61 protein-coding genes (1 of these 61 running past the window's edge) are annotated in these 55,215 nt (G+C 71.9%); 48 read left to right on the plus strand and 13 right to left on the minus strand.

Features of this window, described 5'->3' with window-relative positions; all coding sequences use genetic code 11:
- The 4 genes from leuC to C2865_RS09560 form a co-directional block, all read left to right on the plus strand.
- Positions 1-91, plus strand: partial view of a 3-isopropylmalate dehydratase large subunit gene (gene leuC, locus C2865_RS09545; RefSeq protein ID WP_106397995.1) — the final stretch only. The gene continues 1,307 nt to the left of window position 1, outside the view; the window shows 91 of its 1,398 coding nt (coding positions 1,308-1,398); its start codon lies beyond the left edge, outside the window; its stop codon occupies positions 89-91.
- Between the two features lie 12 nt (positions 92-103).
- The gene (gene leuD / locus C2865_RS09550; protein WP_106397996.1) at positions 104-691 is read left to right on the plus strand and encodes a 3-isopropylmalate dehydratase small subunit; all 588 of its coding nucleotides are present in this window, start codon (positions 104-106) and stop codon (positions 689-691) included.
- 174 nt (positions 692-865) lie between these two features.
- On the plus strand, positions 866-1,105 hold the full coding sequence (locus C2865_RS09555; RefSeq protein WP_106397997.1) for an SCO5555 family protein: 240 nt from the start codon (positions 866-868) through the stop codon (positions 1,103-1,105).
- A gap of 159 nt (positions 1,106-1,264) precedes the next feature.
- A complete protein-coding gene (locus C2865_RS09560; protein WP_106397998.1) occupies positions 1,265-1,543 on the plus strand; it encodes an HU family DNA-binding protein in 279 nt (92 codons plus the stop codon).
- A 404-nt stretch (positions 1,544-1,947) separates the two neighbouring features.
- Here C2865_RS09560 and C2865_RS09565 read toward each other — a convergent pair whose 3' ends face one another.
- Both C2865_RS09565 and cofC read right to left on the minus strand, forming a co-directional pair.
- The gene (locus C2865_RS09565; RefSeq protein WP_106397999.1) at positions 1,948-2,148 is read right to left on the minus strand and encodes a hypothetical protein; all 201 of its coding nucleotides are present in this window, start codon (positions 2,146-2,148) and stop codon (positions 1,948-1,950) included.
- A 23-nt stretch (positions 2,149-2,171) separates the two neighbouring features.
- On the minus strand, positions 2,172-2,792 hold the full coding sequence (gene cofC, locus C2865_RS09570; RefSeq protein WP_232835478.1) for a 2-phospho-L-lactate guanylyltransferase: 621 nt from the start codon (positions 2,790-2,792) through the stop codon (positions 2,172-2,174).
- Positions 2,793-2,882: 90 nt separating this feature from the next.
- Here cofC and C2865_RS09575 point away from each other — a divergent pair, with 90 nt between their 5' ends.
- From C2865_RS09575 to C2865_RS09585, 3 genes are read left to right on the plus strand one after another with little or no spacing between them, the layout of a single operon-like run.
- Positions 2,883-3,602 carry a lysophospholipid acyltransferase family protein gene (locus tag C2865_RS09575; RefSeq protein WP_106398001.1) on the plus strand — a complete coding sequence of 240 codons (720 nt, stop codon included), beginning with the start codon at positions 2,883-2,885 and terminating at the stop codon, positions 3,600-3,602.
- Positions 3,603-3,624: 22 nt separating this feature from the next.
- Positions 3,625-4,632 (plus strand): NAD(P)H-dependent glycerol-3-phosphate dehydrogenase, encoded by a 1,008-nt coding sequence (locus C2865_RS09580; RefSeq protein ID WP_106398002.1) that lies wholly within the window; start codon positions 3,625-3,627, stop codon positions 4,630-4,632.
- 50 nt (positions 4,633-4,682) lie between these two features.
- Positions 4,683-5,735 carry a D-alanine--D-alanine ligase family protein gene (locus tag C2865_RS09585; RefSeq protein WP_106398003.1) on the plus strand — a complete coding sequence of 351 codons (1,053 nt, stop codon included), beginning with the start codon at positions 4,683-4,685 and terminating at the stop codon, positions 5,733-5,735.
- 60 nt (positions 5,736-5,795) lie between these two features.
- Here the strand turns inward: C2865_RS09585 and C2865_RS09590 are convergent, their stop codons facing one another.
- A complete protein-coding gene (locus tag C2865_RS09590; protein ID WP_232835479.1) occupies positions 5,796-7,601 on the minus strand; it encodes a beta-propeller domain-containing protein in 1,806 nt (601 codons plus the stop codon).
- A gap of 176 nt (positions 7,602-7,777) precedes the next feature.
- Between C2865_RS09590 and C2865_RS09595 the strand changes: the two genes are divergently transcribed.
- Entirely contained in the window at positions 7,778-8,269 is a 492-nt protein-coding gene (locus C2865_RS09595) for an acetamidase/formamidase family protein (RefSeq protein ID WP_106398004.1), read from the plus strand.
- Here C2865_RS09595 and C2865_RS09600 read toward each other — a convergent pair.
- Together C2865_RS09600 and C2865_RS09605 are read right to left on the minus strand one after the other, a co-directional pair.
- A complete protein-coding gene (locus tag C2865_RS09600; RefSeq protein ID WP_232835480.1) occupies positions 8,266-8,751 on the minus strand; it encodes a DUF3515 domain-containing protein in 486 nt (161 codons plus the stop codon). The genes C2865_RS09595 and C2865_RS09600 overlap by 4 nt on opposite strands.
- Positions 8,748-8,981, minus strand: a complete 234-nt coding sequence (locus C2865_RS09605) for an Lrp/AsnC ligand binding domain-containing protein (protein ID WP_106398005.1) — start codon at positions 8,979-8,981, stop codon at positions 8,748-8,750. The genes C2865_RS09600 and C2865_RS09605 overlap by 4 nt, the downstream gene beginning before the upstream one ends.
- 86 nt (positions 8,982-9,067) lie before the next feature.
- On the opposite strand from C2865_RS09605, the gene C2865_RS09610 reads away from it, so the two are divergent.
- From C2865_RS09610 to C2865_RS09625, 4 genes are all read left to right on the plus strand, one after another.
- A complete protein-coding gene (locus C2865_RS09610; protein WP_198653263.1) occupies positions 9,068-9,982 on the plus strand; it encodes a thiamine-phosphate kinase in 915 nt (304 codons plus the stop codon).
- Between the two features lie 103 nt (positions 9,983-10,085).
- Complete coding sequence (locus tag C2865_RS09615) at positions 10,086-10,748, plus strand: cellulose binding domain-containing protein (protein WP_157963643.1); 663 nt, start codon at positions 10,086-10,088, stop codon at positions 10,746-10,748.
- Between the two features lie 31 nt (positions 10,749-10,779).
- Entirely contained in the window at positions 10,780-11,577 is a 798-nt protein-coding gene (thiD, locus tag C2865_RS09620) for a bifunctional hydroxymethylpyrimidine kinase/phosphomethylpyrimidine kinase (protein ID WP_106398008.1), read from the plus strand.
- A gap of 162 nt (positions 11,578-11,739) precedes the next feature.
- Positions 11,740-12,120, plus strand: a complete 381-nt coding sequence (locus C2865_RS09625) for a hypothetical protein (protein WP_106398009.1) — start codon at positions 11,740-11,742, stop codon at positions 12,118-12,120.
- A gap of 69 nt (positions 12,121-12,189) precedes the next feature.
- Here C2865_RS09625 and rpmB read toward each other — a convergent pair whose 3' ends face one another.
- On the minus strand, positions 12,190-12,387 hold the full coding sequence (rpmB, locus tag C2865_RS09630) for a 50S ribosomal protein L28 (RefSeq protein ID WP_106398010.1): 198 nt from the start codon (positions 12,385-12,387) through the stop codon (positions 12,190-12,192).
- A gap of 227 nt (positions 12,388-12,614) precedes the next feature.
- Between rpmB and C2865_RS09635 the strand changes: the two genes are divergently transcribed.
- Complete coding sequence (locus C2865_RS09635; RefSeq protein ID WP_106398653.1) at positions 12,615-14,189, plus strand: DAK2 domain-containing protein; 1,575 nt, start codon at positions 12,615-12,617, stop codon at positions 14,187-14,189.
- Positions 14,190-14,293: 104 nt separating this feature from the next.
- Here C2865_RS09635 and C2865_RS09640 read toward each other — a convergent pair whose 3' ends face one another.
- Entirely contained in the window at positions 14,294-14,566 is a 273-nt protein-coding gene (locus C2865_RS09640; protein WP_106398011.1) for a hypothetical protein, read from the minus strand.
- Between the two features lie 229 nt (positions 14,567-14,795).
- Here C2865_RS09640 and recG point away from each other — a divergent pair, with 229 nt between their 5' ends.
- The 26 genes from recG to C2865_RS09770 all read left to right on the plus strand — a co-directional run bounded on the left by recG (position 14,796) and on the right by C2865_RS09770 (position 41,310).
- Positions 14,796-16,988 (plus strand): ATP-dependent DNA helicase RecG, encoded by a 2,193-nt coding sequence (gene recG / locus C2865_RS09645; protein ID WP_106398012.1) that lies wholly within the window; start codon positions 14,796-14,798, stop codon positions 16,986-16,988.
- A gap of 10 nt (positions 16,989-16,998) precedes the next feature.
- Positions 16,999-17,559, plus strand: a complete 561-nt coding sequence (gene rsmD / locus C2865_RS09650; protein ID WP_106398013.1) for a 16S rRNA (guanine(966)-N(2))-methyltransferase RsmD — start codon at positions 16,999-17,001, stop codon at positions 17,557-17,559.
- A gap of 75 nt (positions 17,560-17,634) precedes the next feature.
- A complete protein-coding gene (gene coaD, locus C2865_RS09655; RefSeq protein ID WP_198653124.1) occupies positions 17,635-18,114 on the plus strand; it encodes a pantetheine-phosphate adenylyltransferase in 480 nt (159 codons plus the stop codon).
- 90 nt (positions 18,115-18,204) lie between these two features.
- A complete protein-coding gene (locus C2865_RS09660) occupies positions 18,205-18,783 on the plus strand; it encodes a YceD family protein (protein WP_408608301.1) in 579 nt (192 codons plus the stop codon).
- A gap of 3 nt (positions 18,784-18,786) precedes the next feature.
- The gene (gene rpmF, locus C2865_RS09665) at positions 18,787-18,966 is read left to right on the plus strand and encodes a 50S ribosomal protein L32 (RefSeq protein ID WP_106398016.1); all 180 of its coding nucleotides are present in this window, start codon (positions 18,787-18,789) and stop codon (positions 18,964-18,966) included.
- A gap of 205 nt (positions 18,967-19,171) precedes the next feature.
- Positions 19,172-19,900, plus strand: a complete 729-nt coding sequence (gene rnc, locus C2865_RS09670; protein WP_106398017.1) for a ribonuclease III — start codon at positions 19,172-19,174, stop codon at positions 19,898-19,900.
- Positions 19,893-20,762, plus strand: coding sequence for a bifunctional DNA-formamidopyrimidine glycosylase/DNA-(apurinic or apyrimidinic site) lyase (gene mutM / locus C2865_RS09675; protein WP_106398654.1), 870 nt, complete (start codon positions 19,893-19,895; stop codon positions 20,760-20,762). Before rnc ends, mutM begins: the two co-directional genes overlap by 8 nt.
- Positions 20,752-21,084, plus strand: a complete 333-nt coding sequence (locus tag C2865_RS09680; protein WP_106398018.1) for an acylphosphatase — start codon at positions 20,752-20,754, stop codon at positions 21,082-21,084. The genes mutM and C2865_RS09680 overlap by 11 nt, the downstream gene beginning before the upstream one ends.
- Before the next feature lie 184 nt (positions 21,085-21,268).
- The gene (locus C2865_RS09685) at positions 21,269-21,454 is read left to right on the plus strand and encodes a hypothetical protein (protein WP_106398019.1); all 186 of its coding nucleotides are present in this window, start codon (positions 21,269-21,271) and stop codon (positions 21,452-21,454) included.
- Positions 21,455-21,653: 199 nt separating this feature from the next.
- Positions 21,654-25,301 carry a chromosome segregation protein SMC gene (smc, locus tag C2865_RS09690; RefSeq protein ID WP_106398020.1) on the plus strand — a complete coding sequence of 1,216 codons (3,648 nt, stop codon included), beginning with the start codon at positions 21,654-21,656 and terminating at the stop codon, positions 25,299-25,301.
- Between the two features lie 91 nt (positions 25,302-25,392).
- Positions 25,393-26,538 (plus strand): signal recognition particle-docking protein FtsY, encoded by a 1,146-nt coding sequence (gene ftsY, locus C2865_RS09695; RefSeq protein WP_106398021.1) that lies wholly within the window; start codon positions 25,393-25,395, stop codon positions 26,536-26,538.
- 120 nt (positions 26,539-26,658) lie between these two features.
- Positions 26,659-27,339, plus strand: a complete 681-nt coding sequence (locus tag C2865_RS09700) for a hypothetical protein (RefSeq protein WP_157963644.1) — start codon at positions 26,659-26,661, stop codon at positions 27,337-27,339.
- Positions 27,340-27,579: 240 nt separating this feature from the next.
- Positions 27,580-28,875, plus strand: a complete 1,296-nt coding sequence (locus tag C2865_RS09705) for an ammonium transporter (protein WP_106398023.1) — start codon at positions 27,580-27,582, stop codon at positions 28,873-28,875.
- Complete coding sequence (locus C2865_RS09710) at positions 28,872-29,210, plus strand: P-II family nitrogen regulator (RefSeq protein WP_106398024.1); 339 nt, start codon at positions 28,872-28,874, stop codon at positions 29,208-29,210. The genes C2865_RS09705 and C2865_RS09710 overlap by 4 nt, the downstream gene beginning before the upstream one ends.
- An 84-nt stretch (positions 29,211-29,294) precedes the next feature.
- A complete protein-coding gene (locus C2865_RS09715) occupies positions 29,295-31,547 on the plus strand; it encodes a [protein-PII] uridylyltransferase (RefSeq protein ID WP_106398025.1) in 2,253 nt (750 codons plus the stop codon).
- A 402-nt stretch (positions 31,548-31,949) separates the two neighbouring features.
- The gene (gene ffh, locus C2865_RS09720) at positions 31,950-33,494 is read left to right on the plus strand and encodes a signal recognition particle protein (RefSeq protein ID WP_106398026.1); all 1,545 of its coding nucleotides are present in this window, start codon (positions 31,950-31,952) and stop codon (positions 33,492-33,494) included.
- A 193-nt stretch (positions 33,495-33,687) separates the two neighbouring features.
- Positions 33,688-34,119, plus strand: coding sequence for a 30S ribosomal protein S16 (gene rpsP / locus C2865_RS09725; protein WP_106398027.1), 432 nt, complete (start codon positions 33,688-33,690; stop codon positions 34,117-34,119).
- Positions 34,120-34,362 (plus strand): RNA-binding protein, encoded by a 243-nt coding sequence (locus C2865_RS09730; RefSeq protein ID WP_106398028.1) that lies wholly within the window; start codon positions 34,120-34,122, stop codon positions 34,360-34,362.
- A gap of 3 nt (positions 34,363-34,365) precedes the next feature.
- On the plus strand, positions 34,366-34,866 hold the full coding sequence (rimM, locus tag C2865_RS09735) for a ribosome maturation factor RimM (RefSeq protein WP_106398029.1): 501 nt from the start codon (positions 34,366-34,368) through the stop codon (positions 34,864-34,866).
- 8 nt (positions 34,867-34,874) lie between these two features.
- Positions 34,875-35,651 carry a tRNA (guanosine(37)-N1)-methyltransferase TrmD gene (gene trmD / locus C2865_RS09740; protein WP_106398030.1) on the plus strand — a complete coding sequence of 259 codons (777 nt, stop codon included), beginning with the start codon at positions 34,875-34,877 and terminating at the stop codon, positions 35,649-35,651.
- Positions 35,652-35,755: 104 nt separating this feature from the next.
- Complete coding sequence (gene rplS / locus C2865_RS09745) at positions 35,756-36,109, plus strand: 50S ribosomal protein L19 (protein ID WP_106398031.1); 354 nt, start codon at positions 35,756-35,758, stop codon at positions 36,107-36,109.
- Between the two features lie 134 nt (positions 36,110-36,243).
- The gene (gene lepB / locus C2865_RS09750) at positions 36,244-37,188 is read left to right on the plus strand and encodes a signal peptidase I (RefSeq protein WP_106398032.1); all 945 of its coding nucleotides are present in this window, start codon (positions 36,244-36,246) and stop codon (positions 37,186-37,188) included.
- 133 nt (positions 37,189-37,321) lie between these two features.
- Positions 37,322-38,038: a ribonuclease HII gene (locus C2865_RS09755; protein WP_332873345.1), complete on the plus strand. Its 717-nt coding sequence runs from the start codon at positions 37,322-37,324 to the stop codon at positions 38,036-38,038.
- Positions 38,028-38,336 carry a DUF2469 domain-containing protein gene (locus C2865_RS09760; protein WP_106398033.1) on the plus strand — a complete coding sequence of 103 codons (309 nt, stop codon included), beginning with the start codon at positions 38,028-38,030 and terminating at the stop codon, positions 38,334-38,336. The genes C2865_RS09755 and C2865_RS09760 overlap by 11 nt, the downstream gene beginning before the upstream one ends.
- Before the next feature lie 1,233 nt (positions 38,337-39,569).
- Entirely contained in the window at positions 39,570-39,938 is a 369-nt protein-coding gene (locus tag C2865_RS09765) for a hypothetical protein (protein ID WP_106398034.1), read from the plus strand.
- Positions 39,939-39,978: 40 nt separating this feature from the next.
- Positions 39,979-41,310: a UDP-glucose dehydrogenase family protein gene (locus C2865_RS09770; RefSeq protein ID WP_106398035.1), complete on the plus strand. Its 1,332-nt coding sequence runs from the start codon at positions 39,979-39,981 to the stop codon at positions 41,308-41,310.
- Positions 41,311-42,017: 707 nt separating this feature from the next.
- Here the strand turns inward: C2865_RS09770 and dprA are convergent.
- From dprA to C2865_RS09785, 3 genes are all read right to left on the minus strand, one after another.
- On the minus strand, positions 42,018-43,271 hold the full coding sequence (gene dprA / locus C2865_RS09775) for a DNA-processing protein DprA (RefSeq protein WP_232835481.1): 1,254 nt from the start codon (positions 43,269-43,271) through the stop codon (positions 42,018-42,020).
- Positions 43,272-43,784: 513 nt separating this feature from the next.
- Positions 43,785-45,332: a YifB family Mg chelatase-like AAA ATPase gene (locus tag C2865_RS09780; protein WP_106398037.1), complete on the minus strand. Its 1,548-nt coding sequence runs from the start codon at positions 45,330-45,332 to the stop codon at positions 43,785-43,787.
- Positions 45,332-45,688: a YraN family protein gene (locus C2865_RS09785; RefSeq protein ID WP_106398656.1), complete on the minus strand. Its 357-nt coding sequence runs from the start codon at positions 45,686-45,688 to the stop codon at positions 45,332-45,334. The genes C2865_RS09780 and C2865_RS09785 overlap by 1 nt, the downstream gene beginning before the upstream one ends.
- A gap of 298 nt (positions 45,689-45,986) precedes the next feature.
- Between C2865_RS09785 and C2865_RS09790 the strand changes: the two genes are divergently transcribed.
- On the plus strand, positions 45,987-46,448 hold the full coding sequence (locus tag C2865_RS09790; protein ID WP_106398038.1) for a hypothetical protein: 462 nt from the start codon (positions 45,987-45,989) through the stop codon (positions 46,446-46,448).
- Positions 46,449-46,457: 9 nt separating this feature from the next.
- On the opposite strand, the gene C2865_RS09795 is transcribed toward C2865_RS09790, so the two are convergent.
- Positions 46,458-47,342: a tyrosine recombinase XerC gene (locus C2865_RS09795; protein ID WP_232835482.1), complete on the minus strand. Its 885-nt coding sequence runs from the start codon at positions 47,340-47,342 to the stop codon at positions 46,458-46,460.
- A 240-nt stretch (positions 47,343-47,582) separates the two neighbouring features.
- Entirely contained in the window at positions 47,583-48,098 is a 516-nt protein-coding gene (locus C2865_RS09800) for a murein hydrolase activator EnvC family protein (protein ID WP_106398040.1), read from the minus strand.
- Between the two features lie 269 nt (positions 48,099-48,367).
- Between C2865_RS09800 and rpsB the strand changes: the two genes are divergently transcribed.
- The 8 genes from rpsB to C2865_RS09840 all read left to right on the plus strand — a co-directional run bounded on the left by rpsB (position 48,368) and on the right by C2865_RS09840 (position 54,586).
- Positions 48,368-49,282, plus strand: coding sequence for a 30S ribosomal protein S2 (gene rpsB, locus C2865_RS09805; protein WP_106398041.1), 915 nt, complete (start codon positions 48,368-48,370; stop codon positions 49,280-49,282).
- A 79-nt stretch (positions 49,283-49,361) separates the two neighbouring features.
- Positions 49,362-50,198 (plus strand): translation elongation factor Ts, encoded by an 837-nt coding sequence (gene tsf, locus C2865_RS09810; protein WP_106398042.1) that lies wholly within the window; start codon positions 49,362-49,364, stop codon positions 50,196-50,198.
- 91 nt (positions 50,199-50,289) lie between these two features.
- On the plus strand, positions 50,290-51,048 hold the full coding sequence (pyrH, locus tag C2865_RS09815) for a UMP kinase (RefSeq protein ID WP_106398043.1): 759 nt from the start codon (positions 50,290-50,292) through the stop codon (positions 51,046-51,048).
- Positions 51,049-51,063: 15 nt separating this feature from the next.
- Positions 51,064-51,621 (plus strand): ribosome recycling factor, encoded by a 558-nt coding sequence (gene frr, locus C2865_RS09820; protein ID WP_106398044.1) that lies wholly within the window; start codon positions 51,064-51,066, stop codon positions 51,619-51,621.
- A 59-nt stretch (positions 51,622-51,680) separates the two neighbouring features.
- Positions 51,681-52,460, plus strand: a complete 780-nt coding sequence (locus C2865_RS09825) for a phosphatidate cytidylyltransferase (protein WP_232835483.1) — start codon at positions 51,681-51,683, stop codon at positions 52,458-52,460.
- Positions 52,461-52,474: 14 nt separating this feature from the next.
- Positions 52,475-53,608 carry a dual-specificity RNA methyltransferase RlmN gene (rlmN, locus tag C2865_RS09830; RefSeq protein ID WP_106398046.1) on the plus strand — a complete coding sequence of 378 codons (1,134 nt, stop codon included), beginning with the start codon at positions 52,475-52,477 and terminating at the stop codon, positions 53,606-53,608.
- Between the two features lie 17 nt (positions 53,609-53,625).
- Positions 53,626-54,165, plus strand: a complete 540-nt coding sequence (locus C2865_RS09835) for a DivIVA domain-containing protein (protein ID WP_198653125.1) — start codon at positions 53,626-53,628, stop codon at positions 54,163-54,165.
- Between the two features lie 10 nt (positions 54,166-54,175).
- Positions 54,176-54,586, plus strand: coding sequence for an HIT family protein (locus tag C2865_RS09840; RefSeq protein WP_106398048.1), 411 nt, complete (start codon positions 54,176-54,178; stop codon positions 54,584-54,586).
- Between the two features lie 5 nt (positions 54,587-54,591).
- Here the strand turns inward: C2865_RS09840 and C2865_RS09845 are convergent, their stop codons facing one another.
- A complete protein-coding gene (locus C2865_RS09845) occupies positions 54,592-55,056 on the minus strand; it encodes an Lrp/AsnC family transcriptional regulator (RefSeq protein WP_198653126.1) in 465 nt (154 codons plus the stop codon).
- Positions 55,057-55,215: the final 159 nt, after the last annotated feature.

The raw sequence follows: 55,215 nt of genomic DNA on the forward strand, positions 1-55,215 counted from the left end.
GGGCCCCGGCGGCCGCACCCACCTGGTGTCGCCCGCCGTCGCCGCGGCCACCGCCGTCAAGGGCCGCCTGGCCGCTCCCGCCGACCTGTAAGGAGGACTTCTGATGGAAAAGTTCACGGTTCACACGGGTCGTGCGGTGCCGCTGCGGCGCAGCAACGTCGACACCGACCAGATCATCCCGGCGGTGTGGCTGAAGCAGGTCTCCCGTACCGGCTTCGAGAAGGGCCTGTTCTCCGCCTGGCGCGAGGACCCGGAGTTCGTGCTGAACAACCCGGCCTACGAGGGCGCCACCGTCCTGGTCTCGGGCCCGGACTTCGGCACCGGCTCCTCCCGCGAGCACGCCGTCTGGGCGCTGCAGCAGTACGGCTTCCGGGTGGTCATCGCCTCCCGGTTCGGCGACATCTTCCGCAACAACTCCACCAAGATGGGCCTGCTGCCCGTCATCCTGGACGAGAAGACCGTCGGTGAGCTGCAGGACGCGGTGGAGAAGGACCCGGCCACCGAGATCACCGTCGACCTGGAGAGGCGCGAGGTGCGCTCCGGCGGCCTCACCGCCTCCTTCGACCTGGACGACTACACCCGCTGGCGGCTGATGGAGGGTCTGGACGACATCGGCCTGACCCTGCGGCACGCCGAGGACATCGAGGCCTTCGAGGCCACCCGGGCGTCCTGGCTGCCGGTCACCCAGTAGACCCGGCCCGCACCAGGGCCGAGAACGGTCCCCCGGGCCACGAGCCGGGCCGGGCCTGCATCACGGGCGCGCACCCCGCGGAAGCACCTTTCCGCGGGGTGCGCGTCGCGTTCCGCGGCCGTTGCGCAGGGGGCGGCGCGGGGCCGATGATCGCCGCACTGCGACAATGACGGCATGGGCGTGAGTGAGATCTGGCCGTCGGGCCCGGCCTGGGAGGACCCGGAGCTGACGCTGCTGGCCGCCCGGCTGCGGGCGGCCCACGAGCGGATCTCGGTGCTGCCGCGCCAGGCGCGGATGCGGCTGCACCGCCACCTGCTGGCGATCACCGACCTGGCCAAGCGGGACCAGGAACTGGCCGCGCGGCGGCTGGCGGTCTTCCTCGACGAGCTGGACCGGGGCGTCGAACCGGAGTGAGCACGCCCCGGGCAATTCCCAACGAATCCCAATAGAACCGGTGATTTCTCTCGATGGTTTCGGCCATGACATGGGAAAACTCGCCACGGGGTGATTGTGCGCCTGCCTGGATGCCCTTAGTTTCGGGGGCGCAACGGGGTAACCGGAGGAGCAAACCCTATGAACAAGCGTGAGCTGGTCGACGCGATCGCCGAACGGCTGAGCGGCAGCAAGAAGGAGGCCGCCGAAGCCGTGGACGCGGTCCTCGACACGATCCAGGCGACGGTGGCCAAGGGCGAGAAGGTGGCCATCACGGGATTCGGTTCGTTCGAGAAGGCGGACCGCCCCGCCCGTACCGCGCGGAATCCCGCGACCGGCAAGACGATCGAGGTCCCCGCGACCTCGGTGCCCAAGTTCAAGGCCGGGGCCGACTTCAAGAACCTGGTCGCGGGCAAGTAACACCCGCCCGCCGGAAGAGCGCCCGCACGTTCCGCGTGCGGGCGTTCCCTTTCCCGGGCGTCCGCCGGAGCGCCCTCGCGGACGCTGCCACGAGGCGGCGCGGTCCTCGGGCCTGTTTCAAAGTTCTCTGCGGAAGAACTTTGGCGACTCCTTGCGCTTAAATGAACACCCTGTGTAAGGTTTGTGGTGGGGCTGCAAGGAGCCCCGGCCGGGTCAACCTTCATCGACCCCATCCCGCACTGACGGGGGAAGGGCAGGAAGGCGGCCGCTCTCACCTGCGAGCGGCCTCTGCCCGGCCGATTCCGGAACGCCAGTGGCGCCGACCCCGGACAGGGGCCCGCAAGGGACCCCGCCGGACAGACGCCATCGGGCACCGGACTGTTTCAGCGACTTTGAAACAGACCTTAGGGCAGGGGGAGCGTCGAGAGGGTGAGCGCGGTGACGCGCTCGCCGTCCCAGGCGAGGTTGACCCGCTGGCCGAACCGCAACAACCGCAGCCCGCCCGCGTCGAAGGCCGCGGCGTCGAACGGCAGCTCGCTCCCGTCGTCGAGCAGCACGCTGCCCGAGCGTCCGGCGGGGTCGAAGTCCTTCACGGTGGCCTGCATGCCCGGCAGCCTACCCGGCCGCCTCAACGGGGAAGCGCCGCCAGGATCCGCTCGGCGACCGCCGCGGTGTGCGGCCCGACGCCCAGCTCCAGAGCGGCCCGCAGGTCGGCCAGGGTGTCGACGTCCGTCCGCACGCTGGGGACCGGCCCGGGAGCGAGCTCCGGCACGCCCAGGGCCAGGTGGCGGGCGCGGGAGGCCCCGCCGAAGGCCGGGGCGAACACCTCGCCGGGGCGGGCGCTGTAGAGCACCGTGCCGATCCCGGCGCGGTCGGGGAGGAAGGCGCGGGGGAGGAGCTCGGCCTCGGCCAGCACGGCGTGCAGCTCCGCGGGCCGCAGCGCCGGGAGGTCCGCCTGCAGCGCGGCGACGCCCAGGCCCAGCGGCCCGGCGTGCTCCGCGCCCCGCCGCAGCGCCTCGTTCAGACCCGGCGCGGGGCCCTCCGGGACGACCAGCGCGCCCAGCCCGCCGAGCCTGCCGGCGGCCAGCGGATCTGCGGTCACGACCACCACGGCGCCCACCGCCGGGCAGCGCAGCGCCGCGTCCACGGTGTCCGTCGCGACGGCCAGGGCGAGCTCGCTCCGGTACGCCCCGGCGGCGGCCGCCAGCCGGGACTTGCCCAGCTCCAGCCGCTTCACCGGAACGATCATTGACCAGAGGTTCTTTGACATCAAGGGCGAGATTATTGTGTTGCGGTCCCCGTCCGTCCGCCAGACCGCCGTAAGGGGGTGTCCTCCCTCATGAGCTACCGGTATTCCCGAGGGTGGCGCCTGTTCACGCTCGTTCTCCTGAGGCCCCTGCTGTTCCTCCTGCTGCGCCGCGACTGGCACGGCCGGCACCGGATACCCGCCTCCGGCGGGGTGATCCTGGTGGCCAACCACCTGTCGGAGGCCGACCCGCTGGCCCTGGGCCACTACGTCTACGAGGCGGGGCGGTTCCCCGTCTTCCTCGCCAAGGACGTGCTGTTCCGGGTGCCGCTCCTCGGGCGGCTGCTGGAGCTGATCGGGCAGATCCCCGTCGCCCGCGCCACCGGCGAGGCCGCGGCCGCCTACGACGGCGCGCGCGAGGCGCTGGCCGCGGGGGAGTGCCTGGTCTTCTACCCCGAGGGGACCTGCACCCGCGACCCGGACCTGTGGCCGATGACCGCCAGGACCGGAGCCGCCCGGCTGGCCCTGGAGACGGGGGCGCCGGTCGTCCCGATCGCCCACTGGGGGGCGCAGGACCTGCTGCGATACCGCAGCTCGCGGCTGCGCCCGCTGCCGCGCAAGACGATGAGCGTGCTCGCCGGCGAGCCTTTGGACCTGACCGTCCATACGGGGCGCCCCCCGGACGCCGATACGCTCAGAGCGGCGTCGGACGACATCATGCGGGCGATCGCGGAGCTGCTGGGCGAGTTGCGCGGGCAGAAGCCGCCCCCGGAGCTGCATGTCCATCACAGGGAAGTCCGTCCGGAACCGTAGGTGCGAGGGAGCGTAGACAGACGTGACACGGGTTGCGGTGATGGGCGCGGGGTCCTGGGGGACGGTCTTCGCGAAGGTCCTGGTGGACGCCGGCTGCGAGGTCGTGCTGTGGGGCCGCAGGGCCGAGGTGGTGCAGGACGTCAACGAGCGGCACGCCAACAGCGAGTACCTGCCGGAGGTGCGGCTGCCCGAGGGGCTGCGGGCGACCACCGACCTGGCCGAGGCGCTGGCGGGCGCCGAGTTCGTCTGCCTGGCGGTGCCCGCCCAGACCCTGCGGGAGAACCTGGCGACCTGGGCGCCGCACATCCCGTCCGACGCGGTGCTGGTCAGCCTGATGAAGGGCATCGAGTCCGGCACCACCCTGCGCATGTCCGAGGTGATCGCCGAGGTGCTGGGCGCCGGGCCCGAGCGCATCGGCGTGGTCTGCGGGCCCAACCTCGCGATGGAGATCGCCCGCGGCGAGCCGGGCGCGGCGGTGGCGGCCTGCGCCGACGAGGAGACCGCGCAGCGGCTCCAGGCCACCTGCATGACGCCCTACTTCCGGGTCTACACCAGCACCGACGTGGTCGGCTGCGAGCTGGCCGGCGCGGTCAAGAACGTCATCGCCCTGTGCGTCGGCATCGCCACGGGCCTGGGCTTCGGCGACAGCACCAAGGCGCTGCTGATGACCCGCGGCCTGGCCGAGATCACCCGGCTGGGCGTGGCGCTGGGCGCGCAGGAGCCGACCTTCGCCGGGCTCGCCGGGCTCGGCGACCTGGTCGCGACCTGCAGTTCGCCCTACTCGCGCAACCGCACGTTCGGCGAGAACCTCGGCCGGGGCATGACCCTGGAGGAGGTCATCGCGGTGACCAAGCAGACCGCCGAGGGCGTCAAGTCCTCCCGGCCGGTGCTGATCCTGGCCCGGAAGCACTTCGTGGAGATGCCGATCACCGAGGTGGTGGCGGCGGTCATGCACGACGGGGTGCCCATCGAGGAGGCCTACCTCAAACTCATGACGCGCTCGCCCAAACCCGAGCGGTACGGGGTATAGCTCGGGCGAGAGGGAGGGACCCGGGCCGACCGCCGGTAGGGTCAGGCATCATGCCCGAGAAGATCAGAGTGGCCGTGGTGTTCGGCGGCCGTAGTTCAGAACACGCGATCTCCTGCGTCACCGCGGGCGGCGTGCTGGCCGCGATCGACCGCGACCGCTACGAGGTCCTGCCGGTCGGCATCACCCGCGACGGGCGCTGGGTGCGCGTCCCCGGCGAGCGGAGCCTGGCCATCGCCGACGGCACGCTCCCCGAGGTGCCCGGCGACGCCGAGGAGCTGGACCTGCAGCGCACCCTCGACGGGGTCGACGTGGTGCTGCCGCTGCTGCACGGCCCGTACGGCGAGGACGGCACCATCCAGGGGCTGCTGGAGCTGGCCGGGGTGCGGTACGTCGGCGCGGGCGTCCTGGCCAGCGCCGCCGGCATGGACAAGGCGTTCATGAAGCTGATCTGGCAGGCCCAGGGGCTGCCGGTGGGCCCGTACGTGATCGTCACCGACCGCGAGTGGCGGCTGGAGCGCGAGCGCAAGCTCGACGAGATCAAGCAGCTCGGCTGGCCGGTGTTCGTCAAGCCCGCCCGCGCCGGGTCCAGCATGGGCATCTCCCGGGTCACCCGCGAGCAGGACCTCGTCCCGGCGATCGAGGCGGCCCGCGAGCACGACCCCAAGCTGATCGTCGAGGCCGGGATCGAGGGCCTCGAGGTGGAGTGCGGGGTGCTGGAGGGCGTGGCGGACGGCCCGAACGAGGCGAGCCTGCCCGCCGAGATCGTCATGCTCGGGCGGCACGACTTCTACGACTTCGAGACCAAGTACCTGGACGGGACCTCCCGGCTGGAGATCCCGGCCGGCCTGCCGCCCGAGGTCGTCGAGCGCCTGCGCGAGACCGCCGTCCGGGCGTTCGACGCCCTGGGCTGCGAGGGCCTGGCCCGCGTCGACTTCTTCGTCACCCCCGGGCACGAACTGGTGCTCAACGAGATCAACACCATGCCCGGCTTCACCCCGACCTCGGCGTTCCCCCAGATGTGGGCGGCCACCGGCGTCGACTACCCGTCCCTGGTGGACCGCCTGATCCAGACGGCCCTGCGCCGCCCCGTCGGCCTGCGCTGAGCCCTACCGCCTTCGGGCGGCGGCGCCGGGTGGGGGTCCACGTCCCGGCGCCGCGCGGGGTCAGCGCCTCCAGGGGGTCCATGAGCGCTGGGTGAGCGTGGCGGCGTCGTTGACCTTCACGCCGGCGTGGGAGATCGTCCACAGGGCGTCGCCGATGACGAGGGAGCGCTGGATGTGGCCGTCGCCGGGGTGGCCCACCGAGCCTCTGCGGGTGATGGAGTCGTCCTTGACGGTCAGGACGAGGGCCTTGCCGTTGGTGTCGGGCAGGACGGTCAGGCCGGTCCGCGGCCAGTGGAGGAAGGCGTGCTGGTCGTAGGCGACCTGCGTGTCGTAGATCTTCGGCAGGTGGAGGCGGGAGAGGCGCCGGGGCGCGCCCGTCACGTCGAAGAGCGAGATCTGGGCGCCCAGGGCCTGTCCCTTGGCGTTCGCCTCGCGGCCCACGCCCAGCAGCCGCCCCGCGGCGGTGGGGTGCAGGTAGGCGGAGTAACCGGTGATCTTCAGCTCCCCCAGGGACCTCGGCCGCCTCGGGTGGGAGAGGTCGAGGACGTACAGGGGGTCCACCTGGCGGAAGGTCACCACGTAGCCGCGGGTCCCCGCGAACCGCACCGCGTAGATCTGCTCGCCCCGGCCCAGCCCCGTCAGGGAGCCGACCTCCCGCAGCAGTGGGCCGCCGTCGGCGTCGAGCACGTGGACGGTGCTCACCTTCTCGTCATCGTCGGTGACGGCGACGCGCAGATGCCCCTCGTGCTCCGACATCGAGTACTGGTTGAGCAGCCTCCCGCGCACCTGGCCCGAGGCGGCGTAGCGCGGGGGCCCGTCGCCGACCTCGAACCGGTGGATCCGGGTGACGGGCCTCTGCCAGGCCGAGCCCGTCACGTACAGGCTCCGCCCGGTGCCGTAGACGGTGTCGCCGTCGGCCACCACCGAGACGGGAGTGCCGTCGCCGAACCCCCTGGTGAGGTCCACGGTGAGGACGGTGAGCATGTTGATCTCTTTGGAGTCCGCGCCGTCCTGCGGGTGGCTGATGCGCTCGCAGGGCACGCGGTGGGTGGTCCGCCTCCCGTCGACCGTGATGTCGTAGCGCGGCTGGAAGGCCTCCAGTGGCGCCTTCCGCACCAGCGCCCGGTTGCGCTTCTCTGCCTGCTTCTCCTTGCGCTCCGGCTTGCCGGGAAGGCCCCAGTCCAGGTCCGGGAAGTCGATGTCGGGGGAGGTACGCATGACGAGCCGCGCCACCGAGCCGACCTGCCTCGCGTCCACCAGCGTGCCTTCCGCCTTCAGGCGGCCGAGGATCTTCGGTTCGGCCAGATCCACGTACAGGACGTTCAGTGCACCGGATCCCGCCGGCATGATGCCCGCGGCGGGACGCGCGAGGTAGGGGAAGCCGGTCTGCATCACCAGCGCGCGGTCGCCGCTGATGAGGAGGTCGGCCGAGCCCTGGAACTCCTCGGGAAGCTTCAGCCGGTGCACGACCTTGCGGGTCGCCGCGTCGACGATCTGGAGGCGGCCTTCGGCGACGGTGTAGACGCGCGAGCCGTCCGTCTTCACCAGGTCGGGCTCGTCCACGCCGGCCTCGTGCACGTTCGTGCCCGAGTGCGGTGCGGCGTTCGCGGTGGCGAGGCTCTTCTGCGCCGGACCGGCGGCCTCCGCCATGTCGCGGCTGAAGAGCCCGTACCCCGGGTCGAAACCGAACGGGCCGACCCGGGCGGCGGCGGAGGCGCGCAGCGACTCCAGCAGCTCGTCGCAGCCGGAGTAGGAGACCAGCCGCATCGGAGGGGCCTCTCCGGACTGGGAGGAGCGATCCGGAGCGCTCTGGCAGCCGGCCAGGAGCACCGAGGCACCGAGCAGAGCGGTGAAAGCACGTCGCATGGGTCGCATGCTTCCAGGACGGGACCGGCGGCACCCGGCGTTGCACCGAAAAGGTGATCTCGGATGGTGAGACGACGATTACTTGTGGGAAAAGGTCGGGAAACAGGGTGGAAAAGCGTCCGGTGCACCATCTCTCAGGACGGCTGTTCCCCCGCACGAGAACGAGAGGACCCTTCGTGCCCCTGTCGTACGGCTCCCGGACAGTGCTGGGACACACCCGCTGGCATCCGGAGATCCCGGCCGTCGCCGAGGTCATCTCGGGCGGCTCGGTGCGGTTGGAGTGCCAGGGGCAGCAGGGCGCCCGGGAGGCGCTGCTGTGCGGCCCGGTCGCGGTGGTCGGGGCCGAACCGGGCGACGTGGTCGTGGTGGACGTCCTGGGCGTCGGCCGCCTGGACGGCGTCACCGTCCCGGAGGCCCATCCGGGGGTCATCGGGTGCGCGCCGGGGAGCGCGGACCCGCCGGTCGGCTCCTGCGCCGAGGCGCGGCTGGGCGCGGGGTCGCGGATCGTGCTGCCCGTCCGGGTGCGCGGAGCCAAGCTCTCCGCCGGAGACCTGCACTTCGGCCGCGGCTGCACCGCCCTGGACGGCTGGATCGACCTGCGCGTCAACCTCACCAAACGCGGCGTCGAGCGCTTCCACGTCACCGGCCCGCTGCTGATGCCGGTCTAGTACTGGCCTTCGGGCTTCTTCGGGAGCTTGTCGAGGGCGGGGGTGAACTCGGTGAGGAGCTCGCCGGGGGGAGAGCCCGCGGGGGCGTACTTGGGCGGGATCGTGACCTCGACGTAGGCGGCGCGGCCCACCAGCGTCCACACGCGCGGCTGGTCGGACTCCTCGGGGAGCCACTCGAGGCCGTCGATGGCCACGACGCGCTCGATGAGGCCGGAGTCCGGGTCGGACGGGCGCGGCACCCCGCAGCGCAGCGCGAGCGGGGGGCTGCCCCAGACCGCGACGTAGGGCGTCTCGGGGTCGGTCTCGCGGCGCTGCAGCCCGTCGACCTCGGCGGGGAGCCGCAGCTCCCGGCAGGCCTGCGCGGCCGCGGGGTCGGGGGTGGGCTCCGCGACCCGGACGGGCCCGCCGGAGCAGGCGGTGGCCGCCAGGATCGCGGCGGTAGCGGAGCCGAGAAGGGCGCCTCGTTTCAGCGGTCGTCTCACAGGTGCACGATAGGACAGGTCAGGGTACGGGTGATTCCGGGCACCGTCTGGATCTCGGCGGCGACGAGCCTGCCCAGATCGTCCATGTTGGGCGCCGCCGCCTTGACGATCACGTCGTAGGGGCCGGTGACGTCGTCCGCCTGGACGACACCGGGGAGCGCGCCGACCGCCCCGGCCACCTCGGCGGCCCTGCCGACCTCGGTCTGGATCAAGATATACGCCTGCACCATCGCGGTCTTCCCGGTAGGGGTGGGAGCAAAGACGACTGATCGTCACCGTACCCTGACCCGGCGGAGAAGTTCAGGGGAGGGACGTCATCGAGATCTCGGAGGCCGGCGAGTTCGGTCTGATCGCCAGGCTCACCGGGCGTTTCCCGCAGGGGCCGCTGGTGGAGCTGGGGCCGGGGGACGACGCCGCGGTGGTGCGGGCCCCGGACGGGCGCTACGCGGCGACCATGGACCTGCTGGTGGAGGGCCGCCACTTTCGCACCGACTGGTCGAGCGCCTACGACGTGGGCCGCAAGGCCGCGGCGCAGAACCTCGCCGACGTCGTGGCGATGGGCGCGCGGCCGACGGCGCTGCTGGTGGGCTTCGGCGCCCCGCCGACCCTGGACGTGGCCTGGGCCGAGGAGTTCGGCGACGGGCTGCGGGACGAGTGCGCTCTGGTGGGCGCCTCGATCGTCGGCGGGGACACGGTGCGCGCGGAGGCCGTCACGGTGGCCGTCACCGCGCTCGGCGACCTGGGCGGGCGGCCGCCGCTGACCCGGACGGGCGCGCGGCCCGGCGACGTGGTGGCGGTGCGCGGCAGGCTCGGATGGGCCGCCACGGGCCTGGCGGGACTGAGCGGGGCGGCGGGGGTGCCCGAGCGGTTCACCGCCGCGCACCGGCGTCCTGAGCCGCCCTACACCGCGGGGGAGGAGGCCCGTTCGCTCGGCGCCACGGCGCTGCTGGACGTCTCGGACGGGCTCGTGCAGGACCTGGGGCACCTGGCGCGGGGAAGCGGGGTGGGGCTCGTCCTGGCCTCGGCCCTGGTGCCGTTGGACGAGGGGGTGGCGCTGCGGGACGCGCTGACCGGGGGGGACGACCACGCGTTCGCCGGGACGTTTCCCCCGGACCGCGTGCTGCCGCCGTCCTGGCGGGTGGTCGGCGAGGTGGTCGGGGGCGCGGGCGTGACGGTGGACGGCCGTCCGGTGGAGCGCGGCGGGTGGGATCACTTTGGCGTTCCCGATTGATCGCATCTCTGTTAATAAGAGTCTTTTAAGGGGCTTGACTTACTCATCCGGTAGGCGGACTTGGGCGGGCTTTGGTATACATCCCAAGAACGAAGAGGATGGGATGGGACGACACACCAAGTTCTGGGACAGGGCGAGTGGACAAGAGGCCCCTTCGGACGGAGCGCCCCCGGTCGCCGCACCCCAACGCCTGGCCTGGTTGGGCCGCACTCCGCTGATGCCCCTCCTGGCGGGGGTCGTCGCGGTCGGCGTCATCGCGGCGGCCTTCAGCACCCGGCAGATCTCGCTGAACTTCGCGGGAGGCGCGCCCTCGGGGCAGGACTCCGCGGCGTGCGCGGGCTGCGACGGCCTCGCCGACCTCCGGGAGGAGGGGAGCGGGCAGCCGGAGACCGCCGGGCCGCAGGTCGTGGCCGGGCCGTCGGAGGCGTCGCTGCCCCGGCAGTCCACCCGGACGGTGTCGCAGCGGCCGCTGCGGGTGGAGATCCGGCTGGGCGAGATGATCTCCGGCGGCTTCACCGCCGTGGCCGTCGTGCGCAACACCTCCCGGACGGCCAAGGACTGGAAGCTGTCCTTCCGCATCCCCAACGCCGTCATCGTCGCGGCCGAGGGCGCCGGCCTCCGGACGACCAGCAAGAACGGCGGCACCACCTGGCTCGACGGCCTCGGCGCGCTCGAAGGCCGCCAGAGCGTCAAGGTGACCTTCACCGCCGAGGGCGCCTGGTCCAAGCCGTCGGTCTGCAAGGTCAACGGTTACGACTGCTCCTGAGGCTTCTCTCCCGGTTCGATATGGTCTGTCCATGGCCATCGCCCCTCCCCGCGTGCTGACCGTCGCCGGCTCCGACTCCGGCGGCGGCGCCGGCATCCAGGCGGACCTCAAGACCATGCTCGCCCTGGGCGTGCACGGCATGAGCGTCGTCTGCGCGGTGACCGCGCAGAACTCGCTGGGCGTGCAGGGCTACTGGGAGCTGCCGCCCGAGGCGGTCGAGGCGCAGCTGGACTCGGTGCTGTCCGACATCGGGACGCAGGCCGTCAAGACGGGCATGCTCGCCTCCGGCGCGCTGGTGGAGGTCGTCGCGGCACGGCTCGCGCGGTACCCGGCGCCGCTGGTCGTCGACCCGGTGGGCGTCAGCAAGCACGGCGACCGCCTGCTGGCCGAGGAGGCCGTCGACGCGGTGCGGCACGCCCTGCTGCCCGTCGCGACGGTCGTCACGCCGAACCTGTGGGAGGTCGAGCTCCTCACCGGGGTGAAGGTGGAGTCCGAGCGGGACCAGCGGCGCGCCGCCGAGGCGGTCAAGGAGTTCGGGCCCGAGTGGGTGCTGGTCAAGGGCGGGCACCTGTCCGGCAGCCCGGTGGACCTGCTCTACGACGGTGACGAGGTCCACACCTACACGGCGCCGCGCCACGACAACCGGCACACCCACGGCACGGGCTGCACGCTGGCCTCGGCGATCGCCTCGCGGCTGGCGCTGGGCGACACCGTCCCCGAGGCGGTGGCCGCGGCCAAGGACTACGTCACCGGGGCGCTGGCCGCCGGTTTCCCGCTGGGCTCGGGGATCGGCCCGGTCGACCACGGCTGGCGGACGCGGGGCCGTTGACCGTTCCGCTCTTTTTCGGGTTTCCTCGGTTGTGTTGAAATTCCTGGCGAAAAATCCGCTGAATTTTTCAAACTGAGATCTCAGGACCGCACCCATTCCCCCGATTCTCGGCGTCCTTCTCATTGACATGCAGTAAGAAGGCGTGTGGGAGGGGGGTGGGCGATGGCGCAGGTGGCCCTGATCGAGGTGTCCGAGCCGGACGCCGATCCGTTCCGCAGGGACGAGCTGGCCCGGAGGCTGCGCCGGGAGCTGTGGGAGCGGGGCGTCGCGGCGGACTTCGTGTCCCTGCTGCCCCCGCCGGGCGGTCCGGGAGAGGCCATGGCCAGCGGCGCGCTGGCCGTCCCGCTGTGCTCCGGCTCCGCCGCCGCGGCCCTGGCCGAGGGGGTGTGCCGCTGGCTGGCGGCCGGCGAGGGGCGGGCGGTGCGGGTGCGGGCGGGCACCGGGAGCGTCGAACTCACCCGGGGCGCGGGCGAGTGCCGGCGGAGCCTCCTGGAGTGGCTGCTGCGGCACGGTTGCGGCGCGGAGCCGGAGGGCGCCGGCTGAGGGACGACGAAGACCCGGCACGCCATGACGGCGACCGGGTCTTGCGAAGCACCTCGGAGGGTGGGGGTCCTAGCGGGCCAGGGGGCGCTGGATCTTGCCGGCCTTCAGGCAGGACGTGCAGACGTTCACGCGCTTGGTCGTGCCGCTGATGACCGCGCGGACGCGCTGGATGTTGGGGTTCCAGCGGCGCGGGGTGCGACGGTGCGAGTGGGACACGCTCATACCGAAGCCGGGGCCCTTGCCGCACACTTCGCAGTTGGCAGCCACGGTAACTCCAAACAGTCGAGAACTCGGACGGCCCGGAGCACACGGCGGTGCTGGGGCGGTCACACGGAAAGACATGAAAAGGTCCCCACGCAGGGGACGCCCCCCAAGGTTAGCCGACCCGCGCCCGGGAGGCGAATCGGCGCCAGAGCAGATCCGGAGAAGACGTGCGGGTGGTGACGAACAAGTCGCCGACGGGCGGAATACGCTCTGAAGCCTAGGAGGTGCTGGTGCTCGACATTCTGGACGCGTCGGCGGTCCGGCGCTGGGTGGAGCTGTCCGCCGAGGCGCTGGGGCGGACCAGGCGGGAGATCGACGCGCTGAACGTCTTCCCCGTGCCCGACGCGGACACCGGCACCAACCTGCACCTGACCGTCCTGGCGGCGGCCGAGGGCGTGGCCGGGCTGCCGCCGGACGCCCCGCTGCCGCAGGTGTGGCGGGCGCTGAGCCGGGGCGCGCTGATGGGCGCGCGGGGCAACTCCGGAGTGATCGTCAGCCAGATCCTGCGCAGCCTCGCGGAGATCCTGGGCGCCGGGAGCAGGAGCGACGGGCTCCTGCTGGAGGAGGCGCTGGCGTACGCGACGGAACTGGCCAGGGCCGCGGTGGCCCATCCGGTGGAGGGCACCATGCTCACCGTCCTGCGGGCGGCCTCGGAGGCGGCGGGCGGTGCGACGGTGGCGGAGGTGGCGCGGTCGGCGGCGCGCGGGGCGCGCAGGGCGCTGCGCGAGACCACGGGCCAGCTGGACGTGCTGGCCGAGCGGGGCGTGGTGGACGCGGGCGGGGCGGGCCTGTGCGTGCTGCTGGACGCGCTCGCCGCGGTGGTGACCGAGGAGTTCCCCGAGCGCTACGAGATCCCCGCCCGCGACGAGAGCAAGAACGCCGTCATCGTGCGCCCGCAGGAGAAGGACTACGGGTACGAGGTCATCTACCTGCTGGAGACCGAGGACGAGCGGATCCCCGAGCTGCGCGCCGCCCTCGACGGGCTCGGCGACTCGCTGGTGGTGGTCGGCGGCGACGGGTTGTGGAACGTGCACGTCCACGTGGACGACGCGGGCGCGGCGATCGAGGCGGGCCTGGCGGCGGGCCGCGCCTACCGCATCAGGGTGACCCACCTGGGCACGGCCCCGGCGCCGCGGCCCCCGCACACCGGCCGCGGCGTGGTGGCCGTGACCGCGGCGGACGGGCTGGCCGCCCTGTTCGAGGAGGCGGGCGCGTCGGTGGTGCGGCGCCCGCCGGGCGGCCTGCCGCAGCTGGCGGTCCTGGTGGAGGCGATCCTGCTGGCCGGCGACGAGGTGGCGGTGCTGCCCAACGAGCCGGAGGTGCTGGGCCTGGCCGAGGCCGCGGCGACGCGGGCCCGCGACAGCGGCGTCAAGATCGCGGTGATCCCGACGCGGGCCTCGGTGCAGGGGCTGGCCGCGCTGGCCGTGCACGATCCGCTGCGCCACTTCGACGAGGACGTCATCGCGATGGCGGGCACCGCCCGCGCCACCCGGTTCGGCGCGCTCCAGATCGCCGCGGAGGAGGCGATGACCAGCGTGGGCATCTGCCAGCCCGGCGACGTGCTGGGCCTGCTGGAGGGCGACGTGGTGATGATCGGCTCGGAGCCCGGCGGGGTCGCCAGGGAGCTGCTGGGCCGCATGCTGTCGGGCGGCGGGGAGCTGGTGACGGTGGTCACCGGGGCGGGGGAGCCGCCGGGGCTCGTGGCCGAGGTGGCCGAGGAGCTGCGGGTCCGGCGGCCCGACGTGGAGCTGACCGTCTACGACGGGGGCCAGGTGCTCTACCCGGTGCTGTTCGGCGTGGAGTAGGCGGGAAAGGGGAGACCCCGCCCGCGGTGAGCCTCAGGGGGAGGAGGAAGGCTCATCGCGGGCGGGGTCCCGGGACGGCCGGGCGGGGACCCGGCCGGGAGGGTTCAGTTCAGGGAGGGCGCGTGCACGCCCAGGACCCGGCAGATGCCCGCGACGGCGGTGTCGAGGTTGCTGGCGGCGGCGAGCAGGTCGCCCCAGGACCACCAGAGGGCCTGGTCCTTCAGGAAGACGCTCTCGGTGGATCCGGGGACACCGGGGTTGCTGACGTAGAGCGCCCGCGGACGGCCGATGGGCTGGTCGATCCGGACGCGCAGACCGCGGTCGGTCAGCCGGTCGGCGAGCTCGCGCAGGCAGTCGGTAGAGGTCAGAGTGACCATGGAAGATCTCCACTTCATTGTGGGGGGTTTCCGGGCACTTACTTAAGGATTGCCCGGTTTTACCGAAATAAGCAAGTGCCCCGAGTGATCTTTACCATTGTGCCGGGGCACATGGTGTTGCGATGGGCGTATCGCACCACCGGTTCGCCCCGCCGGACGTGGGCTGCCTCACCGCCGCGCCGCCCGCTCCCGCCCGGCCGCGGACCGGATGTCGGCGGGATCGGCTGTAATGGGGCGCGTGGTGAATCTCAGCGGCGCACTGGCCGGGGTGATCGGAGACAAGACCGCCAAGATCCTGGCGGCCAAGTGGGAGATGCGCACCGTGGGCGACCTCCTGCGCCACTATCCCCGCCGGTACATCCGGCACGGCGAGCTGACCGACCTCGCCTCGCTCGCCGACGGCGAGGACGTGACGATCGTGGGCCGGGTGGTGCGGCGCGAGCTGCGCAGGCTCCAGCGCAAGCCCTACCAGGTGTTCGAGGTCACGGTGCAGGACGCCACCGGCAACACGCTCCAGCTGAGCTTCTTCGGCACCGGCGTCCACCGTGCCGACAAGGAGCTCCAGCAGGGCACCCTGGCGATGATCGCGGGCCGGGTCGGCAGCTACCGGGGCAGGGTCCAGCTCAACCACCCCGACTTCGAGGTCCTGCCGGGACAGGCCTCCACCGAGACGGTCGAGGAGTACGCCAGCCGGCCGATCCCGCTCTACCCGGCGACCAAGGAGCTCGCCTCCTGGAAGATCAAGAGGGCGGTCGACCAGGCGCTGGGCCCCGGCGGCCTGGAGGTGCCCGACCCGATGCCGCCCGAGCTGCTGGCCCGCCACCGCCTGATCTCGCTGACCGACGCGCTGGAGCGGATCCACCGCCCCCGCGACGACGAGGAGCTGGCCGCCGCCCGGCGCCGGCTGAAGTGGGACGAGGCCTTCTACGTCCAGCTCGCCCTGGCGCGGCGGCGGCACGCGGCGTCCGCGCTGCCCGCCGCGCCGCGGCCCGTGCGGCCCGGGGGGCTGCTGGCGGCGTTCGACGCGGCGCTGCCCTTCACCCTCACCGACGGCCAGCTCGCCGTGGGCGAGGAGATCTCCGCCGACCTCGCCCTCGCCCACCCGATGCACCGGCTGCTCCAGGGCGACGTGGGCGCGGGCAAGACGATCGTGGCGCTGCGGGCGATGCTGCAGGTCGTCGACGGCGGCGGGCAGGCCGCGCTGCTCGCCCCCACCGAGGTGCTGGCCCAGCAGCACTACCGCTCGATCACCGCGATGCTGGGGCCGCTGGCCGAGGCGGGCCGGCTCGGGGGGGCAGAGCACGCCACCCGGGTGGCGCTGCTCACCGGCTCCCAGGGCGCCAAGGTCAAGCGGGCCGCGCTGCTGGAGGCCGCCTCCGGCGAGGCCGGGATCATCGTGGGCACGCACGCGCTGATCCAGGAGCACGTGCAGTTCGCCGACCTCGGCCTGGTCGTGGTCGACGAGCAGCACCGCTTCGGCGTCGAGCAGCGCGACGCGCTGCGCGAGAAGGTCGCGGGGGGCCGCCCGCACGTGCTCGTCATGACCGCCACGCCCATCCCGCGCACGGTCGCCATGACGGTCTTCGGCGACCTGGAGACCTCGGTGCTGCGCCAGCTGCCCGCCGGACGGGCCCCGATCGCCACCCACGTCGTGCCGCCGGAGAAGCCGGCCTTCCTGAAGCGGGCCTGGGAGAAGATCCGGGAGGAGGCCGATCAGGGGCGGCAGGCCTACATCGTGTGCTCCCGCATCGGCGAGGGCGACTCCGCGGCGGGGGAGGAGGGCTCCCCGCAGCCGCAGGAGGGCGCCCGCCCGCCGCTGGCCGTCCTGGACCTCCTGCCGATGCTGGAGGGGGAGCTGCTGGCGGGCCTGCGCGTCGGCGTCCTGCACGGGCGGCTGCACCCCGACGACAAGGACGCGGTGATGCGCCGGTTCGCCGCGGGGGAGCTGGACGTCCTGCTGGCCACCACGGTGATCGAGGTGGGCGTGGACGTGCCCAACGCCACCGTGATGATGATCATGGACGCGGACAGGTTCGGCGTCTCCCAGCTGCACCAGCTGCGCGGCCGGGTCGGCCGGGGGAGCCTGCCGGGCCTGTGCCTGCTGGTCACCGACGCCCCGCCGGAGAGCGCCTCGCGCGTCCGGCTGGAGGCGGTGGCCGCCACCACGGACGGCTTCGAGCTCTCCCGCCTCGACCTGGAGCAGCGCCGCGAGGGCGACGTGCTGGGCGCCGCGCAGTCCGGCCGCGGCTCCAGCCTCCGCCTGCTCACCCTGCTGTACGACGAGAAGCTCATCGCCCGCGCCCGCGAGGAGGCCGCCGCGCTGACCGCCGCCGACCCGGACCTGTCGGCCCACCCCGCGCTCGCCGAGGGCCTGGCCGAGCTCCTGGACGAGGACCGCGCCGAGTACCTGGAGAAGGCGTGAGAATGGAGGCATGACACGGGTGATCGCCGGGGTGGCGAAGGGCAGGAGGCTGGCGACGCCGGAGGGGCGCGACACCAGGCCGACCGCCGACCGGGCCCGCGAGGGCCTGTTCTCCAGCGTGGGCTCGCTGCTGGGCTCCCTGGAGGGCGCGCGGGTCGCCGACTTCTACGCCGGCTCCGGCGCGGTGGGCCTGGAGGCGCTGTCGCGCGGCGCGGAGCACGCCCTGCTGGTGGAGTCGGCACCCAAGGCCGCCCGGGCGATCAGGGAGAACATCGCGGCGCTGGGGCTGCCGGGCGCCGAACTGGTCGTCGACCGGGCCGAGCGGGTGACGGCGGAGCGCCCCGCGGAGCCCTACGACCTCGTCTTCGCCGACCCGCCCTACACGGTGCCGGACGAGACGGTCACCGCGCTGCTGGAGGCGCTGCGGGACAACGGGTGGCTGGCGGGGGACGCGCTGGTCGCGGTGGAACGGGCGAGCCGGGGAAGGACCCTGGTGTGGCCCGAGGGGTACACCGCCGAGCGGGACCGCAGGTACGGCGACGCGGTCTTCTACTACGGGTCATACCTGTGACGGCGAGGGCGCCGTCCGGCGGATGAACCCGATTTGGTACGGTCTCGCCGTTCAAGCCGGAAGGGAATGATCGTCGTGCGCCGTGTCGTCTGTCCGGGCTCCTTCGACCCGGTGACCAATGGCCATCTGGACATCATCAGCAGGGCCTCGCGTCTCTACGACGAGGTGGTGGTGATGGTGTCCATCAACCTGGCCAAGAAGAGCCTGTTCACGGTGGAGGAGCGGCTCGACCTGATCCGCGAGGTCACCAGGGACTACGGCAACGTGAAGGTGGACGCCTTCCGCGGCCTCACCGTCGACTACTGCAGGCAGCACGACATCCCCGCGATCGTGCGGGGGCTGCGGGCGGTCACCGACTACGACTACGAGCTGCAGATCGCCCAGATGAACCACCGCATGTCGGAGGTGGAGACCCTCTTCATGGCGACCAACCCGCTGTACGCCTTCCTCTCCTCGAGCCTGATCAAGGAGGTCGTGCAGTGGGGCGGCGACGTGACCGGCCTGGTGCCCCAGCTGGTGCACGACCGGCTGATCGAACGGCTCAAGGACGCCTGATCGTCTCGGCCGCGACGGCGGGCGAGTTGGGATAGCACCCGGGCTTCGGTATCCTTGGTGGTCGGCCATGCCTGACGTGGCGATCCAACCGTGCACGAAGGGGGAACCCTGTCCAGTCTTGATCCCAAGGCCCCGCTCGTCGTCGATGTCAGAGCGCTGGGCCGCCGTCCGGGATCGATGAAGGAGCAGCGGATCACCGCCCCGGCACCGGAGGGTCTCGGCGTCGAGATGGTCGGCGTTCCCAAGGACGCCGAACTCGAGCTGGATCTGCGGCTCGAATCGGTGATGGAGGGCGTGCTCGTCTCGGGCACGGCGCTCTTGCCCATCACGGGTGAGTGCGCGCGCTGCCTGGACGAGATCTCCTTCACGATGGAGATCGAGTTCCAGGAACTGTTCGTCTACGACGACACCCGCTCAGCGGCGGAGGCCGACGAAGACGAACGCCGTCTGGAAGGGGATCTCTTCGATCTCGAGCCGGTGCTCAGGGACGCGGTGGTGCTCGCACTGCCTCTGTCCCCCCTGTGCCAGGACGATTGTCCCGGCCTCTGCGCGGAGTGCGGTGAACGGCTGGCCGATGTCGGTCCCGATCACTCACACGACGTCGCCGACCCCCGGTGGGCGGCATTGCAGGGCCTTGTCGAACCACGAGAAGAAAGCCAGGAGGGCTGACAAGTGGCCGTCCCGAAGCGGAAGAAGTCCCGCAGCAACACCCGGCACCGCCGGTCCCAGTGGAAGGCGCCGCGCATCGCGCTGGTCGAGTGCCCGCAGTGCCGCGACCAGAAGCTGCCGCACGTGGCGTGCGGCACCTGCGGCACCTACAACAAGCGCCAGGTCGTCGAGACGACGGCCTGACAGCCTGAAATGTGAGTCCGGGGGTCGGTTCCGTGCATGACACGGGGCCGTCCCCCGGTCTCATCGAGGGCGGGAGCACCCGAGGCCGTGGTGCACGCCGGAACCACGTGGCGAGCAGGCCCCGCGCGAGCGGGCCGCCGCCCCCGGCGCGCACCTCGTCTTCCGGTACCGGCGCCCTCCTCCGCCATCACCCGAGGAGCGAGGCATGACCGTCCCCACTTCCGAACTCGAGGCCCGCATCGGGCTGACGCTCGACCCGCAGCTGCTGGAGCGGGCGCTGACCCACCGCTCGTTCGCCTACGAGAACGGCGGGCTGCCCACCAACGAGCGCCTGGAGTTCCTCGGCGACTCGGTGCTCGGCCTGGTCGTCACCGACACCCTGTACCGCAACCACCCAGACCTGCCCGAGGGCCAGCTGGCCAAGCTGCGCGCGGCGGTCGTCAACATGAAGGCGCTGGCCGGCGTCGCCCGCTCGCTGCTGGACCTGGGCGCCCACATCCGCCTCGGCCGGGGCGAGGAGGGCACCGGGGGCCGGGAGAAGGCCTCCATCCTGGCCGACACGCTGGAGGCGGTGATCGGCGCGGTCTACCTGGACAAGGGCCTCGAGGAGGCCTCGGCGCTGGTGCACCGGCTCTTCGACGACCTGATCGAGCACTCCTCCAGCCTCGGCGCGGGACTGGACTGGAAGACCTCCCTGCAGGAGCTCACCGCCGACGAGGGCCTGGGCGTGCCGGAGTACCTGGTGACCGAGAGCGGCCCCGACCACCAGAAGAACTTCCGCGCCTGCGTGCGGGTCGGCGGCCGCACCTACGGCGAGGGCAGGGGCCGCAGCAAGAAGGAGGCCGAGCAGAAGGCGGCCGAGGCGGCCTGGACGGAGATCCGCGCGGGCCTCGGTGACCGTGCCGGAGGGCGCGGCGAGACCGCGGATGCCTGAGCTTCCCGAGGTCGAGGTCGTCCGGGCCGGGGTGGCCCGCTGGGTCGCGGGCCGGACGGTCGCCTCCGTGGAGGTGCTGCACCCGCGCGCGGTGCGCCGCCACCTGCCCGGCGCGGCCGACTTCGCGGCACGGATCGCCGGACGCACCCTGGGCGAGCCCCGGCGGCGCGGCAAGTACCTGTGGCTGCCCTTCGGGGAGGCCGCGGTCCTGACCCATCTGGGCATGAGCGGCCAGCTGCTGGTGGGGGAGGCCTCCGCCGCGCCGCAGCGGCACCTGCGGGCGCGCCTGGCGTTCGCCGACGGCGGCACCGACCTGCGGTTCGTCGACCAGCGCACGTTCGGCCACCTGATGGTCTGCCCCCTGGTGCCCGACCCGCGCGGCGGCGAGGCGGGCGTGCCCGACGTGATCGGCCATATCGCGGCCGACCCGTTCGAGCCGGTGTTCGACGACGAGGCCTTCGTCACGGCGCTCCGGCGCAGGCGGACGGGCGTCAAGCGCGCCCTGCTCGACCAGTCGCTGATCAGCGGGGTCGGCAACATCTACGCCGACGAGGCGCTGTGGCGGGCGGGGCTGCACGGGGAGCGGCCCACCGAGCGGCTGACCGCGGCGCAGGCGCGCCTGCTCCTGCGGTCGGCGCGGGAGGTCATGGGCGAGGCGCTGCAGGCCGGCGGCACCTCCTTCGACAGCCTGTACGTGAATGTGAACGGTGAAAGCGGATATTTCGCACGTTCCCTGAACGCCTACGGCCGGCGCGACGAACCGTGCGGCCGTTGCGGAACGGCGATCCTGCGGGAGGTTTTCATGAATCGTTCTTCGTTCAGTTGCCCGCGCTGCCAGCCGAGGCCAAGAAATGCCCACTGAGCCGATTTCCCCGGGCGGCGGCCTCGGGGCCCTCGATCCGGCCTCCGAGCCGCAGGTGCGGCTCACCGCCTGGGTGCGGGGCCGGGTCCAGGACGTGGGCTTCCGGTGGTGGACACGGGCGCGCGCGCTGGAACTGGGCCTGGTCGGGTCGGCCTCGAATCTGCGGGACGGCAGGGTGGAGGTCGTCGCCGAGGGAGGGCGTCCGGCCTGCGAGAACCTGCTCGAACTGCTGCGCTCTGCGGGGACTCCGGGACATGTGACGGGTGTGACGGAGTTGTGGAGTGGGGCTCGTGGGGGCAAAGTCGGCTTCGTTGAGAGATGACCGGGTGGGTATTCCGTCCGCGACCTGCTAAACTCTGTAGGACAAGGTTGTTACTGGTCTGTGATGTCCAGCTTGACCGGCGCACCGGCCGGAACACCTGAGATGAATGGATAGACACGGCCCTCGCATTCCCGAGGGTACAGTGTGATCTCTGCTGGTTACTCAGCGTGGAGGACCCTCAATCATGGCGAAGGCTCTACTCGGCCACGTCGGCGGTCCCGACCCCCGGATGGTCGCGGAGATGCGACGTCTCCAGCGGCGCGTACGGGATCTGGAAGCCGAGCTTGTCAGGCTCCAGGAAGAGAACGAAGCACTCTCCTCGTCCGAGGTGGTGCACTCCGTGAAGGACCGCGAACCCGCGCTCACCTGAGACGCCGGTTCGCACCCGCGAAGTCGGGTGCTGACAGAACAGGGACGTCGACCGCGGCGTCCCTTTTGTCATTTCACCGCGCCGCCCTCCCCCCGCGGCCGCCGTCCCCGGGTGCGCCGACCCCGCACACGGGGCCGACCAGCGGCGCTAAGCTGCTGTGTCACTTCGCCACCGGCACCGTGAGGGGGACCCGCCGCGCGTGTACCTGAAGAACCTCACCCTGCGCGGGTTCAAGTCCTTCGCCTCCTCCACGACGCTGCGCTTCGAGCCGGGCATCACCTGCGTGGTCGGCCCCAACGGCTCGGGCAAGTCCAACGTCGTGGACGCCCTCGCCTGGGTCATGGGCGAGCAGGGCGCCAAGTCGCTGCGCGGCGGCAAGATGGAGGACGTCATCTTCGCCGGCACCGCCAACCGGGCCCCGCTCGGCCGGGCCGAGGTGCTGCTGACGATCGACAACTCCGACGGCGCCCTGCCGATCGACTACTCCGAGGTGACGATCAGTCGGCTGATGTTCCGCTCCGGCTCCAGCGAGTACGCCATCAACGGCGACCCGTGCCGCCTGCTGGACGTGCAGGAGCTGTTGTCGGACTCGGGCATCGGCCGCGAGATGCACGTGATCATCGGTCAGGGCCAGCTCGACCAGGTGCTCAACGCCGGCCCCGAGGGCCGCCGCGCCATCGTCGAGGAGGCCGCGGGCGTCCTGAAGCACCGCAAGCGCAAGGAGAAGGCGCTGCGCAAGCTCAGCGCCATGGAGGCCAACCTCACCCGGGTGCAGGACCTCACCGCCGAGCTGCGCCGCCAGCTCAAGCCGCTGGGCCGCCAGGCCGAGATCGCCCGCAAGGCCGCGGTGATCCAGGCCGAGCTGCGCGACGCCAGGCTGCGGCTGCTCGCCGACGACCTGGTGACGCTGCGCGAGAAGCTGGAGCGCGAGGCCGCCGACGAGGAGTCCGTCCGGCGCCGCCGGGCCGAGGTGGAGCAGGCGCTGGCCGCCGCCCAGGCCCGCGAGGAGGAGCTGGACGCCGAGTCCGCCGCCGCGGCCCCGGTCCTGGCCGCCGCCCAGGAGACCTGGTTCAGGCTGTCGTCGTTGAAGGAGCGGCTGCGCGGCGTGGCGGACCTGGCGGCCGAGCGGCACCGCAACGCCGCCGACTCCGGCCAGGACGAACGTTTCGGGCGCGACCCGGAGGAGCTGGAGCGCGAGGCCGAGGAGGTCCGCGCCCAGGAGGAGGTGCTGGAGGAGCGCCTGGAGGACGCCCGCGAACGCCTGGAGAAGGCGGTCGCCGAACGCGCGGGAGCCGAGTCGGCGCTGGCCGGGGAGGACCGCAGGCTCCAGCAGCTGGCCAAGGCCGCCGCCGAGCGCAGGGACGCGCTGGCCGCCCGGCGCGGGCGGCTGGAGTCGCTGCGCAGCCGCCTGCAGGCCGCCGAGGCCGAGATCGGCAGGCTCGCCGAGGCGCGGTCGGCCGCCGAGGACCGGGCGGAGGCGGCGCAGGCCGAGGCCGAGGCGTTCCAGGCGCAGGCCGCCGTCGATCCCCGGCTGGCCGAGGAACTGGAACTGGCCGAGGAGGCGCTGGACACCGCCAAGGAGCGGGTGGGCCAGGCCCGTGCCGCGGTCGAGGAGCCGCAGCGGGCGTTGAAGTCGGCCCGCGAGCAGGTGACGGCCGCCCGCGCCGCCGACCAGCGCGCGCAGAAGGAGCTCACCGCGCTGCAGGCGCGCATCGAGGCGCTGGAGCTCAGCCTCGGCTCGGCCGCCGACGGCGGCGAGGCGCTGCTGGGCTCGGGGATGAAGGGGGTCCTCGGCACCCTGGCCGCCGAACTCGCGGTCAGGCCCGGCGCCGAGACGGCGATCGCCGCCGCGCTCGGCGCGCTCACCGAGGCCGTCTCGGTCGCCTCGCTCGACACCGCGGCCGAGGCGCTGGCCTTCCTCGCCGAGCACAAGGCCGCCGCCGGGCTCGTCATCGGCGCGGCGCCCGGCCAGGCCGACCCGCCGGCGCGGCCCGCCCGCACGGACGGCAGCGTCTGGGCGGCGGAGCTGGTGACGGTCCCCGACCGCCTCCGCCCGGCGATCACCGCCCTGCTCGACGGCGTCGTCGTGGTGGACGGGCTGGAGCGGGCGCACGAGATCGTCCGCGCCGAGCCGCGCCTGCGCGCGGTGACCGCGGACGGCCAGGTCCTGGGGGCGTACTGGGCGCGCGGCGGCGGCACGGGAGGCCAGGGGCTGCTGCAGATGCGCGCCACGCTGGAGGAGGCGCGCGAGGCGCTGGTGCGGGCAGGGGAGGAGGCCGAGCTGACGGCCGCCGCCCTGGAGGAGGCCGGCGAGGCCGAGAACGACGCGCAGGGCCTGCTGGAGGCAGCGCAGTCCGGGGTCAACCAGGCCCAGTCGGGAGTGGGCCGGGCCCAGTCCGAGCTGGACCGCCTCAGGGCGCGGTTGCGCGAGGCCGACGCCGCGGCGGCCCAGGAGGCCAAGCAGGAGGCGCGGCTGCAGGCGGCCGCCCAGGCCGCCCGCCAGGAGGCCGAACGGCTCGCCCGCAGCGTCGCCGACGCCGGAGAGCACCGCGACCGGGACGCCGAGGCGCTGGCCGCGCTCCAGGAGCGGTACGAGGCCGAGTCCGCGGCCGAACCCGAGGACGAGCCCGACACCGAGATCCGCGACGAGCTCGCCGAACGGGTGGAGGAGCTGCGCGGCCTGGAGATGGACGCGCGGCTGGCGGTGCGCACCGCGGAGGAACGGGTCAACGCGATCTCGGGCCGGGCCGCCGCGCTGGAGAAGCAGGCGGACGCCGAGCGCCGCGAGCGCGCCCAGGCCGTGGAGCGGCGGCGCAGGCGGGAGCGGCAGGCCCGCGTGGCGCAGGCGGTGCGGCAGGGCGCGGCGGCCGCGCTGGAGCGGATCGAGCACTCCCTGGCCGTCGCGGTGGCCGAGCGCGAGGAGGCCGAACGGCGGCGCGCCGAGCGCGAGGAGGAGCTCAAGGTCGTCCGCGGCCGGGTCCGCGAGTACGGCACGCAGCTGGAGCGGCTGGTCAACGTCGTGCACGGCAGCGAGGTGGCCCGCGCCGAGCAGCGCCTGCGGCTGGAGCAGCTGGAGACTAGGGCGCTGGAGGAGTACGGCATGGAGGTGGCGGGGCTGGTCGTCGAGTACGGCCCCGACCAGCCGGTGCCCCCGCAGGACCCGGAGGACTCGCCCGAGCCCTTCGACCGCGCCGTCCAGGAGAAGCGGGCCAGGGCAGCCGAACGCCAGATGACGCAGCTGGGCAAGGTCAACCCGCTGGCCCTGGAGGAGTTCGCGGCGCTGGAGGAGCGCCACGCCTTCCTCACCGCGCAGCTGGAGGACCTCAGAAAGACCCGCAAGGACCTCTTCGACATCGTCAAGGACGTCGACCGGCGGGTGCAGGAGGTCTTCGCCGCCGCGTACGCCGACACCGCCGAGCACTTCTCGGGGATCTTCGGCCGGCTCTTCCCCGGCGGGGAGGGCTCCTTGTCGCTCACCGACCCCGAGGACCTCCTGGCCACCGGCATCGAGGTCGCCGCCCGCCCGCCGGGCAAGAAGGTCAAGCGCCTGTCGCTGCTGTCCGGAGGCGAGCGCTCCCTGGTGGCCGTGGCGTTCCTGGTGGCGGTGTTCAAGGCGCGGCCCAGCCCGTTCTACGTGCTGGACGAGGTCGAGGCGGCGCTGGACGACACCAACACCCAGCGGCTGATCAAGGTGTTCGAGGAGCTCAGGGAGTCCTCGCAGCTGATCATCATCACCCACCAGAAGCGCACCATGGAGGGCGCCGACGCGCTGTACGGGGTGAGCATGCGCGGCGACGGGGTGAGCCAGGTGATCAGCCAGCGGCTGCGCGAGCCCGAACCGGCCTGAGTTTCCGCGGTTCTGGCCTCCGGGGCGGTGGAACGGCTCGGGGACGGGGATCAATCAGCCGTCGGGTGGAGTCTGCGAGACTGGACGGGCTATGGAATATCTGATTCTCGGTATCGCGCTTTTCGTCGTCTTGGCCGTGGGCGGAATGGTCGCCCTGCTGAGATCCCGGTCGGGGTCCGGCACGGTGGAGGCGCCGCCGGAAACCCCGACGATCACCAGACCGGCGCCGCCGGCCGAAGAAGAGGCGGTGGTCGCCCCGCCGGCCGAACGGGCGCCGGTGGCCGAGGCCCCGGCGGCGCCGGAGATCGAGCTGCCGCCCCCGTCCGCCGGCCGGCTGCAGCGGCTGCGCGCCCGGCTCGCCCGCTCGCAGAGCACCCTCGGCCAGGGCCTGCTGAACCTGCTGGCCCGCGACTCGCTCACCGACGAGGACTGGGACGAGATCGAGGACCTGCTGATCAGCGCCGACGTCGGCGTCGCCCCGTCCCGGATGATCGTGGACGAGCTGCGCACCAGGGTGAAGGTCACCGGCCAGCTCTCCTCCGACCAGGTGCGCTCGCTGCTGCGCGAGCAGCTCGTCGCCCAGATCGGCCCCGACATGCAGCGGGCCCTGCACGTGGACGCGCACGGCGGCCACCCGGCCGTGGTGATGGTCGTCGGCGTCAACGGCACCGGCAAGACCACCACCACCGGCAAGTTGTCGCGGGTGCTGGTCGGTGACGGCAAGCAGGTGCTGCTGGGCGCCGCCGACACCTTCCGCGCGGCGGCGGCCGAGCAGCTGACCACCTGGGGCGAGCGGGTCGGCGCGCGGGTCGTGCGGGGCCCGGAGGGCTCGGACCCGGCCAGCGTCGCCTTCGAGGCGGTCAAGCAGGGCATCCAGGACGGCGTGGACACCGTGATCATCGACACCGCGGGCCGCCTGCACACCAAGACCGGCCTGATGGACGAGCTGGGCAAGGTCAAGCGGGTGATCGAGAAGCAGGCGTCGGTGGACGAGGTGCTGCTGGTGCTGGACGCGACCACCGGCCAGAACGGGCTCACCCAGGCGCGGGTGTTCGCCGAGGTGGTGAACGTCACCGGCATTGCGCTGACCAAGCTCGACGGCACGGCCAAGGGCGGCATCGTCATCTCCGTGCAGCGCGAGCTGGGGGTGCCGGTCAAGCTGGTGGGGCTGGGCGAGGGCCCGGACGACCTCGCGCCGTTCGACCCCGAGGCCTTTGTGGACGCCATTTTGGGATAAACCAGACTTCGTCCTGACCTTGGGGCGGGCGTTCTGTGGTTCCGTGAGAAGAAGGCGGCCGTCCGCGGTGCCGGCGACCGCCCAGGGCTGTCCGCAGGTGCCACGGATCGGGGGTTGACCATGGCCACACGCACCAGGAGAGCGCACGGGGCGACGGCCGAGGGGACATCGGCCGAGATCGGCGAACTGCCGCCGCTGAGTACCGAGGAACGCTCCTCCGAACTGGCGTCCCGGGGGGCCGCGGCGGCGGCGGGAGTGCTGATCCTCGCCACCCTGCTGCCCTGGGTGGGCGTCACGTTCTTCAGCGCGGCGACACTCAGCGGCGTCCGCGTCTGGGAGGGCAGGATCACCCTGGTCCTGGCGCTGGTGGCCGGAGCGTGCGCCCTGGCCGCCCTCTACTGGAGGGAGATGGACCGGCGCACCCTGCTCGTGGCCTCCGCGGTCTGCGGGGGCCTGTCGTTCCTCGCCGCGCTCGTCTACGGCTTCCGCTTCCGCGACGCCCTCGACCTCCCCGCCATCCTCGGCACCGGCCAGGCGCTGGGGCTGGTCAGGGCGGGTGCGGGCCTGGAAACCGGCTGGTACCTCGCCATGGCCGCCAGCATCGCCCTGACCGCCGTTTCGGTCTGGGGCTACCTGAACGCCAGGGAGTCCGGCCCCGCCGAGGCCGTCCCCGGAATGGAATGGGTCGAACCCGGCACCCACCAGGGCTCCACCCGGGACACCGGTTCCACCCGGGACACCGGCTCCACCTCCACCACCCGTCCCACCGGCCCCGGGCACACCCCGGGCGAACACCACTAGACCAGGCTCACCACGGGCGGCCGACCGCGCAGCGGTCGGCCGCCTCCGCGTGTCCGGAGCCTCCGGTCCACCGCGGCGGCGCGCCGCCGCCCCATTGGAACGATGCGATCGGTGAAACACCGGAGAAACATCGTCCAGGCATGTTTCACACGTCGGAAACATCTGTGCACCTCTGGTGAAACCGCCGGGGAAGAGCCTTCTCGCGAACGGAAAACCCGCACAAGGAGGGCGCTCTCCGAGATGGAAATCGACAGCGGCAATACAGCCTGGATTTTGACGAGCGCCGCGCTCGTCCTTCTGATGACGCCGGGCCTGGCCTTCTTCTACGGAGGCATGAGCCGGGCCAAGTCGGTGCTCAACATGATGATGATGAGCTTCGTCAGCATGAGCATCGTCAGCATGGTCTGGGTGCTCTGGGGCTACTCGGTGGCCTTCGGCGAGGGCGGCGTGCCGGCCTTCTTCGGCGGCCTCGACGCGCTCGGCCTGGTCGGCCTCGAGGCCGAGGGCGAGGGCTACCCGTCGCTGGCCTTCGTCGCCTTCCAGGCGACCTTCGCCATCATCACCGTCGCGCTGATCAGCGGCGCCGTCGCGGACCGCACCAAGTTCATGACCTGGTGCGTGTTCGTCCCGCTCTGGCTCACCCTGGTCTACCTGCCGATCTGCCACTGGGTGTGGCACGCCGAGGGCTGGATCTTCAAGCTGGGCGCCATCGACTTCGCGGGCGGCACGGTCGTCCACATCAACGCCGGTTGCGCCGCGCTGGCGCTCGCGCTGGTCCTGGGCCGGCGCAAGGGCTGGCCGAAGGAGCCGATGCGGCCGCACAACCTGCCGTTCGTCCTGCTGGGCGCCGGTCTGCTGTGGTTCGGCTGGTTCGGCTTCAACGGCGGTTCCGCCCTGGCCGCCAACGAGTCCGCGGCCCTGGCGTTCGTCAACACCCTCGTCGCCACCGGTGCGGCAGGGTTCGCGTGGATCATGGTGGAGAAGCTGCGGGACGGCGCCGCCACCACGCTGGGCATCGCCTCGGGCATCGTGGCGGGCCTGGTCGCCATCACGCCGGCCGCCGCCAGCATGACCCCGCTCGGCGCGCTGGTCCTGGGCCTCGTCGCCGGCGCCGTCTGCGCCGTCGCGGTCGGCCTGAAGTACCGGCTCGGCTACGACGACTCGCTCGACGTGGTCGGCGTCCACCTGGTCGGCGGCATCATCGGCGCCCTGGCGATCGGCGTCTTCGGTTCGCTGGCCGGCACCGTCCCGGCGGCGAGCCTCCTGTCGGACGGCAGCGCCGTCCTCCTGGGCAAGCAGGCCGCGGCGATCGGCGCGACGATGGCGTACTCCTTCATCGTGACCTTCATCCTGGGCAAGGTGCTCGACATGACGATGGGCTTCCGGGTCGACGAGGAGGCCGAGGCCACGGGCATCGACATCGCCGAGCACGCGGAGAGCGCCTATGATCTGAACACCTCCAGCACCGGTGGCCTGGGTGGTCCGACCGCCGCTCCGATCGCCGGGGACATCAAGAAGGTCGAGGCCGACGCATGAAGCTCATCACCGCGATCATCAAGCCGTTCAAACTCGACGATGTGAAGGCAGCCCTGGAGACCTTCGGGGTCAAGGGCATGACGGTGAGCGAGGCCAGCGGCTTCGGCCGCCAGAAGGGCCACACCGAGGTCTACCGCGGCGCCGAGTACAAGGTCGACGTCGTGCCGAAGATCCGGCTGGAGGTCCTGGTCGAGGACGAGGACCTCGACGAGGTCGTCGACGTGGTCGTGAAGGCCGCGCAGACCGGCAAGATCGGCGACGGCAAGGTCTGGGCGACTTCTGTCGAGACGGTCGTCCGCGTGCGGACCGGAGAGACCGGAGCCGACGCCCTGTAGGCGGGGCGGCGGGTTCGGGGGAGAGCGCAGGGGCGTTCCGGAGCAGATCCGGGACGCCCCTTACTCTGTTCTGGAGGTAGGGATTTGCGAAGTTTCGCGGACGAGCGCGCGGCCCGGGTCGCCGAGCTGGACGGCTGGCTGGCCGGTCTGGTGGGGGACGAGCCGGGGGTGGCGCTGCTGGCCGTCGGCAGTTTCGGCCGGGGCGACCTGACCCCCGGCGGGGACCTGGACCTGGTGCTGCTGCACGAAGACAAGCCCGACATCGCAGAGTTCGCGGAGAAGCTCTGGTACCCGGTCTGGGACCGCGGCCTGCGGCTCGACCACTCCGTCCGCACCGTCCCGGAGGCGCGCGGCGTCGCGGCGCAGGACCTCAAGGCGGTGATGGGCCTGCTGCGCACCCGGCTGATCGCGGGCGATCCGAAGCTCGCCGAAGGGCTGCGCAGCGCCGTCCTGGCCGACTGGCGCGCCGCGGCGAAGCGGCGCCTGCCGGAGCTGGCGCAGCTGACGCGGGAGCGCTGGGAGCGGTTGGGGGAGCTGGCCTTCCTGCTGGAGGGCGACCTGAAGGACTCCCACGGGGGGCTGCGGGACCTCCACGTGATGGAGGCGGTCGTGGCGACCTGGGTCGTGCCGCCGCCGGGCCCCCGCGTACGGACCGCCTACGGCCGGCTGCTGGAGATTCGGCACGCCCTGCACGCGGTCACCGGCCGTGCGAACGACCGGCTCCTGCTCCAGGAGCAGGACGCGGTCGCCGCCCACCTGGGGATGGAGGACGCCTACGATCTGCTCGGGACGGTCGCCGAATGCGCCCGGACGATCACCTACGCCGGTGAGCACGTCTGGCGGCATGTCGAGCGGCACGGCACCTCGCAGAGCAGGAGCGAGCGCCGTCCGCTGGCGGACGGGTTCGTGGAGTTCGCGGGAGAGGCCGTTCTGGCCCGTGACGCGGACCTGACCGACCCGTCCCTGCCGCTGAGAGCCGCCGCCGCGGCGGCGCGCGCGGGGCTTCCGCTGGCGCCCGCGACGGTGGACCGGCTCGCGAAGTCCTTCACGGAGCTGCCCGTGCCCTGGCCGGAGCGGGCGCGCACCGCGCTGGTGTCGCTGCTGGGCGCCGGTCCCGCGGCGATCGGCGCGTGGGAGGCGCTCGACCAGGCCGGGCTGGTGGTCCGGATGATCCCCGACTGGACGCGGGTGCGCAACAGGCCGCAGCGCAACGCCGTCCACAAGTACACCGTCGACCGGCACCTGGTGGAGGCCGCCGCCCGCGCCGCCGCCCTCACCCGCGAGGTGGCCCGGCCCGACCTCCTGCTGGTGGGCGCGCTCCTGCACGACATCGGCAAGGACGGTTCGGGCCGCGACCACTCGGTGGTGGGCGCGGAGTACACCCGCCCCCTCGCGGAGCGCCTCGGCTTCCCGCCCGAGGACGTGGAGATCCTGGAGCGGGTGGTCCTGCACCACCTGCTGCTGCCCGACACCGCCACCCGGCGCGACCTGGACGATCCGCTGACGCTTCAGACGGTGGCGGACGCCGTCGGCTCGCCGGTGGTGCTGGAGCTGCTGCACGCCGTCGCCGTCGCCGACGCAGGCGCCACCGGGCCCGCGGCCTGGGGCGGCTGGAAGGCGCGGCTGATCGACGAGCTGGTGCGGCGCACCGGTGTCCTGCTGCGCGGCGACGCGCCGCCGCGCACCCCCGAGCCGACCGCGGGGCAGCTGGCCCTGGCCCGGCACGACGGGGTGGCCGTGCGGGTGAGCGGTACGGCGGTGCGCGGCTCGTGGGCCAGGCACACCGGGGGAGCGCTGACCGTCACCGTCGTGGCGGCCGACCGCCAGGGATTGTTGTGGCAGGCCGCCGGAGTGCTGGCGCTGCACCGGCTGGTGCTGCGGACGGCGCGGACGTTCTCGCACGGCGGCGGCAACGCGGTGATCGAGTTCACCGCGGAGCCGGAGTTCGGCAGCCCGCCCGACCCGGCCGCGATCGAGGCGGACCTGCGCCGGGTGCTGGCCGGGCGGATGGACGTCGCCGACCGGCTGGAGAAGCGTGCCGCGGCCGTGCGGGGCAGGCGGGGCGTGCCGGTGGCGCCGCCGAAGGTGGTCGTCGTGGAGGAGGCCTCGCACACCGCGACGGTGGTGGAGGTCCGCGCGCCGGACCGGCCGGGGCTGCTGTGGCGGATCGGGCGGGTCTTCGGCGAGCTCGGGCTGCACATCAGGGCCGCGAAGGTGGACACGCTGGGTTCCGAGGCGGTGGACGTCTTCTACGCGGTGGACGGGGAGGGGCTTCCGGTCTCCGATCCGGGGCTGCTGGGCGAGGTGCGGGAGGGGATTCTCGCCGCGCTCGGCTGACCGGCCGGAATCGGCGTTATTGGTCTTTTATTCACCTTCCGTAAGGGAGAAGGCCATTGGGTGCCTTCTCCCTGGCCGTCCGATAAGTCCAGAGTGATCGCGACCTGCTCGTCGTCACCGTTTCTCCCGCCCCCCGTTTCCCGTTCCTCCCGGGGGTCCGTACGGCGGAAGCGGTTCTGGAAGGAAGGCCGGAGTTGGACTGGAGCACTTTCTCGGCCGCCCTGTCGGTGGGCGCGCTGCTCGCCCCGCTGGTCCTCACCGCCTCGCTGCGCCCGGCGCCGCCCGTTCCCGCCGGGGCCGAGGACGAATAGCCGGAGCCCGGCGGGCTCGGGGCGCGCGACGTGCCGCGCGCGGCGGATAGGCTTGGATCGTTCGCATCAAGCGTCGGGCTAGGACGGGCCAGTGTTCGAGAATCTCTCCGATCGGTTGACCTCGGTCTTCACCAACCTGCGCAGCAAGGGCAGGTTGTCCGAGGCCGACATCAACGCCACCGCGCGGGAGATCCGGGTCGCGCTGCTCGAGGCGGACGTGGCGCTCCCGGTGGTCAAGGAGTTCATCTCCCGCATCAAGGAGCGGGCGCGCGGCGCCGAGGTGTCCCAGGCGCTCAACCCCGCCCAGCAGGTCGTCAAGATCGTCAATGACGAGCTCATCGCCATCCTGGGCGGTGAGACCCGGCGCATCCGCTTCGCCAAGACCGCGCCGACCGTGATCATGCTCGCCGGCCTCCAGGGCGCGGGCAAGACCACCCTGGCGGGCAAGCTGGCCCGCTGGCTGAAGGAGGAGGGCCACACCCCGCTCCTGGTGGCCTGCGACCTCCAGCGCCCCAACGCCGTGCAGCAGCTGCAGGTGATGGGCGAGCGGGCCGGGGTCGCGGTGTACGCGCCCGAGCCGGGCAACGGCGTGGGCGACCCGGTGCGCGTCGCGCAGTCCTCCATCGCCGAGGCCAAGCGCGCCCAGCACGACGTGGTGATCATCGACACCGCGGGACGCCTGGGCGTCGACGCCGAGATGATGCAGCAGGCCGTCGACATCCGCCGGGCCACCGAGCCCGAAGAGGTGCTGTTCGTCGTCGACGCCATGGTCGGCCAGGACGCGGTGAACACCGCCCAGGCCTTCATGGACGGCGTCGGCTTCGACGGCGTCGTGCTCACCAAGCTGGACGGCGACGCCCGGGGCGGTGCGGCGCTGTCGGTGCGCGAGATCACCGGCAAGCCGATCATGTTCGCCTCCACCGGTGAGAAGCTCGAGGACTTCGACCTGTTCCACCCCGACCGGATGGCCGGCCGGATCCTGGACATGGGCGACATCCTCACCCTGATCGAGCAGGCCCAGCGCACGTTCGACGAGGAGCAGACGGCCAGGATGGCCGGCAAGCTCGCGTCGGGCGAGGACTTCACGCTCGAGGACTTCCTCGACCAGATGATGATGATCCGCAAGATGGGCCCGATCGGGAACCTGCTCGGCATGCTGCCCGGTATGGGGCAGATGCGGCAGCAGGTGAACCAGATCGACGACAAGGACCTCGACCGGGTGGCGGCGATCATCCGCTCGATGACCCCGGCGGAGCGCGCGGAGCCGAAGATGATCAACGGATCCCGCCGGGCCCGCATCGCCAAGGGCTCCGGGGTCTCGGTCGGCGAGGTCAGCTCCCTGGTCACCCGGTTCTTCCAGGCGCAGAAGATGATGAAGGCCATGGCGGGGGGCATGGGCATCCCCGGGATGCCCGGCACCCGGCGCAAGGCCGCCAAGCAGGTCAAGTCCAAGAAGGGCAAGCAGCGCTCGGGCGACCCGCGCAAGCGCGCCCTGGGCCCGGCGGCCAAGGGCGAGCCGGAGCAGCAGCAGCAGGAGCCCGGCGGCCTGCCCCCGGCGTTCGGCGGCGGCCTGCCCGGCCAGCTTCCGCCGGGCTTCCAGTTGCCCGACCTGGGCGATCTGGGCAAGAAGCGCTGAGCCGCATCCGGCGGAACGGCGGAGCGGCGTGACGGAGTAGTCACGGGGATCTGGCACAATGGTCCACTGGAAACCCGGTACGTGAGGCGCCCTCTCTCGCTCTGACGCCCGGAGTCCATCCGAGCAGCCCGGTCCGGTCCCCACTCAGGTCCGGCGCTGTTCTCCTGTTACTGAAACCGGAGTTACCACACCCGTGGCTGTCAAGATCAAGCTCAAGCGTCTCGGCAAGATCCGTGGCGCGCAGTACCGCATCGTCGTCGCCGACGCCCGCACCAAGCGTGACGGTCGGGCGATCGAGGAGATCGGCAAGTACCACCCGAAGCAGGAGCCCTCGCTGATCGAGGTGGACTCCGAGCGGGTGCAGTACTGGCTCGGCGTCGGCGCGCAGCCGACCGAGTCCGTCCAGAGGCTGTTCAAGATCACCGGTGACTGGCAGAAGTTCAAGGGCGAGCCCGGTGCCGAGGGCACCCTGAAGACGGCCGCTCCCAAGCCGGACCGCGCCGAGGTCTTCGCCGCCGCCGCCAAGGAGGCCGCGAACCTCGACGGCGGCGAGGCCACCACGCCGAAGGCGAAGAAGAAGGCCGAGCCCAAGGCCGACGACACCGAAGCCGCGAGCGAGGCCTAAGTGCTCGAAGAAGCGCTCGAGCACTTGGTGCGCGGCATCGTCGAGAACCCCGACGATGTCCGGGTCCACGCCAAGCGGATCCGCGGCGGCCGGGTCCTGGAGGTGCGCGTGCACCCCGAGGACCTCGGCAAGGTCATCGGCCGTAGCGGGCGGACCGCCAAGGCCCTCCGCACGGTCATGGGCGCCCTCTCGGGCGGCCGCTATGTCCGGGTGGACCTGCTCGACGTCAACGAGGTCCGCTGACCGGTGCAACTGGTAGTGGGCCGGATCGGCAAACCGCACGGGATCCGCGGCGACGTCACCGTCGACGTGCGCACCGACGACGTTGAAACCCGGTTCGCGCCGGGGGCGGCGCTCGCCACGGATCCCGCGGCGGCCGGTCCGCTGACGGTCGACACCGCCCGCTGGCACAGCGGGAGGCTCGTCGTCCGTTTCGCGGGAGTCTCTGACCGCAACCGCGCCGAGGAGCTGCGCGGCACCTGGCTGGTGATCGACTCCTCGGAGATCCTTCCTTCGTCCGATCCGGACACCTTCCACGACCAGCAGCTCGTCGGGCTCGAGGTCGTCACCACCGCGGGCGAGCGGATCGGCACCGTCTCGGAGGTGCTGCACCACGCGCAGGAGCTGCTGGTGGTCGACACCGAGCACGGGGACAGGCTGGTGCCCTTCGTGTCGGCGATCGTGCCCGAAGTGGACGTTGAGGGCGGCCGGCTGGTGGTCGACCCGCCCGAGGGCCTCTTCGACTGACGGGCCCCATGCGCTTCGACATCATCTCGATCTTCCCGGAGTACTTCACTCCGCTGTCGGCCTCCCTGCTGGGCAAGGCCCGCGACCGGGGGCTGCTCTCCTTCGGCGTCCACGACCTGCGCGACTGGGCCTACGACCGGCACCGGACCGTGGACGACACCCCGTACGGCGGCGGCCCCGGCATGGTCATGCGGCCCGAGCCGTGGGGCCAGGCGCTGGACGACGTCCTGACGCCGCAGGCCCGGCTGGTGGTGCCCACCCCGTCGGGGCGCCCGTTCACCCAGAAGGTCGCCGGCGAGCTGGCGGACGCCTCCCACCTGGTCTTCGCCTGCGGCCGCTACGAGGGCATCGACTCGCGCGTCATGGCGCACTACTCCTCGGTGGTCGAGGTCGACGAGCTGAGCATCGGCGACTACGTGCTGGCCGGCGGGGAGGTCGCGGTGCTCGTCATGATCGAAGCGATCAGCAGGCTGGTGCCCGGGGTGCTGGGCAACGCCGAGTCGGTGAGCGACGACTCCTTCGCCCCCGGCCGGATGGAGCGCCTGGTGGAGGGGCCCGTCTACACCAAGCCGCCCGCATGGCGGGGCCTGGAGGTGCCGGCGGTGCTGACGTCGGGCCACCACGGAAGGATCGCGCGCTGGCGGCGGGACGAGGCGCTGCGGCGCACCGCCGAGCGGCGCCCCGACCTGCTGGCCGGGCTGGACCGGGCGGACCTGGACAAACATGACCGCAGGCTGCTGGAGTCGCTCGATTTGGCCGAGCATCCCGATCCTGTGGCAGACTAGAGCGTCTGCGCTTGCGAAGCGCGGCTACTCACTTCCCTGCCTGACGCCCCCACCGATGCAACCCGGGGCCTCTCTCGGCACGGGCGAATCCACAGCGAGGAAACATGCACACCCTGATCCAGGAGATCGAGAAGGCCGCGCTGCGGTCGGACCTGCCGAGCTTCCGCCCCGGTGACACCGTCAAGGTGCACGTGCGGATCACCGAGGGCAAGGTCAGCCGTATCCAGGTCTTCGAAGGCGTCGTGATCCGCCGTCAGGGCGGCGGCGCCCGCGAGACCTTCACCGTCCGCAAGGTCAGCAAGGGCGGCTACGGCGTGGAGCGGACCTTCCCGCTGAACCTGCCGGCCATCGAGAAGCTCGAGGTCGTCATCCGCGGTGACGTGCGCCGCGCCAAGCTCTACTACCTGCGCAACCTGCGGGGCAAGGCCGCCCGCATCAAGGAGAAGCGCGAGTTCTGAGCCTCCCCTCGCACTCCGGCGAACGCCCGGTCCCCTGGGACCGGGCGTTCGTCCGTTCTTGGTGATCTTCTGGTGGACTCCGGGCACTTCCTCGATCTTCGTCCGGGGGCGGGCGGCGCTAGGCTCGTGGCCTGATGAGTGACGAAGAGGGCGGACGGCCCGGCGGCGGGGCCGACAGGCCCGTGCCCGCGGAGGAGCGGAGAGAAGTGCGTTCCGAGACCGAGGGGCCGGCATCCGGCGAGCCCGAATCCACCGCGCCCGCCGAGGAGGCCGGATCCCCGGAGCAGGGGCGGCGCAAGCGCTCCCGGGACGGCCAGGGCTCCTTCTGGCGCGAACTGCCGGTCCTGATCGGGGTGGCGCTGGTCCTGGCGTTGGTGATCAAGACGTTCGTGGTGCAGGCCTTCTACATCCCGTCGGCGTCGATGGAGAACACCCTGCGGGTCGGCGACCGGGTGCTGGTCAACAAGCTCGTCTACCACCTGCGCGACATCGAGCGCGGCGACATCGTGGTCTTCAGCGGCCTGGACAGCTGGGATCCGGCGCCCGCGGAGACCGGATCGTCCAACCCGGTGATGCGGGGCCTGCGGGCGGTGGGGACGGCCTTCGGGCTCGTCGCCGGCGAGAAGGACTACATCAAGCGGGTGATCGGCCTGCCCGGCGACCACGTGGTCTGCTGCGAGGCGGCCACGGGGCGGGTCACGGTGAACGGGATCCCCCTGGACGAGACCTCCTACCTCTACGCCGACCCGGAGACGGGCGAGCAGGACGTCCCGTCGGCGCTGAAGTTCGACGTCGTGGTGCCTCCCGGGCGGTTGTGGGTGATGGGGGACCACCGCGAGGTCTCCTGGGACTCCCGGGGCCACCAGGCCGACAGCGGCAGCGGCACCATCCCCCTGGAGAGCGTGGTGGGGCGGGCCTTCGTGGTGATCTGGCCGGTCTCGCACTGGCGGGTGCTGGAGATCCCGGCCACCTTCCGGCAGCCGGGGCTGGGCGGTGCCGCGCTGGGCGCGGTGCCGGTGGTGCTGGGGCTGGCGGGTGCGGCCCCGGTGTTCTGGTTGCGCCGCAGGCAGCGCCCCTGAGACCGGATCTGAGGGCCGGGAGCGGCCGTCCACAAGGCGTTGGGCGGATGTCCTGCGGTGGGCGTATGGTTCCGGGTATGCACAGCCTTCACTACCGGTACCCGAGGTGGTCACGGCGGTTCCGGAGGTTCCGTTGATCTCGGAGGCCAGGCGCCCGCTGCGGTTCACGCCGCGCCGGGACGCCGGGATGTACGGCTATGAGAGGGCCCTGGCGCACGGCGGCTTCCGCCGCGTGGCGGGGGTGGACGAGGCGGGGCGCGGCGCGTGCGCGGGGCCGCTGGTGGTGGCCGCCGTGATCCTGGACGGGGTCCGGATAGCGGGTCTGGCGGACTCCAAGCTGCTCACCCCGGCCCGCCGTGAGGCGCTCTACGAGGAGATCACCGCCCGTGCGGTGTGGTCGGTGCTGGTCGTCCCCAGCGCCGAGATCGACCGGGTGGGGCTGCACCGCAGCAACATCACGGGAATGCGCCGGGCGCTGGCGGCGCTACCCGTACGTCCGTCGTACGTGCTCAGCGACGGCTTCCGGGTGCCGGGCCTGGAGGCGCCGAGCCTGGCGGTGATCAAGGGGGACCGGGCGGTGGCCTGTATCGCGGCGGCCTCGGTGGTGGCCAAGGTCACCAGGGACAGGATCATGACCGGGCTGCATCTCACCCATCCTGTATACGGATTCGACGTCCACAAGGGGTACAACACCCCGGAACACATGGCCGCGCTCGGCCTGCACGGCCCCTGTCCGGAGCACCGGTTCTCGTTCTCGAACGTGGTTTCGAGGCCGGATGCGCGGCGGGACGCGGGGCGGGGCGCGCCGGTGGGGAAGAATGAAGAGGTGGGAGGGGACGATGAGCGCTGAGGACCTGGAGAAGTACGAGACCGAGATGGAGCTCCAGCTCTATCGCGAGTACCGGGACGTCGTCGGGCTCTTCACCTACGTGGTCGAAACCGAACGCCGCTTCTACCTCACCAACGCGGTGGACCTGCAGGTGCGCAGCCTGGACAACGGCGAGGTCTACTTCGAGGTGAGCATGCAGGACGCCTGGGTCTGGGACATGTACCGCCCGGCACGTTTCGTGAAAAACGTTCGGGTCGTGACCTTCCACGATGTGAACGTGGAGGAGCTGGCGAAGCCCGATCTTCAGCTTCCCAGCTGATGCCGGCTCTCCCGGAACGCGTGATCTCGCCCGGGCCCGAACGCTCCCACCCCGGGCCCGGCATCCCCCGCCGATCACCGACCGGTTTCGCCGCTTCGTCGAATGCGTGATTCGTATTCCCTTCGGTCGGTGGAAAGAAGCACAGAAGTAACGATCTGGCCAACGATTCGGGCGTCGGCTCCCTTTTTCATGACCCATCTTGATCAAGACCTGCGAACGGGCTGCTTCGCACGGGGTTCTCGGGCGTACGCGGGCTTTCGAGTGTTCGCGAGTTCTCGGGCGTTCGCGAATTTTTGGGCGTATGCGGGTTCTTGGGCAGAAAGGCCGCCGGAGCGGTCGGCCCGTGTCACGGTGATCGGTGGTGATCCCTGCGGGGGACCGCGATCCCTCTTCGCCTCCTGAACCCCCTGCCGCCTCGTCGAGTGTGCTGGAGCCGCCCCGGAACGCTTCCGGCAGCCTGCTCCCACCCGCTCCTCCACCCTGCCGAGGGGCGTGTCCGCCGAGCCCGCGGGCCGGGCAGTGCCGGGCAGTGCCACCGGGCGGTCGTGGCGATGCCTCGGCTGGGTGGTCTTGGGATGCGGTCCCTGTCGGGTGGAGGTGGCGATGCCTCGGCTGGGCAGTGCCGGGCCTTGTCACCGGGCGGTCGTGGCGATGCCTCGGCTGGGTGGTCTTGGGATGCGGTCCCTGTCGGGCGGTCGTGGTGACGCCTCGGCCGGGTGGCCCCGGGACATGGCCCCTGCCGGGCGGCGGACTCGGCCCACCCGCACCGGATCCGGACCACGAGAAAGCGGCTGGCAGGTCCTGTGCCGACGCTCCTGCGATCGACGCGGCCTCCGCCACCGCGCAAGCGGATCTTCACCCGAGCGTGGTGGCGTTCGGGGCGATTCGCTACGGGCAGCAGGGGAGGGCCGGTCCGCCGTTCGTCGGTGATCTGCGGTTCCCGAGGACCGCTGTGAGGGGGCCCGGGGTGCAGAACAGGGGCAGAGTCGGAATTTTCTGTGGGTTGTGGTTTCCTTTCGGGCGCAAGGGAGGAGTTCCGGCCGGGGCACCGGTCGCAGGACGCGGGAAAGGGCGGGAGGACGGTCGGTGAACGGTCGGGTGAGGGTGCTCTCCGCCTCTGGCGAGGCCTGTGGCGGAGCCGTCGGGGCGTCTGCGGGGACGGAACGGGACTGACATGGCCGGAGAGATCGATGTGCGGTTCCCGGCGGGAGGACGGACCGTGGTGACGACACCGTGCGCGGCGATGTCGTCCGCCCGACCGCCGAAGCCGTCGGCATCGCAGAGGGCACCATGGGCGGACGCGTCATCGGCGACATCTCCGGCGGGCCGGTGCCGCGGAGGGCCGAGCGCAACGCCTCGTGGGCCGGCGTGAAGGGCAACGGCCGCCTCGTCCAGGGCGACTGCGATGGCGGAACCGACGAGGACGGTTTCCAGGCGCACCGGAGCGTCGAGGGTCGGGGGACCGGAAGCGTGTTCTGCGGCGACATCGATCTCGGCGGGTCGGCAGGTGTCGGCATCAACGGCACCGCAGAGGGGAACACGACCGCCTGTGACGACCTGGTCACCAGCGGTCCGCTCATCAGGAAAGACGGTTGTTCCTGAGTCGGGAGCTCAGGTGCGGAAAACCTTAGGAGTAGTGGTAATGGACGTTTCGGAGCTGCCCAGGCTCACCGTCATCGGCACCGGGTACCTGGGCGCGACCCACGCCGTCTGCATGGCCTCGCTGGGCTATGAGGTACTCGGCCTGGACGTGGACGCACGGAAGATCGAACGGCTGGCCTCGGGAGAGGTGCCGTTCTTCGAGCCGGGGCTGCCCGAACTGCTCGCCAAGGCGCTGGACTCAGGCCGGCTGCGGTTCACCACCTCCTACCGGGAGGCCGCCGAGTTCGGCGACGTGCACTTCATCTGCGTGGGCACCCCCCAGGAGCCCGGCTCGGACGCCTGCGACCTGCGGTACGTCGACGCGGCGTTCGGCGACCTGGCGGCGCACCTCACCCGCAAGGTCCTCGTCGTCGGCAAGTCGACGGTGCCCGTGGGGACCGCGCAGCGGCTGACCACGATGGTCCGGGAGAAGGCGCCCGCCGGCGAGGAGGTCGAGCTGGCCTGGAACCCCGAGTTCCTGCGCGAGGGATTCGCGGTCGACGACACGCTGCGCCCCGACCGGCTGGTGTTCGGCACGACCTCCGCGTGGGCGCGGGAACGGCTCGCGGCGGCCTTCCGGCCGATCCTCGACATCGGCACACCCGTCGTGGACACCGACCTGGCGACCGCCGAGCTCGTCAAGGTGGCGGCGAACTCCTTCCTCGCCACGAAGATCTCCTACATCAACGCGATGGCCGAGGTCTGCGAGGCCACCGGCGCCGACGTCCGCGACCTCGCCAAGGCCCTCGCCTACGACGACCGGATCGGCGGGCGCTTCCTGCACCCCGGCCTCGGCTTCGGCGGCGGCTGCCTGCCCAAGGACATCCGCGCCTTCGCCCACCGCGCCGAGGAGATCGGCGTGGGCCAGGCCGTCTCGTTCCTGCGCGAGGTCGACGCCATCAACCGCCGGCGCCGCTCCCGCACCGTCGACCTCGTCCGCGAACTGCTCGGCGGCCGCCTCGACGGCGCCCGCATCGCCTGCCTCGGCGCCGCCTTCAAACCCAACTCCGACGACATCCGCGACGCTCCGGCCCTCGACGTGGCCCGCACCATGCACGGCCTCGGCGCCCACGTCCGCGTCTACGACCCCGCCGCCCTGGACAACGCCCGCCTCGCCTACCCCGAACTCCGCTACGGCGAGAGCGCCCTCGACGTGGCCCGCGACGCCGATGTCGTCGTCCTCCTCACCGAATGGTCCGAGTTCCGGGAGATCGACCCCGCCACCATGGCCCGGGTGGTCCGCCGCCCCCGCATCGTCGACGGCCGCCACGCCCTCGACGCAGCCCTCTGGCGCTCCGCAGGCTGGGAGTACCGAGCCCTGGGCCGCCCCTGACCCACCCCTCACCCTGTCACTTCTCGGCCACTCCCCCCAGGCCGTCCTCCCGCCGCGTCCCTCCTGTCACGTCCCTCCTGTCACCTTCTTGTGGTTCTTCTCCTCCGGCTCCCGCTTCCGGTCACGCCCTTGAGCCTTCCTGCCTTCGCCCACGCCCGCGTGGCCCCGCCCTCTCCCGCCACGCCCCTCCGATCACGCTCTTGGCTTCACTCTTTTGATCTTTTCCTCCGGGCCATGCCCTTGCGGCTCCACCCTCTTCGGCATTCCTCATCGCACTTCACACGACCACGCTCACTGCCGCCCCGCTGCCGCGACAACTCGCGCGATCAGAGTGCCGTCGGCAGTGGTCGTGATGCCGTAATCGGTTGTGGCATCGGCATGCTGTCGCTGGTGGCGCGATGCGTTGCCTGACGTGGTCGGCGGTGCGTGTTGCCATAAATGGTGTGACATCGACGCATCGTTATCAGTGAACGCGGTATTCGCCTTCGTCTAAGTGGCGGGCTCGTTTCCCTGGGTGGATATGTGGCTGGCTTTTTCGAGTAGGCGCGTAGAGGGGGTCGCGCTCAGGGCTGGTTCTTGGCAGCGGGCGGGAAGCGTCTTTTTCGACAGGTAGATGCGATAGAGGTCTGCGGGCGGGTGATCTAAGCGGTATGTGGCGGAGTTTCCGAAGAAGAAAACGGGGGCGGGGCGGCCAGGGATAGGCGGGTTCACGAGGGAGGGCCAGCGGGTGGGGCGGGCTCGGGGGAAGTCCGGGGACGGGGCGGGTTCTGGGGAGGGGAGGGCGGGCCGGGGGTGGGGCGGAGGCGCCAGCCGGTGCGGGTGCGGTCGATGAAGCCGGTGGCGGCCAGGAGGGAGAGGCGGCTGCGGGCGGTGGAGAGGTCGACGGCGGCGGAGGCGGCTATGGCGTGGGTGGGGGCTCCGGCGGGCGCGGCGGGGACGGCTTCCAGGACGGCGCGGGAGTCGGGGTCCAGGTGGTCGCGGGGAAGGACGGGAGTGCCGTCGGGACGGTCGAGGCCCTCACCGATCAGGCCGACCTCCTCGATGACGTCGTCGGTGCAGGTGACCAGGCGGGCGGCGGGGGGAACGGCGCGCAGGAGCCCGTGGCAGCCCCGGGACATGACCGAGGTGACCGGGCCGGGGAAGGCCATGAGATGGCGGCCCAGGTCACGGGCGCGGTGGGCGGTGTTGAGGGCGCCGCTGCGCAGATCGGCCTCGACCACGACGGTGCCCTTCGTCAGGGCGGCGATCACCCGGTTGCGGACGAGGAAACGGGGACGGGTCGGGTGGGAGGCCAAAGGCCACTCGCTGACGAGAAGGCCGGTGCGTGCCATCTCGGCGAACAGGCCCTCATGGCGCGGGGGATAGGGGACGTCCACACCGTTGGCCAGCACGGCGACGGTGACGCCGTCGGCGGCCAGGGCGCCCCGGTGGGCCTCTCCGTCGATGCCCAGCGCGCCGCCGCTGACGACCGTCCAACCCCGTTCGGCCAGCTCGGCGCCCAGCTCGGCGGCGATCCGCCGTCCGTAGGGGGAGGCGGCGCGGGCGCCCACCACCGCCACGGACCGCAGGCACAACTGGCGCAGGTCTCCGCGGCCGCGCACCCACAACATGAGCGGCGCGCTCTCACCGAGCTGGTCGAGCGTGGTCGGCCATCCCGGATCCCCCGGGCACAGGATGCGCCCCCCGACCTTCTCCCCCAGGAACAGCACCCCGTCCAGATCGAACGACTCCGCCCGCGCCCGCCAGCCGGTGAGCTTCTTCTCGGTGACCCCCGACCCGTCCGGCACCCGCCCCCGCCGGATCGCCGCCACGGTCCCCTCCGCCCCGAGCCGCGCCACCAGCCGCCAGGCCGCCTCGTCCCCCGGCTCGCACACCCCGCTCAGCCAGGCCCGAGCCATCCCCTCCGCGCTCACCCCGCACCGGATCTCCCCCTGCCCGCCCATCTCTCCCCGTCCATCCATCTCTTCCTCCACAGAACTCGAAAACTCCACTGCCTTCCTCCCTCACCCCGGCTCCCGTCCTCCCTCACCCCGGCTCCCGTCCTCCCTCACCCCGGCTCCCGCCCTCTCTCTCCCGCCCTCTCGCCCTCCATCTCTCCGCCCGTTCACCTCGCCGGTGGCCCGTGGCCCGCAGCCTTCGGTCCGCAGCCTTCGGTCCGTGGCCCGTGGCCCGTGGCCCGTGGCCCGCGCCCGTGACCCGCGGCCCGGGACCCGTGGCCTGGGGCTCGTAGTCCGTGGTCGTGGCTTGCGGCTCGTAGTCCGTGGTTCGGCCTGTGCCTGCAGTTCGTGGTCCGTGAGCCCGAGGCCTGCGGTCCGTGGTCTGTGGTCTGGCCTGTGCCTGTGGTCCGTGAACCGTGGCTTGCGGCCTTCGGTCCGTGGTCTGCAGTTTCGGTCCGTGGTCCGTGGCCTGTGGTCCGCAACCTTCGGTCTGTGGGCTGTGGCTTGCAGGTCGTGGTCTGCGGGACGGGATTCAGGTCAGGAGCGGTTGCCTCGCCAGAGGTCGAGGGCCTCGGCGGTGTCCCAGGGGGCGGGGGTGTCGCGGGCGCCGAGGTCGGCGAGGGTCCAGGCGGTGCGCAGGGCGCGGTCCATGCCGCGGGCGCTGAGCGAGCCCTCCTGGAGGGCGCGTTCCAGGGGGGCCAGGGCCTCGGGGGAGACGGGGAAGCGGCGGCGGAGTTCGGGGCCGGGGATCTCGCTGTTGCTGCGCCAGGGGAGGCCGGACATGCGGGTGAGGGCGCGGTCGCGGGCCTCCTGGACGCGGGCGGCGACCGTGGTGCTGGACTCGGCGTTCTCCAGGTCGTAGCGGAGTTCGGCGCGGGTGGCGGGGCTGAGTTCGAGCTTGATGTCGATGCGGTCCAGGAGGGGGCCGGAGATCTTGGCCAGGTAGCGGGTGCGGACGGACGGGGTGCAGCGGCACTGCAGGACCTTGGCCGCTGCGCAGGGGCACGGGTTGGCCGCCATGATCAGGGTGAACATGGCGGGGAAGCGGGTGCTGACGCCGCTGCGGTCGATGCAGACCTCGCCCGACTCCATGGGTTGGCGCAGGGAGTCCAGGACGCCGCTGGGGTACTCGGGTGCCTCGTCCATGAACAGCACACCGTTGTGGGCGAGGCTGATCGAGCCGGGGGTGACCCGGCGGCTGGATCCGCCGCCGATGACGGCGGCCCGGGAGGCGGTGTGGTGCGGGGAGTGGAAAGGGGGCTGGTCGATCAGCGGACGGCCCGGCGGGAGGGTACCGGCGATCGAGTGGATGGCCGTCACCTCCAGCGCCATCTTGCGGTCCAGCGGCGGGAGCAGGGTGGGCAGCCGCTCGGCGAGCATCGTCTTGCCGCAGCCCGGCGGGCCGAGCAGGAAGAGGTGGTGGCCGCCCGCGGCGCTGATCTCCAGGGCGCGGCGGGCCTCCGCCTGGCCCCGTACGTCGGCCAGGTCGAGGGAGCCGCGCCGGGAACGGGCGGGTTCGGCCACCGCGGGGACGAGGCGTTCGACGGGTTCGTCGGGCTCCAGGGGCGGGGGCTCGTGGCGCAGATGGCACAGCAGGGCGCGGAGGCTGCCGACGGCGATGACCTTGACGTCGGGGACGAGTTCGGCCTCGACCTGGTTGGCCAGGGGCACGACGACGGTGCGGCAGCCCGCCTCGACGGCGCCCAGCACGGCGGGCAGCACCCCGGGAACGGGCCGGATGCGCCCGTCCAGGCCGAGCTCGCCGAGCATGACGAGGTCGGCGCAGCAGGAGAGGGCCAGCTCTCCGGCCGCCGCCAGGATCGCGACGGCGATCGCCACGTCGAAGCCCGCCCCCGCCTTGGGCAGGCCCGCGGGCCCCAGCGCCACGGTCGTGTGGCGTACCGGCCATTCCTCGTTCGAGTGCATGATCGCCGCGCGTACCCTGTCGCGGGCCTCGCTGAGGGCGGTGTCGGGCAGGCCGACCAGGTGCAGGCCGGGGGTTCCGCTGGTGATGGCGGCCTCCACGTCCACGAGGTGGCCCGTCACTCCCATGAGGGCGACCGAACGGGTCCGGGCGAGGGCCATCACGCCACCTCCTTCAGATGGTCGACGGTGAAGCCGCCGGTCCCGCCGCCGACCAGGCCGATCAGGTCGATCCGCACCGACGACGTGCGCACCCCGTGCTCCCTGGCCCAGCGTCCCGCCAGCCTGCGCAGGCGCAGCGCCTTGGAGATCGTGATCGCCTCGGCGGGATCCCCGTAGGCACGGCTGCGCCGCGTCTTCACCTCGCAGACCACATGCCGCAGCCCGTCATGAGCCACGATGTCCAGCTCCCCCTCGGCACACCTCCAGTTGCGTTCGACGACCTGCCATCCCAGGCCCTCCAGGTACCGCGCCGCAGCGTCCTCTCCGCGGCGTCCAAGCTCGTGTCCGGCGTTCATCGCCATCACCTCCGGTCATCACCCTGGGGCATCGGCGAGCACGGAAAGTGACCGAACTGAATTCTGTGGATAACGAGTGGCGAAGTGCCGGGCGCCGGATCGGAAAGCGCGCCATTCGAGGGAGGTTCTGCCTGTTCGGCCCTGGTCGGACCGTTTGCCGGAGGCGCTTGAGGGCCTGTTCCGTTGCGTGGCCAGGGGTTCGGAGGGTTCTTCAGGCGGTGGGCGTAGCGGGTTCGGCGGTACGGGGAGCGGGCCGTGATGGTGCAACGGGGGAGCCTGCGCCGCCCGTCTCGTATGTATGAGGACTTCTCGAATCGGCGTCGCCGTCACCGGTGCGGTCCTGGTGCTGGGGGCGTTGGCCGCTTTCTGGTTCGTCCCGCGAGCCGGGAGCGACACCGGTTGTCCGGGGGAGGACCGCGACTCGATCGTCGACTGGACGCCGTTCCTGCGCTTCGACGGGCGTACGTATCACAGCACCGTCTTCGAGGATCCGGAACGGGTCGGACGTTCGCAGGTCGGGGAGGAGGTGGGCAGGGTCACCTGCCGGCTCTCGTCGCATTCGGACGCCGATCGTCCCACCGCGTCCTACCCCGACGGGACGGCCCCGTTCCTTCGGGTCGGCACTCCCATCCACCGCCTGGCCGGGCATCCGGTCGCGTGCCGGGTCGTGGTGGACGACGAGGGGAAATTCACCGTCTACGCGGCCCGCCACGAGGTGAACGGCCGGGAAGTGCCCTCCTGCCCGGAAGAGGAGGACTGACGGGCGGGTTCAGGCCCGGGGGTGGGCTTGGGCGTGGGCGGCTTTGAGGTGGGCGGGGGAGAGGTGGGTGTAGAGCTGGGTGGTGTGGAGGGAGGCGTGGCCCAGGAGGTCCTGGACGGTCCGGAGGTCGGCGCCGCCTTCCAGGAGGTGGGTGGCGGCGGTGTGGCGGAGGCCGTGGGGGGTGAGGTCGGGGAGGCCCGCCCGCCGGAGGGCGCGGTGCACTATGCGGCGGGCCGTGTTGGGGTGGAGGCGGGAGCCGCGGACGCCCAGGAAGAGGGCCGGACCGCCGGCCGGGACGGCCCAGGCGGAGCGGGCGGACAGCCAGGCGCGGGTGGCCTGGAGGGCGGGCTCTCCTATCGGGACGGTGCGCTCCTTGTCGCCCTTGCCGAGGACGCGGACGGTCCTCGTCTCCTCGTCCAGATCGTCGACGTCCAGCGCGCACAGTTCGCTGACCCTGATGGCGGTGGCGTAGAGGACCTCCAGGACGGCCAGGTCGCGCAGAGACTCGGGTGAGGACTCGCGCGGGGCGTCCAGGAGCTCGGCGGCCTGCTCCTGGCGGAGGATGCGGGGCAGCGGGCGCGAGGCGCGGGGGACGCCCAGCAGCGGCCCGGGGTCCTGGGCCAGGAGCCCCCGCCGGTGGGCCCAGGCCGTGTAGGTGCGGGCGGAGGCCGTGCGGCGGGCCAGCGTGGATCTGGCCAGCCCTGAGTCGTGCAGGCGGGCCAGCCAGTCGCGCAGCAGGTCGACGTGCAGGTCCGCGGGCGTGGCCAGCCCCCTGGCCAGGGCGTGGGCCTCCAGGTCGCCCAGATCGCTCAGATAGGCGCGGACGGTGTGGGCCGCCAGGCCGCGCTCCAGCCGCAGATGCCGTTCGAACTCCGCCAATCCCAGCCCGTCCACGTCGGCAACGTTACCCGCGCGGACCCCCGAAGATCCGCTCCCGCCCCGAACGGAAAAACCACCCGAAAACGCACCCCGCTGTCCCCGTTGGCCCATCGGCCCGTCATTCTGCCGACCGTCACCCCCGGCCTGTCGGCCTGTCGGCCGTTGCCTGTGGCCTTCTGGTCTGCCGGTTCGGCGCCGGGCGGTCCCGCGGGCCCGGTGGGCGTGATCGGGTCGCGGGGAGGGCCGGAGCGGGGGTCAGGAAGGGGGCCAGCGGGGGAGGAGGCGGATCTCCGGCGGGGAGAGGAGGGCCAGGGGGTCGAGGTAGGTGTCGGAGCGGCGCAGGCCCCAGTGGAGGCAGGCGGCGGGGCGGCAGTGGGAGCGGGCGGCCTGGACGGTGCCGATGACGGTGCCGGTGGTGACCGCGGTGCCGGGGGAGACCGCGGGGAGGACGGGTTCGTAGGTGGTGCGCAGGGGGCCGTGGGTGAGGGTGATCACACCTCGGCCCGCCAGATCGCGGGCGAAGGCCACCCGGCCGGGGGCGGGGGCCCGGACGGCCTGGCCGGGACGGGCGGCCAGGTCGACGCCGCGGTGGCCGGGGAGCCAGGGGGCGGCGGGCGGGGCGAAGGGGCGGACGACGCGGACGGGCGGGGGCAGCGGCCACCTCCACGGAAGCGGTGGGGCGGACGACGCAACGGGCGGTGCGGCGGGCGGGGGGAGGGTGAGCGGGACGGGCGGCGGCGTGGGCAGGAGGAGGGGGAGAAGGAGGATCATGGCGCCAGCGTGGTCGCGCGGGGGTGCGGAGGAGGGGCCGAGCGGGGTTCTGGGGATGGCCGGGTTCGTCTTCGATTCGTGGTCGGCGGGCGCGTTCCCCTAAACTGGGGGGACGGTGCGGGTGGACTCTGTCCAGCCGCCCGAATTCTCAGCGTCCGCCGGCCGCTCAGGCGGGGCGCGTCTCCCAGGTCTGCATCGTCAGGAACGACGGGGCAGCGGGGCGCGTCCGGACGTGACAGGCGAACCGAACAGAAGAAGGAGTACGGGCCATGGCTCCCGTCGTCACCATGCGACAGCTGCTCGAGAGCGGCGTGCACTTCGGCCACCAGACGCGTCGCTGGAACCCGAAGATGAAGCGCTTCATCCTCACCGAGCGCAACGGCATCTACATCATCGACCTCGAGCAGTCGCTCGGGCACATCGACCGCGCCTACGAGTTCATCAAGGCGACCGTCGCGCACGGCGGCACGATCCTGTTCGTCGGCACCAAGAAGCAGGCGCAGGAGGCCATCGCCGAGCAGGCGACCCGTGTCGGGATGCCGTACGTCAACCAGCGCTGGCTGGGCGGCATGCTCACCAACTTCTCCACCGTCCACAAGCGGCTGCAGCGCCTCAAGGAGCTCGAGCTCCTGGACTTCGACGACGTGGCCGGCTCCGGCATGACGAAGAAGGAGCTGCTGGGTCTCAAGCGCGAGAAGGACAAGCTGGAGAAGACCCTCGGCGGTATCCGCGACATGGCGAAGGTCCCCTCCGCCGTGTGGATCGTGGACACCAAGAAGGAACACATCGCGATCAGCGAGGCTAAGAAGCTGAACATCCCGGTCGTCGCGATCCTCGACACCAACTGCGACCCCGACGAGGTCGACTACCCGATCCCGGGTAACGACGACGCCATCCGCGCCGTCAGCATCCTCACCCGCGTGGTCGCCGACGCCGCGGCCGACGGCCTGCTGGTGCGCTCCGGCGGCGGCGCCGGCGCGGACAAGGCGGCCGAGGTCGCCGAGCCGCTGGCCGAGTGGGAGCGCGAGCTGCTCGAGGGCAAGAAGGACGAGGCCCCCGCCGAGGCCGCTGCGGCCGAGGCTCCCGCCGAAGCCGCCGCCGAGGCGCCCGCCGAGGCCGCGGAGGCCCCCGAGGCCCCCGAGGCCGCCGCCGAGGCTCCTGCCGAGGCCCCTGCCGCCGAGTAAGTCCTCATCGAGCGCGGTCCCGCACGGGACCGCGCTCGGTCCAGAGCAGACAGCGCACCAAAAAAGGGATTCGAGAACCATGGCGAACGTCACCGCCGCCGACGTCAAGCGGCTCCGTGAGCTCACCGGCTCCGGCATGATGGACTGCAAGAACGCCCTCACCGAGGCCGAGGGCGACTTCGACAAGGCCGTAGAGATCCTGCGCCTCAAGGGCGCCAAGGACGTCGGCAAGCGCGCCGAGCGCACCGCCGGCAACGGCCTGGTCGCCGAGTACTTCCAGGGCGAGGGCGACGGCACCCTGCTCGAGCTCAACTGCGAGACGGACTTCGTCGCCAAGAACGAGGGCTTCATCTCCCTCGCCGACAAGATCACCAAGTTCGCCGCCGAGTCCGGCCTCGCGGACGTGCCGGCCCTGCTGGCCGCGGAGATCGAGCCGGGCAAGACCGTCCAGGCCCTGATCCAGGAGAACTCCGCCACCATCGGCGAGAAGCTGGAGCTGCGCCGCTTCGTGCACTTCACCGGCGCGTACGTGGCCAGCTACCTGCACAAGTCCGACCCCCAGCTGCCGCCGGCCACCGGTGTGCTGGTCCAGCTGGACAAGGCCAACCCGGAGATCGCCAAGGACATCGCCCAGCAGATCGCGGCGATGGCACCCAAGTACCTCACCTTCGACGAGATCCCGGCCGACGTGATCGAGAAGGAGCGGGCGCTGGCCGAGACCAAGACCCGCGAGGAGGGCAAGCCCGAGGCCGCGATCGCCAAGATCGTCGAGGGCCGGGTCAACGCCTACCTGCGTGACTTCGTCCTGCTGGAGCAGGCCTTCGTCAAGGACAACAAGAAGACCATCGCCAAGCTTCTGGACGAGGCGGGCGTCAAGGTCGAGCGGTTCGTCCGCTTCAAGGTCGGCCAGGCCTGAGCAGCACCTCCTTTCGGGGAGTGATCCGCTTTCTCCTTAGCCGGGGGAAACCTAAGGTAGAACGTGAAGCAACACCGAGGAGGCCGTCGCCGTGCCGGAAAACCATCAGAATGACACAGCGACGGCCTCCAAGCATGGCTGGAAGCGGGTGCTGCTGAAACTGTCCGGCGAGGCGTTCGCCGGCGGCCAGCCGCTCGGCATCGACCCGGTGGTCGTGCAGCACGTGGCCGAGGCGATCAAGGTCGCCGTCGACGACGGCATCCAGGTCTCCGTGGTCTGCGGCGGCGGCAACATGTTCCGCGGCGCGCAGCTGTCCGAGCGCGGCATGGACCGGGCCCGCGGCGACTACATGGGCATGCTCTCCACCGTGGTCAACTGCCTGGCGCTGCAGGACTTCCTGGAGCGCCTCGGCGTGGACACCAGGGTGCAGACGGCCATCACCATGGCCCAGGTGGCCGAGGCCTACATTCCGCGCCGCGCCGTGCGCCACCTGGAGAAGGGCCGCGTCGTGATCTTCGGCGCGGGCCTGGGCCAGCCGTTCTTCTCCACCGACACCTGCGCCGCCCAGCGGGCCCTGGAGATCGGCGCGGACGCCGTCCTCAAGGGCACCCAGGTGGACGGAGTCTACGACGCCGATCCCCGTAAGAACCCGGACGCTGTGCGTTTCGACCGTTTGGACTACGGTGAGGTCCTGCGACGTGGTCTGAAGGTCATGGACGCCACCGCCATCAGCCTGTGCATGGACAACGGCCTGCCCATCGTGGTCTTCGACCTGATGGGCGAGGGCAACATCGTGCGGGCGGTGCGGGGCGAGAAGATCGGCACCCTCGTCAGCCCGGCAGAGAACTAGACGGGAGCCAGTGCAGTGATCGATGACATCCTCCTCGAGGCAGAGGAGAAGATGGAGAAGGCGGTCGCGGTCGCCAAGGAGGACTTCACCGGTATCCGCACCGGCCGGGTCACCCCCGCCATGTTCAACAGGATCATGGTGGAGTACTACGGCGCGTTGACCCCGGTGAACCAGCTCGCCTCCTTCCACCTGCCCGAGCCGCGCATGGTGGTCATCCAGCCGTTCGACAAGAGCTCGATGGCCGCCATCGAGAAGGCGATCCGCAACAGCGACCTGGGGGTGAACCCGGGCAACGACGGATCGATCATCCGGGTGATCTTCCCCGAGCTGTCGGAGGAGCGCCGCCGGGAGTACATCAAGATCGCGGGCGGCAAGGCCGAGGACGCCAAGATCTCGATCCGCAACATCCGCCGCAAGGCCAACGACACCCTCGACAAGCTCGTCAAGGACGGCGAGGCCGGCGAGGACGAGGTACGGCGTGCCGAGAAGGAGCTCGACGAGGCGACCAAGAAGTACGTGGCCTCCGTCGACGCACTGCTCGAGCACAAGAAGGCAGAGCTGCTCGAAGTCTGATGGCCCAGTCGACAGAGCCCACGGCCAGACGCAATCCGGGGCGCAACGTTCCGGTGGCCGTGGGAGTGGGACTGGGACTGGCCACGCTGGTCCTGGTCTCGCTTTATACGGTACGGCAGTCCTTCATCGTGGTCGTGCTGGTCTTCGGCGGGGTGGCGTTGTGGGAACTGAACTCGGGCTTCGCCAGCCGGGGGATCAGGATCCCGATGCTCCCCCTGGCGATCGGCGGGGCCGCGATGCTCCCCCTCGCGTTCTTCCACGGCCCCGGCGGCCTGGTCATCACCCTGGCGCTGACCGTCCTCGTCCTGCTGATCTGGCGGATGAAGGACGGCGCCGACGGCTACGTCCGAGACGTCACCGCCGGTGTGTTCACCGCCGTCTACCTGCCGTTCCTGGTGGGCTTCGCGATGCTGCTGCTGGTGCCGGAGAACGGCGCGCACCAGATCGTGGTGTTCATCGCGGTGACGGTCGCCAGTGACATCGGCGGCTTCTTCGTCGGCGCCTACCTGGGCAAGCACAAGATCGCCCCGAGGATCAGCCCGAAGAAGACCTGGGAGGGCTTCGCCGGTTCGGCGCTGACGTGCATGGCGGTCGGCGCCTGGCTGCTGTCCTGGCTGCTGGAGCTGCACTGGTGGCAGGGCGTGCTGCTGGGCGCCTGCGTGGTGCTGACGGCCACCCTCGGCGACCTCGTCGAGTCGATGATCAAGCGCGACCTGGGCATCAAGGACCTGGGCACCCTGCTGCCCGGCCACGGCGGGGTGATGGACCGGCTGGACTCCCTGCTGATCACCGTCCCGGTGGTGTGGATCCTGCTGCAGGCGTTCCACTCCTTCGGGTGAGCGAGACTGGAAGCATGTCGCAAGAGAACACCCCGCCAGCACCGCCCGCGCCCGGACGGCTCGTCTTCGCCGGGCCCCGGCGGGCCAAGCCGCCCCGCCACCTGGCCGACCTGACGGTCGCCGAGCGGCGGGAGGCCGTCGCGGCGCTGGGCGAGAAGCCGTTCCGCGCCGACCAGCTGTCCCGCCACTACTTCGACCGCCTCGTCGACGACCCGGCCGACATGCCGGACCTCTCCAAGGCGCTGCGCGAGAAGCTGGTCCCCGAGCTGCTGCCGCGCCTGCTCACCCCTGTGCGGGACCTGGCCTGCGACGGCGGCAGCACCCACAAGACGGTGTGGAAGGCCTTCGACGGCGTCCTGTTCGAGTCCGTCCTGATGCGCTACCCCGACCGGGTGACGATGTGCGTCTCCTCCCAGGCCGGGTGCGGCATGAACTGCCCGTTCTGCGCCACCGGCCAGGCGGGCCTGACCCGCAACCTGTCGACCGCCGAGATCGTCGAGCAGGTCGCGGCCGGGCAGCGGGCGCTCAACCAGGGCCGGATCACCGGCGGTCCGGGCCGGGTCAGCAACATCGTCTTCATGGGCATGGGCGAGCCCCTGGCCAACTACAAGGCGGTGCTGGGCGCGGTCCGGCGCATCACCGAGCCGGCCCCGGCGGGGCTGGGCATCTCCCAGCGCGGTGTGACGGTCTCGACGGTCGGGCTGGTCCCGGCGATCGAGAAGCTCACCGCGGAGGGCCTCTCGGTGCGCCTGGCGGTCTCCCTGCACGCCCCCGACGACGAGCTGCGCGACACCCTCGTGCCGATCAACACCCGCTGGAAGGTGCGCGAGGTGCTGGACGCGGCCTGGGGCTACGCGCGCGAGTCGGGCAGGCGGGTCTCCATCGAGTACGCGCTGATCAAGGACGTCAACGACCAGGCCTGGCGGGCCGATCTGCTGGGCAGGCTCTTGAAAGGCAAGCTCGTTCACGTCAATCTGATCCCGTTGAACCCCACACCGGGATCGAAGTGGACGGCGTCGCGTCCCGAGGACGAGCGCGAGTTCGTACGGCGGCTGGCCGGGCACGGGGTGGCAGTGACCGTCCGCGACACCCGGGGGAGGGAGATCGACGGCGCCTGCGGCCAGCTGGCCGCCGCCGTGAAGACCTGACCGAGGAGGTCCTCCAGGTGGCACGGTTCCCCCGAGTGCTGCGCGGCTACTTCACCAGCGAGGTCGACGCCCTGCTGCTGCGGATCGAGGCGGCGCTGGGCCGCACCGACGCGCCGGTGCCCCCGATCACTGCGGACGAGCTGCGGGCGACGAAGCTGAGCGTCGTGGTGCGGGGGTATGACCCGCACGCGGTGGACGGCGCCCTGCTGGAGTACGCCAGGGAGCTGGAGCACCGGGAGCGGGGCGGCGGCGAGCCCTACACCGAGACGGTCGCGGGCCAGGTGCCCTGGCTGGTCCGGTGGATCGAGCAGGCGCAGTTCTCCACCACGCGGCTGCGGCCGGGCTACCGGGAGCGGGACGTCGACGAGCTCCTGGACCGGGTGACGGCGGGCCTGCTCGGCCAGGCGCCTCCGGTCCACGCCGACGACATCCGCAAGTGCGTGTTCGGCTCGGCGTTCCTGGGCGCGGGCTACAACGAGGTCGAGGTCGACCGCTTCCTGGACGAGCTGGCCGCCGCGCTCGACCACCTCCGGCAGGCGGGCAGCGCACCCGGTTAGGCTGGCCGCCATGGACGGGTGCGTGTTCTGCGAGATCGTCTCCGGGCGTACGGCCGCCCACCGCGTGCTGGACGAGCCGGAGGGCGTCGCCTTCCTGGACACGCGCCCGCTGATCAAGGGCCATGTGCTGCTGGTGCCCAGGCGGCACCACGAGACGCTGACGGACGTGCCGCCCGAGCTGCTGGGCCCGCTGTTCACGCTGGCGCAGCGGCTGGCGGGGGCGGTGCAGCGGGGCACGGGCGCAGCGGGGACGTTCGTGGCGATGAACAACAAGGTCAGCCAGAGCGTGCCGCACCTGCACGTCCACGTGGTGCCGCGCGACCGCGGAGACGGCCTCAAGGGCTTCTTCTGGCCCCGCCACGCCTACGACTCAGACGAGGAGGCCGCCGCGCACGCCGAGCGGATCAGGGCGGCCCTGTAGGCGTCTCAGCGCGTTCCCCAGGAGTAGGTCTGCTTCCTGAGCTTGAGGTAGACGAAGCTCTCGGTGCTGACGACGGCGGGGACGGCGCGGATCCGGCCGAGGATCTCCAGCAGCTGCTCGTCGGTCTCGGCGACCAGCTCGACCAGCAGGTCGAAGGAGCCCGCCGTGATCACGACGTAGTCGATCTCCGGCATGGCGGCCAGCTCGTCGGCCGCCTTCTCCAGGTCGCCTCGGCACTTGATGCCGATCATCGTCTGCCGGGAGAAGCCCAGCATCATGGGGTCGGTGACCCCGACGATCTGCATGACCCCGGCGTCCAGCAGCCGCTGGACGCGCTGGCGCACCGCCGCCTCCGACAGCCCGACGGCCTTGCCGATGGCCGCGTAGGAGCGCCGGCCGTCCTGCTGCAGCTGCTCGATGATGCGCTTGGAGGTCTCGTCCAGATGGACGCGCCGGGCGGGCTCGCTCATGGGGGACATCTTTCCGGGTCGCCTTGGGTACGGAAGCCGCAGAACCTCGCGGCCCTGCCATTGAACCGTTCCTAGCTGCGACATCAGCTCACCGGATGGCAGTTTTGCAAGTGATTCCGTCGAGAAACGTGTTTGTAACAACGGAATCTATTGTTTGCG

It is taken from the genome of Actinocorallia populi (assembly GCF_002995495.1).
GTDB lineage: Bacteria > Actinomycetota > Actinomycetes > Streptosporangiales > Streptosporangiaceae > Actinocorallia > Actinocorallia populi.

Coding starts and splice junctions, on each gene's coding strand:
- leuD (WP_106397996.1), top strand. CDS start 104: ATGGAAAAGTTCACGGTTCACACGGGTCGTGCGGTGCCGCTGCGGCGC.
- C2865_RS09555 (WP_106397997.1), top strand. CDS start 866: ATGGGCGTGAGTGAGATCTGGCCGTCGGGCCCGGCCTGGGAGGACCCG.
- C2865_RS09560 (WP_106397998.1), top strand. CDS start 1,265: ATGAACAAGCGTGAGCTGGTCGACGCGATCGCCGAACGGCTGAGCGGC.
- C2865_RS09565 (WP_106397999.1), bottom strand. CDS start 2,148: ATGCAGGCCACCGTGAAGGACTTCGACCCCGCCGGACGCTCGGGCAGC.
- cofC (WP_232835478.1), bottom strand. CDS start 2,792: ATGATCGTTCCGGTGAAGCGGCTGGAGCTGGGCAAGTCCCGGCTGGCG.
- C2865_RS09575 (WP_106398001.1), top strand. CDS start 2,883: ATGAGCTACCGGTATTCCCGAGGGTGGCGCCTGTTCACGCTCGTTCTC.
- C2865_RS09585 (WP_106398003.1), top strand. CDS start 4,683: ATGCCCGAGAAGATCAGAGTGGCCGTGGTGTTCGGCGGCCGTAGTTCA.
- C2865_RS09590 (WP_232835479.1), bottom strand. CDS start 7,601: ATGCGACGTGCTTTCACCGCTCTGCTCGGTGCCTCGGTGCTCCTGGCC.
- C2865_RS09605 (WP_106398005.1), bottom strand. CDS start 8,981: ATGGTGCAGGCGTATATCTTGATCCAGACCGAGGTCGGCAGGGCCGCC.
- C2865_RS09615 (WP_157963643.1), top strand. CDS start 10,086: ATGGGACGACACACCAAGTTCTGGGACAGGGCGAGTGGACAAGAGGCC.
- thiD (WP_106398008.1), top strand. CDS start 10,780: ATGGCCATCGCCCCTCCCCGCGTGCTGACCGTCGCCGGCTCCGACTCC.
- C2865_RS09625 (WP_106398009.1), top strand. CDS start 11,740: ATGGCGCAGGTGGCCCTGATCGAGGTGTCCGAGCCGGACGCCGATCCG.
- C2865_RS09640 (WP_106398011.1), bottom strand. CDS start 14,566: ATGGTCACTCTGACCTCTACCGACTGCCTGCGCGAGCTCGCCGACCGG.
- recG (WP_106398012.1), top strand. CDS start 14,796: ATGGGGCGCGTGGTGAATCTCAGCGGCGCACTGGCCGGGGTGATCGGA.
- rsmD (WP_106398013.1), top strand. CDS start 16,999: ATGACACGGGTGATCGCCGGGGTGGCGAAGGGCAGGAGGCTGGCGACG.
- rnc (WP_106398017.1), top strand. CDS start 19,172: ATGACCGTCCCCACTTCCGAACTCGAGGCCCGCATCGGGCTGACGCTC.
- mutM (WP_106398654.1), top strand. CDS start 19,893: ATGCCTGAGCTTCCCGAGGTCGAGGTCGTCCGGGCCGGGGTGGCCCGC.
- C2865_RS09680 (WP_106398018.1), top strand. CDS start 20,752: ATGCCCACTGAGCCGATTTCCCCGGGCGGCGGCCTCGGGGCCCTCGAT.
- C2865_RS09685 (WP_106398019.1), top strand. CDS start 21,269: ATGGCGAAGGCTCTACTCGGCCACGTCGGCGGTCCCGACCCCCGGATG.
- ftsY (WP_106398021.1), top strand. CDS start 25,393: ATGGAATATCTGATTCTCGGTATCGCGCTTTTCGTCGTCTTGGCCGTG.
- C2865_RS09700 (WP_157963644.1), top strand. CDS start 26,659: ATGGCCACACGCACCAGGAGAGCGCACGGGGCGACGGCCGAGGGGACA.
- C2865_RS09705 (WP_106398023.1), top strand. CDS start 27,580: ATGGAAATCGACAGCGGCAATACAGCCTGGATTTTGACGAGCGCCGCG.
- C2865_RS09710 (WP_106398024.1), top strand. CDS start 28,872: ATGAAGCTCATCACCGCGATCATCAAGCCGTTCAAACTCGACGATGTG.
- trmD (WP_106398030.1), top strand. CDS start 34,875: ATGCGCTTCGACATCATCTCGATCTTCCCGGAGTACTTCACTCCGCTG.
- rplS (WP_106398031.1), top strand. CDS start 35,756: ATGCACACCCTGATCCAGGAGATCGAGAAGGCCGCGCTGCGGTCGGAC.
- lepB (WP_106398032.1), top strand. CDS start 36,244: ATGAGTGACGAAGAGGGCGGACGGCCCGGCGGCGGGGCCGACAGGCCC.
- C2865_RS09760 (WP_106398033.1), top strand. CDS start 38,028: ATGAGCGCTGAGGACCTGGAGAAGTACGAGACCGAGATGGAGCTCCAG.
- C2865_RS09770 (WP_106398035.1), top strand. CDS start 39,979: ATGGACGTTTCGGAGCTGCCCAGGCTCACCGTCATCGGCACCGGGTAC.
- dprA (WP_232835481.1), bottom strand. CDS start 43,271: ATGGATGGACGGGGAGAGATGGGCGGGCAGGGGGAGATCCGGTGCGGG.
- C2865_RS09780 (WP_106398037.1), bottom strand. CDS start 45,332: ATGGCCCTCGCCCGGACCCGTTCGGTCGCCCTCATGGGAGTGACGGGC.
- C2865_RS09785 (WP_106398656.1), bottom strand. CDS start 45,688: ATGAACGCCGGACACGAGCTTGGACGCCGCGGAGAGGACGCTGCGGCG.
- C2865_RS09790 (WP_106398038.1), top strand. CDS start 45,987: ATGAGGACTTCTCGAATCGGCGTCGCCGTCACCGGTGCGGTCCTGGTG.
- C2865_RS09800 (WP_106398040.1), bottom strand. CDS start 48,098: ATGATCCTCCTTCTCCCCCTCCTCCTGCCCACGCCGCCGCCCGTCCCG.
- rpsB (WP_106398041.1), top strand. CDS start 48,368: ATGGCTCCCGTCGTCACCATGCGACAGCTGCTCGAGAGCGGCGTGCAC.
- tsf (WP_106398042.1), top strand. CDS start 49,362: ATGGCGAACGTCACCGCCGCCGACGTCAAGCGGCTCCGTGAGCTCACC.
- rlmN (WP_106398046.1), top strand. CDS start 52,475: ATGTCGCAAGAGAACACCCCGCCAGCACCGCCCGCGCCCGGACGGCTC.
- C2865_RS09840 (WP_106398048.1), top strand. CDS start 54,176: ATGGACGGGTGCGTGTTCTGCGAGATCGTCTCCGGGCGTACGGCCGCC.
- C2865_RS09845 (WP_198653126.1), bottom strand. CDS start 55,056: ATGAGCGAGCCCGCCCGGCGCGTCCATCTGGACGAGACCTCCAAGCGC.